Below are 56,032 nucleotides of genomic sequence, written 5' to 3'. Positions count from 1 at the left end.
GGATCATCCCGCTGATCCTCGTTTGTGCGGGGCTGGGGGCGGGCTTCCAGCTCGCGTTCTGATCGCGGGGAGATGCCTCAGACGACGCGGCCTTCGGGTTGCGCGTCCGGGTCCTGGTGCAGGGTGGTCAGGTTGGCGACGGTGGTGTCGGCGATGTTGGTCAGCGCCTCGTGGGTCAGGAAGGCCTGGTGGCCGGTGACCAGCACATCGTCGCGCTGCATTAGCCGCGCCAGGCGCCGGTCCGGAAGACCGGCCAGCGACCAGTCGTGGAAGAACAGCCCCGCCTCGGCCTCGTAGACATCCAGTGCGAATCCGCCCAGCTGACCCGAGTCCAGTGCGACCTCGGCGGCATCGGTATCCACCAGCGCCCCGCGCGCCGTATTGATCAGAAAGGCCCCTCGCGGCATTTGCGCCAGGGTGTCGGCATTGATCATGTGCCGGTTCTCCGGCGTCATCGGGCAGCTCAGGCTCACCACCGAGGACTTGACCAGTAGCGTGTCCAGGTCCCGATACTCCACCCCCGCGGCCTGCAGCTCGGCGTTAGGGTGCGGGTCGTGCGCAAGCACGCGGCAGCCAAAGCCGAGCATGATCCGGGCGAAGGCCTGGCCGATGCGCCCGGTGCCCACCACCCCCACTGTACGCCCCACCAGATCGAAGCCCGTCAGGTGATCGAGCCGGAAATCGCCGCGTCGGGTCCGCTCCCAGGCCCGGTGCACCCGGCGGTTCAGCGTCATCAACAGGGCGACGGCATGCTCCGCGATCGCGTTCGGGGAGTAGGCCGGAACCCGCCCCACGCGCACGCCGCGCTCGCGGGCCCGCGCCACATCCAGATTGTCGTACCCGGAGCAGCGCAGCGCGATCACGTGGATGCCCTGATCCGCCAGCCCGTCAATCACCCGGCGGTGCAGGTCGTCGTTGGTGAATACGCAGACCGCATCCGCACCCCGGGCCAGGTGCACCGTCTCCGCAGTCAGGCGCTCGGCGTACACCACCGGCACCAATTCGGCGGCCACCAGAGCCGGTATCAGGTGCTCGCGATCATGCTGCTGGGTACTGAAGACGGCGACCTTCATCGCATCCCCCGGACAGTGGTTGGGCCAAACTCCAGCATAACCGGGAAAGGTTACCGCCCGGGTGGATCGTGCCCCGTGATTGGCGCACTATGTTTTGACCCGCACGCATCGATTTCGGCGCTGCCTGCGGCGGGCGTCCGGGAGCAACCTATGCATGTGATCGCCCCACAAGCCGTGGATACGCTGATCCGCCTGCTGGCCGGTGATGGCTACGAGGTGGTGGGTCCGACACGGCGCGACGGCGCGATCGTCTACGATCGCGTGCAAGGTCTGGATGACCTGCCGGTGGGCTGGGGGGACGAGCACGCCCCCGGCCACTACCGCCTGCGCGAGCGTGACGACGCGGCCCTGTTCGGCTACGTGGTCGGGCCGCACTCCTGGAAGAAGTACCTGTTCCCCCCGCAGGAGACCCTGTTCCGGCTGACCCGCCAGCCGGACGGCAGCTTCGTGACCGAGCCGGGCGAGCCGGCACCGCCCCGGCGCGCGTTCATCGGCATGCGCGCCTGCGAGCTGGCGGCGATCGCCGTGCAGGACCGGGTGTTCCTCGGCCAGGCGGTGCAGGATCGCGGCTATGCGGCGCGGCGCCAGGATGTGTTCATGGTCGCGGCCCACTGCGCGGAGCCCGGCGGCACCTGCTTCTGTGCCTCGATGGACACTGGGCCCCGTGCGCGGGAGGGCTTCGATCTGGCCCTGACCGAGGTGGTCGACGCCACGCAGCATTTCCTGGTCGCCGAGGCGGGGAGCGAGGCCGGGCGCGCGGTGCTCGACCGGCTGGAGCCGCGCCCGGCCACGGACGCCGAGCACGCCGCCGCCGAACGCGTCTGGGCCGAGGCGCCGGAAAAGATGGGCCGACAGATGCCGGCGGACGCCCGCGAGGTGCTGAACCGGGCCTTCGAGCACCCGCGCTGGGAAGAGACGGCCGAGCGCTGCCTGTCCTGCTCCAACTGCACCCTGGTCTGTCCCACCTGTTTCTGTTCCCAGGTCGAGGAGGTGCCCGATCTGGAAGGTCAGCGCACCGAGCGCGTGCGGCGCTGGGATTCCTGCTTCAACCAGGAGCACTCGCACCTGGTCGGTGGCGCCCACCGCGATTCGGTCGCCGCGCGCTATCGCCAGTGGATCACCCACAAGCTGGCCACCTGGCACGATCAGTTCGACACCTCCGGCTGTGTCGGCTGTGGACGCTGCATCACCTGGTGCCCGGTGGGAATCGACATCACCGAGGAGGTGACCGCCGTGCGCCGTGATGCGGAGGGGCAGCGATGAAGGAACTGCTGGCCATCCTCGAACAGCAGCCGTTCTTCGAGGACTTCGACCCGAAGCACCTGCGCCTGCTGGCGGCCTGTGCGGCCGAGCGCAGCTACGAATCCGGCGCTCGGCTGATGCGCGACCACGAACCCACCGAGACCTTCTGGCTGATCCGCGAGGGCCAAGTGGCGCTGGAAGGCCGCGTGCGCGAGGGCAATGTGCCCTTTATGACCCTGGGCCCCGGTGACATCCTCGGCTGGTCCTGGCTGCTGCCGCCGTACCGCGCGAGCTACGACGCGCGCGCGACCACCGACTTGCACACCCTGCGCTTCGACGCCGGCGTGCTGCGCGAGCGAATGGAGGCCGACCCGGCGCTTGGCTATACCCTGATGAAACACTTCGCCGCACTGATCGTCCAGCGCCTGCAGGCCGCGCGGCTGCAGGCGCTGGATATCTACAGCCACGGAGGGTCCGAGCATGGCCACTGACGCGGCCGCGACCCTGCCGGACCAGGTGATGGCCCCCCAGCCCTGGCGCATCTACTCGGTGCACCGCGACGTGGCCAGCAACGAGGTCTTCAGCTGGGAGCTGCGCCCAGCGCCCGGGGTGGAGCCCGGCACCCTGCCGGCGCCCGGGCAGTTCAACATGCTCTACCTGTTCGGCGTGGGCGAGGTGCCGATCTCGGTCTCCGCGATCACGGACGACGGCGGGATCGTGCATACCATCCGCGCGGTGGGCAGCGTGACCCGGGCGATGCAGGACCTCGAGGCCGGCGCGGTCGTGGGCCTGCGCGGCCCGTTCGGCACGGCCTGGCCGCTGGAACAGGCGCGCGGCCGCGACCTGGTGCTGGTCGCCGGCGGCATCGGCCTGGCCCCGCTGCGTCCGGTGATCCATGCGGCGCTCGAACGGCGCGCGGACTTCGGCCGGGTGGTGGTCTGCTACGGCGCGCGCGCCCCGGGGGACATGATCTTCCGCGACGAGCTGGATGCCTGGGCCGCGCGCGACGACCTCGACCTGCGCGTGACGGTGGATCGCGGCACCGCGGCCTGGCGTGGCGATGTCGGCGTGGTCACGCAGCTGATCGACCGCGGCGGCTTCGACCGGCGCAACACGCTGGCGATGGTCTGCGGCCCGGAGGTGATGATGCGCTTCGCGGCCTCCTCGCTGGAGCGACGCGGCGTCAAGCCGGAAGACATCTTTGTCTCCATGGAGCGCAATATGCGCTGCGCGGTGGGCTTTTGCGGGCACTGCCAGATCGGGGCGCACTTCGTCTGCCGCGACGGCCCCGTGTTCCCCTACCCGGTGATGGAGCCGGCCTTTCGGATACGCGAACTATGAGTGCCGAACGTCCGACCCTTGCCGTATTCAAGTTCGCCTCCTGCGACGGCTGCCAGCTCAGCCTGCTCGACTGCGAGGACGAGCTGCTGGCGGTGACCGACCGGGTGCAGATCGCGCACTTCCCCGAGGCCACCCGCACCCGCATTGATGGGCCCTGGGACCTGACGCTGGTGGAGGGCTCGATCACCACGCCGGAGGCGGCCGAAGAGATCCGCGAGATCCGCCGCGCGTCGAAGTTCCTGGTGACCATCGGCGCCTGCGCCACCGCCGGCGGCATCCAGGCCCTGCGCAACTTCGCCGATGTCGAGGCGTTCACCCGTCAGGTCTACGCCCACCCGGAATACATCGAGACCCTGGCCACCTCGGATGCGATCAGCCAGCACGTGCCGGTGGACTTCGAGCTGCGCGGCTGCCCGATCGACAAGTACCAGCTGCTGGAGGTCATCAGCGCCTTCCTCTACGGCCGCCGCCCGCAGGTCTCCAGCGCCAGCGTCTGCGAGGAGTGCAAGCGGGCGGGACAGGTCTGCGTGATGGTCGCCCACGGCACGCCCTGCCTGGGCCCGGTCACCCACGCCGGCTGCGGCGCGCTGTGCCCCGGCTGCCACCGCGGCTGCTACGGCTGCTTCGGCCCCAAGGAGACGCCCAACGCGCCCGGTCTGTCCGGGCAGCTGGAGGCCCTCGGCATGGAGCGCGCCACCCGCGTGCGCTTCTACCGCACCTTCAATGCCGGCGCCGACGCCTTCCGCGAGGAGAGCGAGCGCGAAGAATCAGGAAACGGACCATGAGCGAGACCCGCACCATCGAAGTCGACTACCTCGCGCGCGTGGAGGGCGAGGGCGCGATGTACGTGCGCACCGAGGGCGACCGCGTGGAGGAGGTGAAGCTGTCGATCTTCGAGGCCCCGCGCTTCTTCGAGGGCTTCCTGCGCGGACGCGACTTCCGCGAGGCCCCGGACATCACCGCGCGCATCTGCGGCATCTGCCCGATCGCCTACCAGCTGGGCGCCTCGCTGGCGATGGAGGACGTCTGCGGGGTAACCGTGGATGGCGTGCTGCAGGACCTGCGCCGGCTGGCCTACTGCGGCGAATGGATCGAGAGCCACGCCCTGCACGTGTTCATGCTCCACCTGCCGGACTTCCTTGGCTATCCCGACGCGGTCACCGCCGCGAAGGACCACCCCGACATGGTGCGCAACGGCCTGCGCATCAAGAAGATCGGCAACGCCATCCTGCGCCTTTTGGGCGGGCGCGAGATCCACCCGGTCAACCTGCGGGTCGGCGGCTTCTACCGCACGCCGACGCCCGACGAGGTCGCCGGGCTGCGCGAGGACCTGGCCTGGGGCCTGGAGGCGTCCTGCGAGGTCGCCGAATTCCTCGCCACCCTCGACTACCCGAACCTGGAGCGCGACTACGAGTTCGTGTCGCTGGTGCACCCGGACGAATACCCGATCACCCACGGCCGGCTCGGCTCCGGCAGCGGCCTGGACGCCGCCATCCGCGACTACGACGACGTCTTCACCGAGGAGCACGTGGCCCACTCCAACGCCCTGCACAGCCACCGTTCCGACAGCGGCGAACCGGTGTTCATGGGCCCGCTGGCGCGCTTCGCGCTGAACCGCGAACGTCTTACCCCGCGCGCCGCCGAGCTGGCCGAGCGCGCCGGGCTGGGCACGGCCTGTCGCAACCCGTTCCGCAGCATCCAGGTGCGCATGATCGAGATCGTGCTCGCCTTCGAGGAGGCCCTGCGCCTGGTCGACGGCTACCGGGCCGCACCGGCCGAACCCGCGCTGCCGGTCACCCCGCGCGCCGGCACCGGCTTCGGCGCCACCGAGGCCCCGCGCGGCATCTGCTACCACCGCTACCGCATCGACGACGCGGGCATCATCACCGACGCCAAGATCGTCCCGCCCACCTCGGTCAACCAGCCCACCATCGAGGCCGACCTGCGCGAACTGGTGCAGAGCCACCTTCACCTGCCGGACGACGAACTGCGCCACCACTGCGAGGTCGCCATCCGCAACTACGACCCCTGCATCTCCTGCGCCACCCACTTCCTCGACCTCACCGTCGACCGCCAGTGAGTGCGCACCGACCCGGCGGAAACGAGGAACCTTTCCATACCGATGAAGATGAGCCCTCTCCATTGGTAAGGGCCTGCTCCGAAGGCCGCATTCCCCTTGTCGACCCCACCCCGGGTTGTGCGACGCTACCGAAATTGGCTCGCCTCACCTATATTCAAGCGAAGCTTAAACTGCGCGGGTTCGCTCACTGACTCGAAGGCCACACCAACGTGCATCTTTCCAGAAGACCTAGCTTGTCCATGACCAAACAGCAGACTCTATCAAAGGAAACCAATTCATAGATTATGAACTATTACGCGAAGGACTGCGAATTAGTACTTGCTCTTGTCGCCCCTGTCGGAGTCAACTTAGACGACGTTGAAACCAGGCTCGAATCCCTGCTCAGCCAATTCGGATATTCAACAGCGATTTTTCATTTGAGCCAGATCGCCGCCAATCTGGAAGGGCATCAATCGTCCGAGCATCAAAGTGAGGCCGAAAGGCTGGATGCTGGTATGAACCTCGGTAACAGCCTAAGGGAGAAGTATGACCGAGGAGATGTTTTGGCTCTTCTCGCCATTCAAGCCATAAATGATCGCAGGGGTTATGAGCAGGATGCTCCTGAGCCTTTGTCTCGAGCTGCGCATGTAATCCGATCTCTCAAACACGAAGATGAGGTTGAAACGCTTCGGCAAGTCTACGGCCCAGGGTTCTTTCTTATAGGGGTTTCCTCATCTCTAGAAAGCCGAAAACAATACCTAAAAGAACTAAAAGGTGTTCCAGAGGAGGAGATTCATAGACTGATTGAGCGCGATGACAAAGAAAATCGTCCTCTAGGGCAGCAGACAAGAGATGTGTTTCAGCTGGCGGATGCATTCCTCACCACTGATGCTCCTACAGTCTTGGAGAGTCAGTTGGGGCGCATAATGGACCTGATTTTTTCCAAGCCTGTTGTGCCGCCTACGGCTGAGGAATACCCAATGTTCATGGCCTATGCTGCGTCTTTACGCTCCGCAGATCTTGCCAGACAAGTGGGCGCGGTAATCGTGAATGAAAAAAATGACATAATATCCACAGGCGCGAATGATGTGCCGGCTTATGGTGGCGGGCTCTACTGGACAAACCAAAATGACCAACGAGATTACGTCCGAGGGTGCGACTCGAATGAGCAGGAAAAAATTGAGATCGCAAAGGACGCCGCCACCAGAATTTTAGGGGAAGAGGCTCAGAGCGCAGACCTGGAAGAGGCCGTAAAACGCCTCAAGGGGTCTAAATTAATGGATATAACCGAGTATGGAAGGTCAGTCCATGCCGAAATGGAGGCTCTGCTACAAGCTGCTCGCAATGGAACTCCTGTACGGGGAGGAACGCTGTTTACAACTACTTATCCGTGCCACAATTGTACCAAGCATATCGTGGCAGCAGGGATACAAAAAGTCATATACATAGAGCCTTATCCGAAGAGTTACGCGACTACGCTACATGGTGATGCAGTTGAAGACAAAGGGTCGCAATCGTCCGATAAAGTGGAATTCAAGCAGTTCGTTGGGGTTGGCCCGCGTCGGTTTGTGGACCTTTTTTCTATGAAGTTGAGTAGCGGGCGAGAACTTCCTCGAAAATCAGAAGGAAGAATAATTGAGTGGCATAGGCGTCAAGGTGAGACACGTGTCCCAATGTCACCATTATCGTATCTAGATTCAGAAGTATCGATAAGGCATGAGCTTGAAGAACTTTTGGAGGGCGGGAGAGATGAGAAGAAGGGATAATTCAGAGAATGCCAACAGAGTGTATAGTGGCTGGCCAGGGTGGAAGAAAGAGTTTTGTCTCACAAAATACTCAGCTTGCAAGGATGAGTCCAGCGCTGGTCGTGACCAAGAAAAATCGAGGCCGAGAACTGTAGTTCGTAAGTTGCGGTAAGTGGGTACAAAGGCTACGAGGCTGCGATTGGATTGGACGCGCACAGAGGCAGTGACATCGCTCGATAGAACGGCTTTGGTGTGTGTCCAAAGCGATGTAAACGACGACCGGTGAAGGGCGTTCGACTGTGGGGTCCGGAAGCTCTCTGGCCTTCCTTGAGAAATTTGTACTTTCGATCGGTGGATATGGGACAGCCTTGCGAAGCCTCCGCTGTCTATCGGTTCATTCGGGAGCGCCAGTAGGCGGGGCATCGTGCGTGATGCGCAAAGCCCAGGACGATGATGCGACGGGAAGACCCGAGGAAGACGATGTCATACGGGAAGCGGCGCAACACCAGTCGGCGCACGCCTTTCCGGCCTAGATGCCCCGGCATGGGACTTCCGGAGACCAGACCGTCTTCAAGCAGTTCGAGGCCCGCGTTCAGCGACTCGCGAAACTGCCGCCCGAGCCCGGGCTGTTCGTGTTCGTACCAGTCAGCCGCCGCTTCTGCTTCATCGGCCGCGGCGGCGACGATCTCCAGTATGGGCATCCATGCTCATCCGGTCCGGTCCCGCAAACGTCGATTGAGTTCGTCACGCGAGAGGGTTTCCGCGTCCCCGCTCTCGACCTGCGCAAGGCGGCGGGCAATCTCCTGCTCCCAGGCCGCGGCGACGCCGGTGTCCGGCGCCCCCTCCAGGGTCTCCAGAAGATCATGCACCAGCCGTGCACGCTCCGAGTCCGGGAGCGCTCGCGCCTGGTCAAGAATCGTTTCGAAGTCGTCGCCCGGCATGTCTGACACTGTTCACAAGGGGTGGTGGCCTTTCAGGTTACGCCTGTGCCGGAGCGTGTTCCAGCGAGCCTGGGTACCCCCGGCGCTGGCCGGCGACTCACACGCTTGCCGGGAACCGGTCCGGCAAGCGAACCGCTTCGCGGGATGCGGGCCGTGAGCACTGACAAGGGGCCGCTGGTCATCGGCATCGGCAACCCCTGGCGCGGCGACGACGGCATCGGCCACGCCGTGGTGGACGCGCTGGCCGATACCCCGGGCCTCGCCACCGCGAAGAGCCACGGCGAACCCGCCGAACTCATGGAACTGTGGCAGGGCCACGACCCGGTGATCCTGGTCGATGCCATCGTCACCGGCGCCGCCCCCGGCACCCTCCACCGCCTGGATGCCCGCGAGCCCCTGCCGCGCGGCGCGCGCTACTCCTCCCACGGTATCGGCCTCGCCGAAGCCGTCGAACTTGCCCGCTCCCTGGGCGAGCTTCCCCAGCACGTCATCGTGCACGGCATCGAGCCCGCCTGCCTCGAGGATGGAGCCGCCCTCTCGCCCGAGATCTCAGTTGCCATTGTCCGGATGTGCGAGAACATCCGAATGGAGCTCACCGGGCCCCGGCCTGGCGCCTCTCGCTGACCGGAACCCTATGGGGGACGGATCAGGCGGAGGATGAGGCCGGGAAGGTAAAGGACTCATCCCGGCCGGCCCGGATGCAGTTGCTTTCGCTGGCGCCCATGTAGAGATACCAGGTTTGCTGGGTAAGAGGTTCCGGCTGCGTGAATACTGCCGGGGCCAGGAGCGCCAGATTGGCGCCTCGCTGAGGGTCGCGCACAGATTCATAACGGATGGCCTGGATACCGGCTCGTCGCGCTTCGGCAGCGAGCGCCCGGGTGGCGGTGTAGTCGTCCGGGTGGGTCCACTGGGCGCGATCCTTGTTGAGCGGCGGACGGGTCAGGTCCAGGTGACTCGGGGTGCGCCAGGCGACGCTGAAGACCGTGAGCGATTCGTGGGCTTCAGGTAACGGTGTGCCCGGGGACGCCTCGAAAAAGTGTCGGCGCCAGTAGCTGAACTCGGCCAGTCCGGTGCGGACGGCTTCGGCACAGTAGAAGACGCCCTCGCCTTCCTGGGGTCGACGGAACCGGGAACCGAAGGGCGACGGCGGATAGCGGAACGGCGTCTTGAGGAGGTAATGCAAATGCGCCGTATTGGCGGGAAAGGCGGGCTTGGTCTCCTCCAGAATCGCCTCCAGCACTTCCTGCTCGTCCCGGGTACTCACGAGCTTGCGGGTGGACACGGTGTACTGATGCTCCACCACCCGCCATCCCTCGCCGTTCGCAGGCGCGGCTTCAGATGCGAGCGCGGTGTGCGTCCACATACTCGACTACGCGAGCCAGCCCCGCCACATTGTCCACCAGGTCTCCCGGAACACCGTGCAGGTCGGCATTGGGATTGCGCATCCAGGCCCGAAGGGAACGCTCGTCGCCGGCCGTGATGGCGTCAAGTCCCCGGTAGAGACGGACCAGCAGGGCCGCGATCTCCCAGTGCTTGGTGCGCTCGTCCAGGAAATAACCACCGGCGTACATCCGGCTGATTGTAGCGGGGCTCAGCCCCAGGGCACGGGCCAGCTCCGACTGTTTCATGCCGAGCCGTGCCCCCGCCTGCGCGACAGCCCTGGTGAGTACCTCCTGGCGCTGTTCCGCGTTTGCCGTTTTTTTCATATGGCCCTCCCGGGACAAGAAGGAATATTGCCATAGAAACTATAGAGCCAGGTTTTTCCTGAGGCAAACAAATCGCGTGGGCGCCAAGTCGCAGTGTCCCTTTTGGTTCACGCTGGGGTGTCCGGCGACCCGGCGTGTCGTCAGGCCCGGGGCCACTCGCGCGTGGCTTGCTGGTAGAAGGCCGGGTCGTCGGTGGTGGCGCCCTGCAGGGTGCAGACGGAGGCGGCAAATCGGAGGGCGCGCTCCAGGGTGGTCGCCCAGGGCCAGGCGTTCTGCAGCCCGATGATGGCGACGCTGGCGAAGGCGTCGCCGGCGCCCACGGCGTCGCGGAACCCGTCGACGGGCGGTGCGGGTGCGTGCCAGTGCTGGCCGTCTGGGCCGTGGATGGCGGCACCACCGGCCCCGTGGGTGACGATCAGGGCGGAGCGGATCGCGGCCCGTTCGAGCAGCGCGGTCGGGCGCTCGGCCTCGGCGACATCCGGGGCCAGGGTCGCGGCCTCGTCGGTGTTCAGCTTCACCACGTCGGCGCCGCGGATCAGCGCGAGGACGTCATCGGTGTCGTACCACGGCGTCCGCAGGTTCACGTCGACGAAGCGCTGGCGTGAGCGGGCCCGCAGGCGTTCCAGCAGCTCGCGATTGCCGGTGCGCAGGGCCAGCGTCCCGTGATAGAGGAGCATGGCCGTAGCCGGCAGCTGCTCCGCCCAGTCCGCCGGGACGTCGTCATAGGCCTGGCCGGGGACGATGGTGTAGCTCGGCTCGCCCTGCTCCAGGGTGACGCGTACCTCGCCCGTTGGGGCCGTGGGGTGCTGGTACAGCCCGCGTGTATCCATCCCGATGTGGTGCATGCGTTCCCGCACGCGGCGGCCATCGGCGTCGTCGCCGATGCCGCCCACGAAGCAGGCGGCGGCACCCAGCTGATGCAGGTTCCAGGCGACGTTAAAGGGTGCGCCACCGAGGACGCGTGTGCCGTCGGAGAAGCCGTCGAACAGGACCTCGCCGAAGATCAGGTGAGATGGGGGCGTGCCGTGCATGGCGTCTCCCGGGATCGGTCAGTCGTTGGCGCGTTCAATGCGGTCGCGCCCGCGTTTCTTGGCCTGGAGCAGGGCGTGGTCGGCCGCGTCGAAGATCGCCTCCGGGGTCGCGGTGGGATTGATACCGGCCAGGCCCGCGGAGATGGTGACCTTCAGCCGGGTGTTCCCGGCGCGCACGATCAGGCGATCGACCGCCTCGCGGATAGTGTCCGCCTGTGTATGGGCGGCCGCGGGTTCGCGGTAGAGGATCATCACGAATTCCTCGCCGCCGTAGCGCGCGACAAAGTCGGGTGCGCGGACCCCTTCGGCCAGGATCTCGGCGACCGCCCGCAGGACCTTGTCGCCCGCGCTGTGTCCGTATTCGTCGTTGATGGTCTTGAAGTGGTCGATGTCCCAGACCAGCAGGGAGGCGGCGCCGGCCTTTTTCAGCTCCGCCGGGAGCTGGGCCAGGCGCTGTTCGAAGGCGGTGCGGTTGGGCAGGCCGGTCAGGCTGTCGCGCGTGGCCTCGGCGCGGGCCTGTTCCAGGCGCGTGCGCAGGGCCTGCACCTGGCCCTCCAGACTGCGGCCCTTGGAGCGCAGGGCGCGGTTGCGCTCCAGTGCTGCCAGCAGCTCGGTTTCCTGTTCATCGCGAAACGCGGTGACCCGCTCCACCATGCGGTCGAGGCCGCGGCTGACCTCGGTGCGCAGGGTCGCCAGATCGTCGACGTCGACGACCCGGCCCTTGATATGGGCGACATCGCCGGAGATCCCGGCATGCAGCTCGGACACGGATTCGCGGGCGCGTTCGCCGCGGGCCTCGTCCTCGGACAAGGCGGTGTCGACATCCTCGAGGCGGTGCCAGATCTCGCCGACGACCTCGGTGAGCTCCTCGCGCTCGGTCATGGCCTTCTGGCACTTGTCGTGCAGGACCGTGAACAGACGGTTGAGGGTGCGTTCGATCTCCGCCTTGTCGCGGCGGTCAGCGGCCCGGGTCAGGGCGTCCACCTCGGAATCGAGGAACTCGAAGCCGTGCAGGCCGCGGCGCACCACCTCGAGGATGCCCTCGGCAAGATCCTGGCGATGGTCGCTGGAACGTACCGCGTCAGCGAGCTGGCCGCTCAGGCGGTCCAGCCAGGCGGTGTCGCCGGGGTCGGACTCGATGGCCCGGGTCAGGTCGCGGACCGCGCCCTCCAGTGCCGGCACCTTGGCGGACACCACCGCAAGCGAACGCAGCGCGACTCGGCGGATCGTGTCCTGCAGGGCCCGTTCCCGGTCCAGCGAGCGTTCGAGCTCGATGATGGTTCTACGCAGATCGCTGTCGGACATCGGGAAATCCCGGAAGGTAGGCGTGTCTATTTAAACGCGGAACAAGGGTGGATGCCACCGCCGGGATCGTACCCGTATACGGGCAACGGTTTAGTGCGCTGGATCATGAAGGGCCTGGCGCTGCGGCAGTTCGATCTCGATGCCGACCGGGAGATGGTCGGACAGCGCAACGTTGTAGACGCGCACGTCGCTGACATGCAGGTCGGGGGTCAGCAGGATGTGGTCGAAGACCAGGCGCGGGTCCCAGGCGGGGTAGGTCGCGGGGCAGGCCATTGGCTCCATCAGGCCGGTGCGCGCGACCAGCTGGCGCAGTTCCTCACTGTCCTGCTGGCAGTTGAGATCGCCCATGACCACCGCATGGGGGAGGTCCTGGATGTGTTCCGCGACGTAGGCCAGCTGGGACTTGCGGGTCCGCTTGCCGAGGGCGAGGTGCAGCAGGAACAGGACCAGTTCGTCTCCGTCGCCCATCGCGTAGTGCGCCTCGATCGCGCCGCGTCCCGGCAGGGCGCCTGGCAGGCGGTGCATCTCGACCCGGTCCGGTTCCAGGCGCGAGAACAGGGCCAGGGAGTGCTTGGCGAACTGCCCGAGATCCCGGTTGATCCGGTTGTAGGTGTACGGGAACTGCGCGCGCTCGGAGAGATAGGACGCCAGATCGACGAAATTGCTGCGGATGCTGCCGCCGTCCAGCTCCTGCACGCCGACGATATCGAACTCGGAGATGAACCGCGCGACCCGGTCCAGGTTGTCCATGCGCCCGCCATAGGGGAGCACGTGCTTCCAGCTGTTGGTGACGTAGTGATGCAGGCGGGAAGAGTGGATGCCCACCTGGGCATTGAAACTCAGCAGACGCAGGCGCTGGCTGCCCTGTTCGTGCTGGTAGCTCAGTTGTTCCGGGGTGGCGGTTTCCGGTTGCGCCTCGCCTTCGGGGCCGGGGGGCGTGGCACGACGGTCGCCGGGCGCGATCGACGTCATCGCGGGTGGTCTCCTGCTGGAGGGAAAGTCCGTGTTTTCAGAATGGACAAACCAGCTCGCCCAAACGTTCCGTCAGCTTCATGTTCTCGCTGTAGTCGACCGGGCAGTCGATCACGGTCACGCCCGGCTCCACCAGGGCCTCGCGCAGGGCCATCTCCAAGCTGTCGCCGGGTTCGATGCGCACGCCGCGGGCGCCAAACGAGCGAGCCAACTGGACGAAGTCCGGGTTGCCGAATTCGACGAAGGCCTTGCGCCCGTACTCGCGGACCTGCTTCCACTCGATCAGGCCGTAGGCGTTGTCGTTCCAGATCAGCACCACGAAATTCAGGCCCAGCCGGACCGCGGTCTCCAGCTCCTGCACGTTCATCAGGAAACCGGCATCGCCGGTGACGGCGACGACCTGGCGTTCGGGATGGAGCTTGGCCGCGGCGATGGCGCCGGGCAGAGCGATCCCCATGCTGGCGAAGCCGTTGGAGATCAGGCAGGTGTTGGGTAGCTCGCAGCGGAACATGCGCGCCATCCAGAGCTTGTGGGCGCCGACATCGGTGATCATGATCGCGTCGAGATCCGCTGCGGTGCGCAGGTCCCAGATCAGCTTCTGTGGCTTGAGCGGCACCTGGGTGTCGTCGCGGTGCTCGTTCATGTCCTCGATCAGGCTCTGGCGCAGCGGGCGCAGGATGGTCTCCTCGCGCGGACTGACCTGCTCGGCCAGACGGTGCAGACAGGTCGTCAAATCCCCGAGGACCTCGGCCGTCACGTTGTAGTGGCCGTCGATCTCGGCCGGGGCCGAATCGATGTGGATCAGGGTGCGGTCGCCGTCCGGATGCCAGAAGCTCGGCGGGTATTCGACCAGGTCGTAGCCGATGCAGACGATCACGTCGGCCTTGTGGAAGCCGAAGTTCACGAAGTCCTGGCTCTGCAGCCCGACCGAGCCGAGCGCCAGCGGGTGGCGGAACGGCAGTACGCCCTTGGCCATGAAGGTATTGGCCACCGGGATGTTCAGCGCGCTGGCGAGCGTGGCCAGGGCCCCGCTTGCGCCGGAGCGGATCACGCCGTTGCCGGCGAGGATCAGCGGGTGGTGGGCCTCGTTCAGCAACCGGGCCGCGGCCTCCAGCGAGGCGTCGGCCGGCACGGCCGCCGGGCCGGCGTGGACCGGCAGGGGCGGGTTGGGGCACGGCTGCGAGGCGATGTTCTCGGGTAGTTCGAGGAAGCTGGCCCCGGGTTTGCCGCCTTCGGCCCACTTGAAGGCCTTGCGCACCACCTCCGGGAGAATCTCGGGCTCGACCACGCTGGAGCTGTACTTGGTGATCGGCTGGAACAGGCCCTTCAGGTCGAGGACCTGATGCGATTCCTTGTGCAGGCGATGGGTGCTGGCCTGGCCGGCAATCGCGACCAGCGGCGCGTGATCCATATTGGCGTCGGCAACGCCGGTGATCAGGTTGGTGGCGCCGGGACCCAGGGTCGCGAGGCAGACGCCCGCCTTGCCCGACAGGCGCCCGTGGACGTCGGCCATGAAGGCCGCACCCTGTTCATGGCGCGTGGTAACGAATTCGATGGAGGAGTCGGCCAGGGCATCGAGAACGGCCATGTTCTCCTCGCCCGGCAGACCGAAGATGCGTTCGACGCCCTCCTGCTCGAGGCATTCGACCAGGCGCTGGGCGGTGGTCGGCGTGCTCATGCTGAAGGCGCCCCGGCGGCCCGCGGCATAAGCCGCGCGCTAGCCGCGGGCACGTTCGATCAGGTAGTCGGCAACCTCCAGCATCTCGTCGTGCCCGCCGGCCATGCTGGCGGAGACGATGGCCTCGCCATTGATGACCAGGGTCGGCACGCCGCCAACGCCGTAGTCCTGCACGGCCTCGGTGGCCTCGACGATCCGGCGGCGGATCGCGTCGGAGCGCATGGTTTCGCGGAACTCGTCCGCATCCAGCCCGCGCTGGTCGATGAAGCGCAGAATTGCGCTTTCCGAGCGCATCTGACGGCCCTGATCGTGGATCGCGTCGTAGAACGCCTGATGCACGTCGTCGAGCACGCCCAGCTTCTCGGCGGTGTAGAACACCCGCGCATGCAGCGCCCAGACGTCGTTCATTGGTGCCGGGAGGTACTCGAACTGCACGTCGTCGGCCAGGTTCGGCTTCCAGGCCTGGACCTTGGGCTCGAAGGCGTAGCAGTGCGGGCAGCCGTACCAGAACACCTCGACCACCTGGATCTTGCCGTCCTCCAGCCCGGTATCCAGCGGGGGCTGGATGGCGCGGTAGTGCTGGCCCTCGCGGAACTCGGCCGCGAGGCTGGTGCCGGTGGCGAGGAGCAGGCCGGCGCCGCCCACGGCGCCCATGAATTCACGACGCTTCATTTACAGCTCTCCGTAGGAATGCAGGCCGGACAGGAACATATTCACGCCCAGGAAGGTGAAGGTCGTGACGAACAGCCCGATGATCGCCCACCAGGCCATGACCGGTCCGCGCCAGCCCTTGGTAAAGCGCATGTGCAGCCAGGCGGCGTAGGTCAGCCACAGGATCAGGCTCCAGGTCTCCTTCGGATCCCAGGTCCAGTAGCCGCCCCAGGCCTCGGCGGCCCACATCGCGCCGAGCACGGTGGCGATGGTGAAGAAGGCGAAGCCGATCGCGATGGCCTTGTACATCACGCTGTCCAGCGCTTCCTTGCTCGGGATGCGCTGGGTGAGGGCGGCGTCGGGCCGGGTGCGTTCGAGCCGATGCTTGACCAGATAGGCCACCCCCAGCATCGCGGCGATGGCGAAGCCGCCGTAGCCAACAAAGTTGGTAGGCACGTGGATCTTCATCCACCAGCTGTTCAGAGCGGGCACCAGCGGCTCGATCTCGTGTGCCTGGCGGTCCCACATGTACCACAGCAGGAAGGTGACGGATGCGGCGATCACCAGCATGACGAACGCACCCATGGTGCGCTGGCCGGTGCGGCTCTCGTAGTAGAGGTACATCAGCGTGGTCAGGGCGGCCAGCAGGATGAAGACCTCGTACAGGTTGGCGACGGGGATATAGCCCCAGGTCGGATCGGTCAGGTAGATCTCGCGCCAGCGCACCAGCAGGGCCATCAGCCCGGCGCCGGCACCGATCCAGGCGAACGCGCCGCCGACCCGGGTGGGGAAGTCGGAGCGGCTGAACAGCCCGGTGACGTAGGCCACCGTGGACAGGTACAGGAAGACGCTCATCCACATCACACCGGCCTGCCCCGAACCGACGTAGTTCAGCCAGAAGTTGGTGCTCCCGCGGGCGAGGTCGTCGCCGTACATCCAGATACCGAACAGTGCGAGGACCCCGACAATGATCGAGAAGGCCTGCCACGGGCGCCAGAACCAGCCCATCCAGGCACTCAGGCCGACGGCCAGGATCAGGCCGCCGGTGTCGTAGCGGTCCATCATGTGGCCGTATTGCCAGAAGGCGATCAGGCCGACGGCGATCGTCAGGGCGATGTACGCCCAGTCGCGCGGCTGGATGCGCCGGAAGATGCCGGGCCGTTCGAAATCCAGGGCCTCGTGGGGGACTGACATGGGGTGCTCCTCCGACTGCTTAGCTTTTAGTCGTTTTTGTTGTTGGACTCATGGGTGCCGTCGCTGGCGCCATCGACCGGCTTCTGATCGATGATCCACCTCTTAAGATGCGCGAAACGTTCCTCGAATTCCACCTGGTGGCGGTTGCTCGTGCCGGCCATCACCACGTGAGTGCCGTCGCCGTTCTCGCTCCGCCGCGCCATGATCCACAGGCGCTGATAGGACACGTAGAAGAGGAAGAAGATCCCGACGATCAGCATCACGCTGCCGGTGTACACGGTGCTCTGGCCCGGGGCGCGTGCGATCTGCAGGCCGGACGCCTCGCGGTGCTCGAAATCCTTCAGGTGGAAGAAGAACGGCGACTGATAAAGACTGATGGCATTGATCGCGGAGATCGTATCCTCCAGGAAACGCTGCTCTTCTTCCTGAATCGAGACCACACCCTCGTCCTGCAGGACCTCCATGTAAAGCCCCTGGAGCCCGGCATGCAGGATGCGGATCATCAGATCGCGCACCTCGTCGATGCGCTCGCCCGGTACGCGCCGCTCGATCTCGCTGTTGACGGCCATGTAGCCGCCCTCGGCGAACAGCCCCATCAGCTCGGCCGTCGTGCGGGCGATGGCCTGGGTCTGCTCGTTGGGCACAGTCTCGTCGTCGCGCGCCACCTGGCGGGCGATCTCGTTGCGCACCTCGGGGTTGTGCAGCATGGCGAGGTAGGTGCGGAAGCGCTCCAGCGAGTCGTCGGCATCTGCCGGCAGGAACAGGTAGTGGAACTCCTCCGCCGGGCTCTCGCGCACGCCGCTGAGGAAATACATCGCCCCTTCCTGCAGGGCCGGGCGCTGGTAGTTGCGGTAGTACAGCCCGTGGCCGGTGCGGTCCATCAGGCGGAAATCGAAGCTCGGGCCCATATGGCGGTTCTCGCGCACGCCCTCTTCGTTGAGCAGCGGAACCACGTTCTCCAGCTGAAAGTTGGTGAACTCGATGATCCGGGTGTCGCCGTCCGGCGTCGGGACCTCCATCTCCTGGAACACACGACCGGGCACCTCGAGCTCGCGCAGGGCCTCGGCGCCGAGAGGGATGGCGTCGATGTCCAGGCGGGTGCCGCCGTCCGCGAAGCTCGCCTGATAGATCGCGAAGCCGTTGTAGATCAACGGGTGGTTGACCGAGATGGTGTGCCGCAGCGGCTCGTCGCGGTTCGGATCATGGATGACCAGGTCCGACTCGTAGGAGCTTTCGGCACCGGTGGAGAAGCGTTCGATCCGGAACTCCTCCAGTTCGACGCGGAAGGGCAGCTCCTGCACGAAGTAGCCTTCCCGCATCGGCAGGAACACCACATTCGCCGATGCACCCTCGGGGATCTCCACCGAGCCGCGGAAGGACGGGTTCCAGTCCGGTATCCAGGCCGAACGCGGGACTTCGGAGATCGGTACGCTGCGGGTCTCGATCTCGAGATTCCCCAGCCACTCGTTGACCTTCAGCAGGGTCGTGCCGTCGGCCAGGGCTCCTACGCAGATCACCACGATGCCGACATGGGTCAGCAGGTAGCCCATGCGGTTCCAGCGCCCGCGCATGGCGGCGATCACGGTCTGTCCGTCGTGGGACTTCTCGCGCGCCTTGAAACCCTGTGCCTTCAGCACCCGGTGGGCGTGCTGGATGAATTCCTCCGGCGACTGATCGAGGTCGCCGGTGGCGCTGGAATGGAACGAGCGCAGGGACTTTTCCTTGACCTGCGTGTTGTAGCGGCGCAGGTCCTTCAGCAGCCCGGGGGTCTGGCGATAGACGCAGAAGGAGGTCGAGATGACCAGGAAGGCCACCACCAGCAGGAACCAGGTGGCCGAATACACCTGGTACAGGCCCATCCCGGCAAAGATCTCGTGCCAGAAAGGCCCGTAGTCCATCAGGTACTCGGTGTACGGTTCGTTCTGCACCAGGACGGTGCCGATGACCGAGGCAATCGCGAGGGCCACCAGGAGGGTGATCGCCAGGCTCATCGAGCCCATGAAATCGACCAGTATGCGGCTGCGCCGCGGCTTGCGCGCGGCCTTCTGGCGGGATGCGGGGGCCGGGCCGGCGGTGGCGGCCTGATCGTTATTCGACATGCTGAAACCTGCTTTAGCCTGACGGACTATGCGAAGCAACCCGACAGGGGTTCAATTTCCAAGACAAACTGCGCGGGCGTTGCGCGACCAGTGGATGGACCGATGATCCGCCCGGGAGTTCGCGCGCCCCACCATGACGCCCCTGTACAGGATTGCATTCCAACTGGGTGCGTTTTTCTGCGCCCACAAAAAAGGGGCGGCCAAGGCCGCCCCTTCCCTGGGTCGCTTCGCCGCCACTCCTGCGCGGCGTACCCGCAGCCGAATCAGTTGCTCGGCTGCAGGCCGGCCATGTACTGGGACACGGCCTCGATGTCTTCATCGGACATGTTGCGCACCACATTGCGCATCATGCGGCCATTGTCGTTGGCGCGCTCGCCGCTGCGGAAGTAGCGCAGCTGATCCGCGCTGTACTGCGCGTGCTGGCTGGCGACGGCCGGGAACATGGCTTCCGGGTTGCCGTTGCCGTTCGGGCCGTGGCAGGCAATGCAGGCGGCGACGTTCTGCGACGGGATGCCGCCGCGGTAGATCTGCTCGCCCCGTTCGACCACCGACTCGTCGGCAGTGCCGGCGCTGATTTCCTGCTCGGCATAGAAGGCCGCCAGGTCGCGCATGTCCTGCTCGTCCAGGTTGGCCACCTGGCCCAGCATCAGGCTGTTCTCGCGGCGTTCGGACTTGTAGTCCTGCAGCTGCTTCACGGTGTACTTGGCGTGCTGGCCGGCCAGCTTGGGCCATTCCGGGTTCACGCTGTTGCCATCCGCCTGGTGGCAGGCCGCGCAGGCTTGGGACAGTTCCTGGCCGCGCTGGGGATCGCCCGCCTGGGCTGCCGACAGCGGGAGCAGCAGGGATACGGACAGGGCAGCAAAGAGAGCGGAAAGCTTGTGGTTCATGACGGAGAATCTCCTGCTTGTAAATGCGTGCCGGGTCGCGACCCGTTCCTTGTGCCCCATCGTAGGGCGATCAACATAAGGGGCGCAGTTTATAGCACAATGCTAATTTGTGCTCAAAAATAAACCGAGTCCGGCACTCGGCCAAGGGAAACACTGATGAATGTACACGCTCGCGTTGGCACCCCAGGTTTTCCGAGACAAGGCGCGTCGCGCAGCGGGTAGTGGTTCTACCCGCAAGCGGCGCAACGCAGGATCGGGGAACCTGGGGTGCCAACCCCACAAGCCATTGAAAGCAGGGGCTCGGCCGCTTTTGCGTGCGCCCGGCGTTGCGGCTCGCTTATGTAGCTCGGCTACACTTCACTCACCGCGCCTTGTTCGCACGCAAAAGCGACTCGAGCGCGAGCGTGTACATTCATCAGTGTTTCCCTAGGACGCTCTCTCGCCCCATGGAACCCCGATTTCGCGAAACCGACTTCCTGCGTGGCGTGGCGCAGATTGCCCAGCTCCCGGCCGACACCGGCGTCGAGATCGCCTTTGCCGGGCGCTCCAACGCCGGCAAGTCCAGCGCCCTGAACGCCTTGTGTGGACGCAAGGCGCTCGCGCGGGTCGGCCGTACCCCGGGGCGCACACAGGAGATCAATCTTTTCCGTCTGCCGCCGGCCGAGCACTGGCGGCTGGTCGACCTGCCGGGCTACGGCTACGCGAAGGTCTCGGCCGGCAAGCGCGCGGAATGGGACCAGCTCCTTGGTGGCTACCTGCAAAAACGCCAGTGCCTGATCGGTCTGGTCCTGATCATGGACATCCGCCGGCCGCTGACCGAGCTGGATCGCCAGCTCCTGGACTGGGTGCCTCTGGAGCGCTGCCGCTTGCACTGCCTGCTGACCAAGGCGGACAAACTCTCGCGCCAGGAGGCCGACCGCCAGTTGCGCAAGGCGCATGGCGAGCTGGAGGCCATGGGCGTCGAGGCGACGTTGCAGACCTTCTCCTCGCTGAAGAACCAGGGTGTCGATGACCTGCGCGGCCTGCTGGGTGGCTGGCTGGCCGAGCATGATCCGGAGTCGGCTCCCGCGACCGGCTGAGGCCCGTCTCTGCCCGACGGTCGAGCGGATACACGAAACGCAGACAAAAAGAAGCCCCGGCCTTGGGGTGGGACCGGGGCTAATTTCGGCCTCTACAGGGGGGAGAGAGGCCTATTGCCCGCTCAGGGAGAGAAGCGGGCCGCGCTGGGCTAGAGCGCTCAGTAAGTGAGAAAGCACTGCGCGGGCAAAGTTCCTGCCGCGTGCCTCTCGATTGCGAATTTTTTCACAGAATCCATCGTTGCCGTCCGGGGTGTGGCTCAGTTGGCTGTCCCGGTGGCCTCCGCATGGGTTCGCAGGCCCTCCACCAGTTCGGCGGCGGGTGTCCCGTGCGGGTAGATCTGCAGCAAGTCGCCTTCCGGGCCGACCAGGTAGGTGGACGAGCTGTGATCGACCACGTAGCCCATGGCCGAGTCGATCTCGGTGCGTTCGTAGAACACGCCGTAACGTTCCGTGATCGGCTGCAGCTCTTCGTGGGACCCGGTCGCCGCCTGGATGGCCGGGTGGAAGTGCCCCACATAGGTCTCCAGGCGCTCGCGGTCATCACGTTCCGGGTCGACGCTTACCAGTACCGCCGCGACCTCGCCCTCCAGCTCGGGCGGCAAGCGGTCCAGCGCGGCGCTGATCCAGCCCAGGCTGGTCGGGCAGGCATCCGGGCAGGCGGTGTAGCCGAAGTAGACCCAGACGTATTGCCCTTCCAGGTCCGCCAGCCGGAACCGCTCGCCCGTGGTGGAAACGGGCAGTTCGATCGGCCCGCCGGATACCGCATCGGCCACCGGCAGGCGTTCGTGGTCGGCCCCCTGGGACACGGGGGGTGGTGCCGGGCGGAGCATCACGAAGACGAGCAGGGCGCCGGCCGCCAGCACGGCCAGTGCCCAGAGCAGGCTGCTCAGCGGGATACGCTGCATGTCGGTTTTCCTCAGGGGTTGTCGCTGTGGCTGCGACGGGTGACAAAACGAAACTGGACCCGGGCTGCATCCGCATCGCCCGCGGGCATCACGGTGGCGGCCCAGGTCATGGCCTCGGTGGTGCAGATCGGCAGTGTCGTCTCGCCGACGTAGCGCCCGTCGCCGGTATGTTCCAGCCGCGGGCGCTGGAAGCCCATGTACATCTCCACCCCGGCCAGATCCAGCTCCAGGGCCTCGGGTTCGCCGAGGTTGCCCCGGGCCACCGGGTCCAGCTCCAGGGTCAGCTCAAGTGGTTGCAGCATCGGCACGGGGCGTGGCGTGATCGCCAGGGTCAGCGTACCGCCCGCCGGATGGTCGGCGCTGCAGGGCCCCGCGTTCAGGTCGCAGTCCTCCGGCTGGACGATGGTGATCCCGCTCGAGCTGCCGGTGTCCAGATAGCGGTCGGCCAGCACCCAGGCAGTTGCCAGTAGCAGGACCGCGACTACCCAGGGGGCGGCCCGGTTGAAACCCCTGGCAAGCGAGCCGGCCATCTAGTGGGCGTCATCCCAGTTGGTGCCGGTGCCGACATCCACCACCAGCTCCACGTCGAGATCCGCGGCCCCGCTCATGGCCTGGCGCACGAGCGTGGTCAGGTCCTCCACGGCCGCATCGGCCACCTCGAACACCAGTTCGTCGTGGACCTGCATGATCATGCGTGCCTCGATTTTCGCCGAGGCGAGGTCATCGGCGACCCGTACCATCGCGCGCTTGATGATGTCGGCGGCGGTACCCTGCATCGGGGCGTTGATGGCGACACGCTCGGACTGCTGGCGTCGCGCCCCGTTGCGGCTGTTGATCTCCGGCAGGTACAGGCGGCGGCCGAACAGGGTCTCGACATAGCCGTTCTCGCGCCCGGAGGCGCGCGCGCGTTCCATATAGTCGTGCACGCCGGGATAGCGATTGAAGTAGCGGTCGATGTACTCGCGCGCCTCGCCCTGCTCGATGCCGAGGTTGCGCGCCAGCCCCCAGGCGGACATGCCGTAGATCAGGCCGAAGTTGATCGCCTTGGCCGCGCGGCGCTGCTCGCCGGAGACCTGCTCCGGGTCCAGCCCGAAGACCTCGGCGGCGGTCGCGCGGTGGATGTCCTGGCCCTCGCCGAAGGCCTTCAGCAGGCCCGCGTCCTGCGACAGGTGGGCCATGATGCGCAGCTCGATCTGCGAGTAGTCCGCCGCCAGCAGCTGGTGTCCCTCATCCGCGATGAACGCGCGGCGGATGCGCCGGCCGGCCTCGGTGCGCACCGGGATGTTCTGCAGGTTCGGCTCCGAGGACGACAGCCGCCCGGTGGCTGCCCCCGCCTGGTGGTAGGAGGTGTGCACCCGTCCGGTCTCCGGGTGGATGCGCCGGGGCAGGGTCTCGGTGTAGGTGCTGCGCAGCTTGGACAGGCCGCGGTGCTCGAGGATCAGGCGCGGCAGGGCGTAGTCGTCCGCCATCTGCTCCAGCACGTCCTCGGCGGTGGAGGGCTGGCCCTTGGGCGTGCGCCGCAGCACCGGCAGGCCCAGGCGCTCGAACAGGATCTCCTGGATCTGCTTGGGCGAGCCGAGGTTGAACTCGCCGCCGGCCTCCTCGAAGGCCTCGCGCTCGATGCGCTCCATCTCGGCCAGCAGCTCCTGGCTCTGCTCGCCGAGCAGATCCGGGTCCACCTTTACGCCCACGCGTTCGATATCCGCCAGCACCGGGACCAGCGGCATCTCGATCTCGCGGTAGACGAACGCGGGGCCTTCAGCCTCCTGCAGCCGTGGCTGGAACACCGCATCCAGCTGCAGGCAGATATCGGCATCCTCGCCGGCGTAATCGGTGGCGATGCCGATATCCACCTCGGCGAACGGGATCTGCTTCGCCCCCTTGCCGGCCACGTCCTCGTAGTGCGTGGTCTGGTAGTCCAGGTGGCGCTCGGCCAGGGAGTCGAGGTCGTGGCGGTTGGCGCCGGCGTCCAGGCAGAACGACTCGAGCAGGGTGTCGTCGACGATGCCGCGCAGGGTGATGCCGTGATTGCCCAGCACGTTGCGGTCGTACTTCAGGTGATGCCCCAGCTTGCCGTGGCGCTCCGACTCCAGCCACGGCTTCAGGCGTTCGAGCGTCTCCGCGCGCGGCAGCTGCGGGTCGGCATCCGGCCCGGTGTGGGCCAGCGGCAGGTAGTAGGCGGTGCCCGGCTCGAAGGCGAAGGACATGCCGACGATCTCGGCGCGCATCGCATCCAGGCTGGTGGTCTCGGTATCGAAGGCGACCCGCTCGGCCTGGTCCAGACGCTCCAGCAGCTCGGCCAGTTCGACCTCCTCGCGCAACGTGCGGTAGTCGGCCTTCGCCAGCGGCGAGCCCGGATTGCCGCCAGCGGCCTCGGCCTCGCCGCCCTCCAGCTCCGCGCGCCAGCGGGTGAAGCCGTAGCGGCGCACCATCTCCAGCAGGCGCTCGTGATCCGGCTCGCGGATGTTGAGGTCGTCGGGGCCGACGTCCAGCTCGACATCGCGCTTGACCGTGATCAGTTCGCGCGAGGTGGGCAGGCGCTCGGCCGCGGCGCGCAGGTTCTCGCCGATCTTGCCGCCGATGTCGTCGGCCTGTTCCAGGATGGTGTCGAGGTCGCCGTACTTCGCGATCCACTTGGCCGCGGTCTTGGGGCCGACCTTGTCCACGCCCGGGATGTTGTCGACGCTGTCGCCCATCAGCGCGAGGTAGTCGACGATCTGCTCTGGGGCCACGCCGAATTTCTCCTGCACGCCCTCGGGGTCCAGCGTGACCCCGCTCATGGTGTTGACCAGCGTGATGCGGTCATTCACCAGCTGCGCGAGATCCTTGTCGCCGGTGGAGATCACCACGTCGTGCCCGGCGCGGGCCGACTGGTCGGCGAGCGTCGCGATCACGTCATCGGCCTCCACGCCCTCGACGCACAAAAGCGGCAGGCCCATCGCCCGCACCAGTTCGTGCAACGGTTCGATCTGGGCGGCCAGCTCGTCCGGCATCGGCGGCCGGGTGGCCTTGTATTCCGGATAGATGTCGTCGCGGAAGGTCTTGCCCTTGGCGTCGAACACCACCGCCATGTGCTCCGGGCCGTAGTCCGCGCGCAGCTTGCGCAGCATGTTGGCCACACCAATCATCGCCCCGGTCGGGGCGCCATCCGGCGCGGTAAGCGGCGGCAGGGCATGGTAGGCCCGGAACAGATACGACGAGCCGTCGACCAGGACAAGAGGCGCTTGCGACATGAAGGTGGAATCCGGACAGGGAACGTGCGCCATTCTACAGGCCCGGCCCGGGCCGCGACCATTTGTGCGCGCCCGGGGGCGCCGGTACGCTGAAGCCTTCACCCTTGGGAACCCGCTGCATGAACAACCGCGAACGTGCCGAACACCCGGGCCTGCGCCCGATCGATGACTCCGCCCTGACCCGCGAGAGCTGGAAGATCTTCCAGATCATGGCGGAGTTCGTGGAGGGCTTCGAGCGCCTGGCGCATATCAAGCCCTCGGTGAGCATTTTCGGCTCCGCCCGCTTCCCGCCGGAGCATCGCTACTACCAGCTGGGCGAGGCGACCGCGCGGCAGCTCTCGGACGCCGGTTTCGCGGTGGTCAGCGGCGGCGGTCCGGGCATCATGGAGGCGGCCAACAAGGGGGCGTTCGCCGGGCGCTCGCCGAGCATCGGCCTGAATATCCAGTTGCCGCACGAGCAGAGTGCGAACGATTACCAGGACGTGGGCCTGGGGTTTCGTCACTTCTTTTCGCGCAAGGTGATGTTCGTCAAGTACGCCTCGGCCTACGTGGTGCTGCCCGGGGGCTTCGGGACGCTGGACGAGCTGGCGGAGATCCTCACCCTGGTGCAGACCGGCAAGACCCGGCGCATCCCGGTCGTGCTGGTGGGCAGCGAGTTCTGGAAGGGCCTGCTCGACTGGTTCCGGGATACGCTCGTGGAGCAGGGCACCATCGACGAGGAAGACCTCCAGCTATACTCGCTGGTAGATTCACCGGAAGACGTGGTGGACGTGATCTTCGAGTACTACGAGGCGCGCAGCTTCGAGCCGTCCGCGGAAGAAAAGAAACGACTGATGGAACTGTGATGATGACCTCGATGCGTGCGAGCCTGCCCCTGTCGCTGCTGGCGGCCCTGCTGCTGGTCTCCGGCACGGCGCTGGCGCAGGAAGACCGCGAGTGGGGGGATGCCCCGCCGCCGCCGGAGCTTGAAGAGGGCGCGGATCCACCGCCCCCGGTGCTGGATGAACGCGCCCGCGAACAGCGCTCGCTGGAGGACGCCGACATCATCATCATCGAGCGCGACGGCGAGACCCGGCGCGAATACCGCATGGGTGGCGAGCTGGTGATGGTCGAGGTCACGCCCGCCGTGGGCCCGACCTACTACCTGATCGACACCACGGGCGACGGCACGCTGGACGGTCGTCGCAACGAGCTGGATCCCAATTTCGTACCCCCCTCCTGGGTGATTTTCCGATGGTAGAGAACGAATCCGAGACCCGGGCCTGCGCCGATGCGACCGGCCTGGCCCTGACCCATGGCCCGAGCGGCCTCGAACTGGATGGCCGGCCGGTGCAGTGTCTGCGCCTGGCATCCGCCGTGGCGCCGGCGCTCGAATCCGCGCTCGGCGAGGTACCTGGCGGCTGCGGTCGCGTGATCGGCCGGGGTGCGGATCCCGATTCTGGTGAGGTCCTGCTGGTGCTGGAGCGCGGTCAGGCGTTGCAGGGCGCGGTTGCGGCCGAGGGGCCCGGCAGTCTGGAGGCCCTGGGCGAGCGCGCCGCCGACTGGCAGGGGCGTCACACGGCCGGGGCCTTGCCCGTCGGCGAGGGCTACCGGCGCGGGGTGCTGCAGCAGCAGATGCGCGAGCGCGCCGATGCGATGGCGTCCACGCTGGATGCCGAGTCCCGGGCGATCCTGGACGCCGAGCTGCACCACCAGGGGCTCTACCGTTTCGAGGACCTGCCGCTGGCGGGAAGCTACTGGCAGTCCGTGCGCATCTACCCGGAAGGTGCCGGTCTTGCCGATCTGGTGATCCCGCCCGCGCCGGTACCGGCCTTCTGGCAGCTCGCGCGCATCGCCCTGGCGCTCGCCGTGGACGCCTCCGGACAGCCGGATGCCGATCGGTACCGGGCCGTGCTGGCCGGGTTCAATGCCCGGCGGCCACTGACTGCAATCGAACGCGGGGCGGCGCCCACGATGCTCCGCCTGGCTGCGCTGGATGACTGGCTGTCCGCGCTGGAGTCGGGAACGGCCGCGGCGGTCGAGCGGGATCGTCTCGCGACCCTGCAGGCCGATGCGGCTCGGCTGCAGGGCGTCTGGGTTCGCGCGGCCGCCTGATCCCGGCTGGCCCGTGCCGGTGGCGCGGGAGCTTCCGGGCTTGTGGTGGTCCGAACGTACACGGGAGGCAGGGTGGTGGTGCCGCGCCATCCCGCCCAAGGAGGAAGACCCATGTTCCGAACCACGCTCTGGCTGGCCTTGTCGCTGGCTGTCCTTCTCGCCCCGGCGCTTGCGAGTGCCGACGTCTACCGCTGGACCGACGATCAGGGCAATGTCCATTTTGGCGACCGCCCGCCCGAGGGGCGCGCCAGCGAGCCCGTGGACGTGCGCGAGCCCATGCGCGCGGTCCCGCTGGAAGGTGCGCGGGAGATTCTCGAGCGGCCCGTGCGGCCCCGCGGTCAGCCGGAGGCGGAGGGTGCGTACACGCGGGTCGCAATTGCCCGTCCGGAGGATGGTTCGGGGGTGCGGGCGAACGACGGCAATGTGAGTGCCGAGCTGGATCTCGAGCCAGCGCTGGATGCCGACGCCGGCCATCGCGTGATCTGGGTGCTGAACGGCGAGGAGGCGGGCGAGGGCCAGTCGCCCACGGCGACCTTCGAGGGGCTGAACCGCGGCGAGCATACGCTGCAGGCCCGGATCGTGGACGCATCCGGCGAGGAGCTGGGGGCGAGCGCGACCATCGAGTTCAACGTGCTGCGGATGGCCATTCCGCGCGAGCAGCAACAGCAGCAGCGGCCGCAGCAATTCCCGCCCGGGGGTGCGCCGCAGGCGCCCAGGGCCCCGCAGGCACCCAGGGCGCCCTAGGGAGACGCTGATTGAATCGCACGTCCGCGTTGGTGCCCCCTGTTTTCCGAGACAAGGCGCGTCGTGCAGCGGGTAGTGGTTCTACCCGCAAGCGGCGCAACGCAGGATCGGGGAACAGGAGGCACCAACCCCGCAAGCTATTGAAAGAAGGGGCTCGGCCGCTTTTGCGGGGGAGCGGCGTTGCGGTTCCCTTGTGCAGAGTGACTGCACGGCAGTCACCGCGCCTTGTTCGCACGCAAAAGCGACTCGAGCGCGAACGCGCGATTCAATCAGCGTCTCCCTGGCCGGTGACGCCGGCTCCGAATTGACAACTTCGATCTCTGCACTTCAATAGTGCACACAGCGCCCCATGATGGTGCTATGATTGCACCATCATGGGGCGTTTTGGGTTCTGGGGGTTGGCGATTCGGCTGCGTTTTGTGACCGTGCCCCCGGCTTCGGCGCCCCGCCTGGCGATTCCTGCTTGGCGCGATTCCTGCTTGAGGCCTCTTGATGACCACGCCCGCTTCCAATTCCGGCCCGGCCACCCCGCCCTGGTGGGACGACCTCTCCACGGCCGTGCTGGTGACCGATGCCGAGCTTTGCCTGCTGAGCATGAACAGCGCCGCCGAGGTGCTGCTCGGTCTCAGTCGCGAACGCATCGTCGGGCATGGTCTGGGCCAGTGGCTCAAGCTGGACCGGAATCTGTCCAGCCGCCTGCGCTCGGCGCTGACGCTGGATCAGCCGATCACCCTGCGCGCGCGCCAGATGGAGCCGCTGCGGGCCGAAAGTTTCCTCGCCGACGTGGTCATCACCCCGCTCCGTGGCGAGGGCGACAAGCCGGGGCAGTTGCTGTTCGAGCTGAATGCGATCGATCGCCACGAGCGCATCAGCCGCGAGGAGCAGTTACAGAAGCAGCAGGCGATCACCCGCGCGGTGACCCGGGGGCTGGCCCACGAGATCAAGAACCCGCTAGGGGGGCTGCGGGGGGCGGCGCAGTTGCTTGCCAGCGAACTGGACGACTCGGGCCTGAAGGAATACACCCAGATCATCATTCGCGAGGCCGACCGGCTGCGCAGCCTGGTCGATCGCATGCTGGGGCCGAACAACCTGCCGCGGCGCGAGCCCGTCAACCTGCACGAGGTGCTGGAGCACGTGCGGGGCCTGGTCAGTGTGCAGCTGCCGCTGGGGCTGAAGATCCGCGGCGACTATGACCCCAGCATCCCGGACGTGCAGGCCGATCGCGACATGCTGGTGCAGGCGATCCTGAATCTGGTGCAGAACGCGGTGCATGCGCTGGAGGACGGGGGCGAGATCACCCTGAGCTCGCGCATCCTGCGCCAGTACACCATCTCCGGCCATCGCCACCGCCTGGTCGCCAAGCTGAGCGTGCGCGACAACGGGCCCGGTATCCCGGAGGAGATCCGCGAACGCATCTTCTTCCCCATGGTGACCGGCCGCGCCGCCGGGACCGGGCTCGGGTTGCCCATTGCCCAGAGCCTGATCCAGCTGCACGACGGTCTGATCGAATGCCATTCGCGCCCGGGGGCGACCACGTTCGACATCCTGCTGCCCCTTGAACCCCCGAAGGCCCGGGAGGCCAGGAAGTGATGGAGCCCACTGTCTGGATCATTGACGACGACGACTCGATTCGCTGGGTGCTGGAGCGTGCCCTCCAGCGTCACGCGATCGCGGTGCGCGGCTTCGAGACCGCGGACGCCGCCTGGGCGGCGCTCGACCGGGACCCGGTGCCGGACACCATCGTCGCCGATATCCGCATGCCGGGACTGAATGGCCTGGACTTCCTCGCGCGCATGCAGACGCGCCCGGATCCGCCGCCGGTGATCATCATGACGGCCTTCTCCGATCTGGAGAGCGCCGTGGGCGCCTACCAGACCGGGGCCTTCGAATACCTGCCCAAGCCGTTCGATGTGGACGAGGCCGTGGCCCTGGTGCAGCGGGCACTGGAGGCGCGGCGCGCCGGGCAGGACAATGGCACCGCTGGCCCCGAGATCGAGGAAACCCCGATCATCGGCGAGGCCCCGGCGATGCAGGAGATGTTCCGCGCCATCGGCCGCCTGTCGCGCAGCAACATCACCGTGCTGATCAACGGGGAGTCTGGCACCGGCAAGGAACTGGTCGCCCGTGCCCTGCACCAGCACAGCCCGCGCGCCGATCAGCCGCTGATTGCCCTGAATACCGCGGCCATCCCCAAGGATTTGCTGGAGAGTGAACTGTTCGGCCACGAACGTGGTGCGTTTACCGGCGCCAACCAGAGCCGCAAGGGCCGTTTCGAACAGGCCGATGGTGGCACGTTGTTTCTCGACGAGATCGGCGACATGCCGTTCGACCTGCAGACCCGGCTGCTGCGCGTGCTGTCCGATGGCACCTTCTACCGCGTGGGTGGCCATACGCCGATCCGGGTGGACGTGCGCATCATCGCCGCGACCCACCAGGATCTGGAGGAACGCGTGCGCGCGGGGCTGTTCCGCGAGGATCTGTTCCACCGTCTGAACGTGATCCGGATCCATGTGCCGTCCCTGCGCGAGCGCCCGGAGGACATCCCGCTGCTGGTGCAGCATTTCATGGCCGAGGTGGCGCAGGAACTGGGGGTCGAAGCCAAGACCATGCGCCCCGAGGTGGTGGCGGAGCTGCAGCGCCTGCCCTGGCCGGGCAACGTGCGTCAGCTGGAGAACACCTGCCGCTGGCTGACCGTGATGGCGTCGGGCCGCGAGGTCCACCTGGACGACCTCCCGGCCGAGTTGCACCAGCCCGCCGAGACCCGGGCCGAGCCGGACGGTGGTCCGGCCGGCGTGGTCGCCGGCCCGCGGGACTGGACGGCCGAACTGGCCCAGGTGGCCCGCCAGCACTGGCAGCGTGGAGACCAGGACCTGCTGGGTTCGGTGCTGCCGCAACTGGAGCGCACGGTGATCCGCGAGGCCCTGAACGCCACCGGCGGCCACCGCCAGCAGGCGGCGGCCCTGCTCGGCTGGGGGCGCAACACCCTCACCCGCAAGATCCACGAACTCGGCCTCGACGACGACTAGGCTGATTTCACCACGAAGCACACGAAGGCACGAAGAACGGCCAGGTCAAAAGCGGTTCACAGGAAGAAGGGAAGATGGGAAGCGTTTTTGGGTAAAGGCCGCTGGCCCGTGTCCTGGGGCCTGCCCGGCGGGTTGATCAGTCCCGGGGCACCATTCCCGCATTCTTCCGTCCTTCCCATCTTCCTGTTAATGCTCTATCGCTTTTGACCTGGCCGTTCTTCGTGCCTTCGTGTGCTTCGTGGTGAAACAGGCCTTCAGGTGGTGGGGTCCTGCGGGGCGGGCGGGGCGCAGGCGGAGACGGCGCCGTTGAGTTGCAGGGTGCCGGTCAGGTCGCGTACGTGGGTGTAGCCATGGCGGTCCATGTAGTCGCTGATGCCGTGGAGGATCCTGGGCAGGCACAGCGGGTCGTAGAACAGCCCGGTGCCCACGCCGACGGTGCTGGCCCCGGCGATCAGGAATTCCAGCGCGTCGGTGGCGTTCATCACGCCGCCCTGTCCGATGATCGGCACGTTGTGGGGCGCGGCCACCTGATAGACCTGCTGGACCTTCAACAGCGCGATCGGCTTGATCGCGGGCCCCGAGAGTCCGCCCTGGTTGTTGCCAATCACTGCGCGCCGGTTCTCGACGTCCACCGCCATGCCCATCAGCGTGTTGATCACCGCAAAAGCATCGGTGCCGGCCTCGATGCAGCGGCGGGCGTTTTCGGCGATGTCGGTCTGGTTGGGCGAAAGCTTGGTGATCAGCGGCTTGGAGGTGACCTTGCGGCAGGCCTCGACCACGCGCGCGGACATGTCCGGGTCGTTGCCGAAGGCGACGCCGCCTTCCTTTACATTGGGGCAGGAGATGTTGATCTCGATGGCGTCGATGGGCGAGTCGTCGAAGCGGCGGGTGACCTCGATGTACTCCTCGATGGTGGAGCCGGAGACATTGGCAAAGAAGCGGGTCTCCTCGAAGTCCAGCTGCGGCAGGGTGTGGTCCACCACGTGGTCCACGCCCGGGTTCTGCAGGCCGATGGCGTTGAGCATGCCGTCCGGGGTCTCGTAGACCCGGTGCGGCGCGTTGCCCAGACGGGCCTGGCCGGTGGTGCCTTTCAGGCAGATTGCCCCGGCATCGCGATTGGAGAAGCCGGCCACCCGGGTGTACTCCTCGCCGAAGCCGACGCAGCCGGACAGCAGCACCAGCGGCGTGTTCAAATGCAGCCCGCAGAACTCCAGGGCCAGCCGCGGATCGGTGCGCGAATCACTCATGCTTCACATCGTCCTCTTTCAACCGGAGATCCCGCCGAACACCGGCAACATCATTCGTCTGGCAGCCAATACCGGCGCTGCGCTGCACCTGATCCATCCGCTCGGCTTCGAGCTGGACAGTGCGCGGGCGCGCCGCGCCGGGCTCGATTATCACGAGCTGGCCCGGGTGCAAGAGTATGACAGCCTCGAACAGTGGCGGGAATCGGTGCGGCCCGACCGGGTCTTCGCCATCACCACGCGCGGCCACGCCCGCTATGATGCGCCGGCCTTCCGCGCTGGCGATGCCCTGTTGTTTGGCCCCGAGACCCGCGGTCTTCCCCACTCGGTGCTCGAAGCCCTGCCTCCCGGGCAGCGCTTGCGCCTGCCCATGCAGCCCGGCAGCCGCAGCCTGAATCTCTCCAACGCAGTCGCCGTGGTCGTCTACGAGGCTTGGCGCCAGCTCGGGTTTTCCGGCGGAGACTAGGAGTCTGTCGGATCTGGGCGATCTGCTGCGCCCCCCGGCAGGGCCTCGCCATTTGCACTACCCTCGGAAGAAAGCCCGCGAGCGGCCCGTCTCCCTGTGACGGCCCTGTCCACATTGATCCGCACGAGGTTCCCGATGGTTTCTGTACTGCGTCCTCTCCTGTTCCTGGCGGCCGCCAGTCTGTTCGTAGCGCCGCTGGCGGCCGATGAACCCACCGGTTCCGACAACTGGTGGTGGGATGACGACTGGTGGGAAGACGGCGTGATGTATGCCGATCTGGAGAACCACGAGGTCACCATTGAACGCATCGAATACCAGCGCGACGGCATCGACATCCCGGCGATGGTGGCACGACCGGCCGATGGCGAGGCCTATCCGGCGATCCTCTGGACCCACGGCCGGCGCGGCCTGGACGACCTGGCCGAACTGCACGTGAAGCGCCTGGCCGCCCGCGGCTTCGTGGTGCTGGCGCCGGACCTGTACACCGGCCGCTTCATGGAGAGCCACCCGCTGGATCATGACTACGAGCTGGAAGGCGATCTGAACAGCGGGCTGGATGTCCTGCTGGCGCGTGACGACATCGCGGGCGACCGTGCCTGCCTGGTCTCCATCACTCGTGGCGGCTACAAGACCCTGAAGGTCGCCGTCACCTTCGAGCGCCAGGTCGAGGATGTCGCCTGCTGGGCCGGCTACTACCCGCACCTGCAGGACCCGAATCTGGGCGAGCCGCACCAGGTGTACCGCTACGCCAACGAGGTCAATCAGCTCGAGATCCCGATGATGATCCTGATCGGCGACGAGGAGCAGTACCAGCGCCACCGTACCGCGCGCATGGCCGCGGATGGACTGGAGAGCCGCGGCGGTGATGTCACCTGGATCGAATATCCCGGTGTGGGTCGCGGCTTCGACTTCCGCAACGGCAATAACCGCACCTTCGCCGATGACCTCGCCTCGCGCGACGCGATGATTCGGGTCACGCACTTCGTCAATCAGCACCTGCGCGACTGAGTTCTGCCTTGCCCCCTGCCGGGGGCACAACTGACGCTTATGCAGGTAGGCCCGCCGGGCTGTGCGCCATTAAATAAGTTTCTGATAATACAATTAAACAATTCCGTACACAGGGTGCGGAATTTGCTATCTTCGGGCTTTGTTGCATCGAGATGCCCCGGTCGCTATGCGGCCGGTTCACCGATGGTTCGCACGCAAGTCGCAAAAGGAGGACGAAGATGGCCAAGGTTCTGATCGCCCAGGGTGGAGGCCCGACGGCGGTAATCAATCAATCCATGGTGGGTGCGGTCCTCGAGGCCCGGAAATTCACCGACGTCGAACTGGTCTACGGGGCCTTCCACGGGGTCCGCGGGATCATCGACGAGGAATTCCTGGACCTGACCCAGGAGACCACCCATAACCTGGAGATGGTCGCGCAGACGCCCTCGTCCGCTCTGGGGTCCACGCGCGACAAGCCGGACCTTGACTACTGCAAGGAGATCTTCAAGGTCCTGAAGGCCCACGAGATCACCTACTTCTTCTATATCGGCGGCAACGACTCCTCCGACACGGTCCGCATCGTCAGCGAGGAGGCGCGCAAGGCCAACTATCCGATGCGCTGCGTGCACATCCCGAAGACGATCGACAACGACCTGGTGGAGAACGACCACACGCCGGGTTTCCCGTCGGCGGCACGGTTTGTGGCGCAGGCCTTTATTGGTGCCAACCTCGACAACTACGCCCTGCCGGGGATCTATCTGGCGGTGGTCATGGGGCGTCATGCCGGTTTTCTCACCGCGGCCTCCGCGCTCGGCAAGAAATTCCCGGATGACGGGCCGCACCTGATCTACGTGCCGGAGCGGGTGTTCGAGGTCGACCAGTTCCTGAAGGACGTGAAGGCCACCATGGATCGCCACGGCCGCTGCGTGATCGCGGTCAGCGAAGGCATCCACGATGCCAACGATGAACCCATCGCGACCAAGCTGGCGAAGGATGTCGAGAAGGATGCCCACGGTAACGTCCAGCTCTCCGGTACCGGGGCGCTGGCGGACATGCTGTGTGGCGAGATCCGCGACAAGCTGGGGGTGAAGCGGGTGCGTGGCGACACCTTCGGCTATCTGCAGCGGGCCTTTATTGGCTGTGTTTCGGATGTCGACCAGCGCGAAGCCCGCGAGGTGGGCGAGAAGGCTGTGCAGTTCGCGATGTGGGAAGGTCGCGACGGTTCGGTGGCGATCAAGCGCACCGGCTTTTATTCGGTGGACTACGAGTATGTGCCGCTGGAGGCGGTCGCCGGCAAGACCAAGGTGATGCCGGACGAGTTCATCGATGCCTCGGGCACCGATGTCACCGATGCCTTCCGTATGTACCTGCGGCCCCTGTTGGGCTCGGGCATGCCGGATGCCTACCGGCTGCGGCAGAACAAGGTGACCAAAGTCCTGGGGCGCTAGTCGCGGCCCGCTCGGCAGGAGAAGGGGCTGGCCGGTTGGCTGGTCCCCGAATCGAAAAGGCCCGCCCGGTGCTCCGGGCGGGCCTTTTTACCTCGTGGGAGGCACTTTCCGGGCCTTCCGCGAGATCGTCAGCCCAGAGCCTTGAAGATCTGGTCGCGGATGTCTTCCACTGACCCCGTTCCCTTGATGTGGACGTACTGCGGCGCCGACGGGTCATCACTGTCCGCCCACTTCGAGTAGAACTCGACCAGCGGCTGGGTCTGGCTGTGATAGGCCTCCAGGCGCTTGCGCACCGTCTCTTCGTTGTCGTCCTCGCGCTGGATCAGGTCCTCGCCGGTGACGTCGTCCTTGCCCTCGACCTTCGGCGGGTTGAACTCGACGTGGTAGGTGCGACCGGAGCCCGGGTGCACCCGCCGCCCGCTCATGCGCCGGATCACCTCTTCGTCCGGGACATCCACCTCCACGACAAAGTCGAGCGGCACGTTCTGTTCCTTCAGGGCCTCGGCCTGCGGGATGGTGCGCGGAAAGCCGTCGAACAGGAAGCCGGTGTCGCAGCAATCGGGCTGCTCCACGCGTTCCTTCACCAGACCCAGGATGATGTCGTCGGAGACCAGGCCGCCTGCATCCATGACCTCCTTGGCCTTCATGCCCAGTGGGGTGCCTGCGTTCACCGCCGCGCGCAGCATGTCGCCGGTAGAGATCTGCGGGATGTTGTACTTCTCGCAGATGTACTGGGCTTGCGTGCCCTTGCCGGCGCCGGGCGCCCCCAACAGAATCAGTCGCATGCTCTCGCTCCTCTGAGGAGTGGGTGGTTGTGCTATGGTCGCGGCAGACACTCCCGAGCCGCGCAAGTTACAGTACAGGCATTGTGGTTGTAGGTACAAGTCCGCCCGCGCCGCCCTGGCATCGCCCCCTGCAAGGAGTCACTGACCGTCATGCAAGCCGGCCCCCGCGAGATCACCACGCCGTTTCGGCCCATCCCCCTGGACATCCCGGAGGGCATGAAACCCAACGAATTCTTCAACAGCACCGAAAACCTGGCGGACCTGGTCCACAACAACGGGCTGCTGGTGAATCCGGAAAACCTGCTGCTCTATCGCAAGGCGCTGGGGCACAGCAACGAGTTCGACTGTTCCATCATCTACAACACCTCGCAGACCATCCTCGACCCGATGGGTCGCCCGGTGCGGCGCACCCAGGTGCCGGAGCCGGTGCGGCATGTCTGGAACCGGATGAACGGGGTGATCATCGAGTACATGCTGGAGCAGTACCCGGACCCGGCCGAGGCCCTGGTGCTGGCGGGCGAGGCCAGCCTGGACGCGACGTGGCCGCTGACCGCGCCGGGGGTGCCCAGCATCCGCATGCTGCACAACCATTTCATCGTCTTTCCGAAGTCGGAACTGGCCGATGCGCCGCTGGCGGATCCGGGCAACCCCAATCTGACTGATGGCGGTCAGCACAGCCTGTTCCAGGCCTATATGCGCGATGTCTACCGGGCGTTCTTTACCCGGGCCCTGGACCTGCAGATCCTGCGCCCGGCGTCCGATCACGAGGCGCGCCTCGGGTTGACCGGCTACCCGCATGGGCTGCCGAGCTGGGAGATCCAGGGCGGGGTCGAGGCGCTGAAGGACATCCGCTTCTGGCGCGAATACGACGCCGTCCTGCAGGGCTTTCTGGACTTCTACCGCACCTTTTTCTCGCAGGTCTCCACCCGCAATGCCCCGATTCCCGAGGGCGTGCACTTTCCCGATGCGGTGGAGGAGGTCCTGCTGTTCAACAATGACTTCCTGAAGACCGCCAAGAAGGTACGCGACCGTTGCTTTACCGATGCCAAGTACGCGCATGCCATTCGCTGGCAGCCGGCCTTCAAGCAGCTGATCTACCGCAATGACGAGGGCCGGCTGATCGTGACGATCAGCCAGAACTCGATCGGTAACGCGATCACCGAACTGCTGGGGGTGGTGGTTAACCGGGTGCCGGACGCGGAGGCCTACGAGCGCGTCGAACCGGCCCTGGTCGAGAAGCTGCTGGAGGTGCGTCGCCGCCTGGTAGAGGTCGATCTGGGGGAAGGCATCGCGACGGAGGGCTGGCCTGCCACCTGAGCGGTCTGTTTGAAACAGGGCCCGTAGTGGGGGTGGACGGGGGGCGGCCAGGCCGCCCCCCGACCGGGGTCAGGCGACCGACTGGTAGTAGATGTTCTGCGGGTGGTTGGCCTGGGCGAAGAAGAACCAGCGCTCGGCCACCAGTCCCAGGTACTGGATGACAAACGCGGCGATCAGCACATTGACCGGGTCGACCCGGGTGACCAGGGCGATCAGGAGCAGGAGCGCTGGGATCGCGAACGCCCCCAGCAGGAAGATCCACTTCATCCCGCGCAGGAACGTCGCGGACATGTGGTGAAAGAACTCCCGGGTGTTGAACGAACCGCCCATGAAGCCCTGGGACTTCTGCTGGATCTTCGGGTGCTTCACGCCGATCGCGGTCTGCACCGTGGATTTCGACTTGATACGGGCGTTGCGCACCAGCGATGCGATGCGGGTGGCCAGGCCCAGCAGCGTCAGCACGATCGCCACCGTCGCCAGGAACGCGACCAGCGGGACACCGGCCCAGGCCGCATAGGCAGCCGCCAGCGTGAAGCCGTTGGCAGCGCCCAGCACGGTGTAGTTCACCACGGTCAGCGGGGAGTGCCATTCCTGCAGGAACTTGATGCAGGCGTAGATCATCGCGGTCGTGACATACAGAACGATCGCCAGCAGCGCGCCGATGGCACCGAGCACGACGGTCGGCAGGATGGGGACGTCCCCGGCCAGCGTGCCCAGAGGCGGGTTGAACCCGAACGCGTGGGCCGCGCCGTACAGGAAGACCACGCCCATGAACGCCGGGAGCACGATCACCTCGCGCGACAGCCACGAGGTGCGCCACTTGGTGGCGGTGCGCCAGGCGCGTTCCGGGCGCCCCAGGTGGAAGAACGAGGCGACCAGCCCGAGGACCAGGAAGACCAGGGCGAGTGCGGAGCCCAGCGCCAGGAAGTCCGAACCGGGCGGCGGCAGCACGCCCAGAAGACTGAGAGACTCGGCACCGAACAGACCGAGAAACAGGCCCTGGCCGGCGCCGATCAGGGTGGTGAGAAAGATAACCGAGAAGGCTGGATGCATAGTGTCTTCGTCCCTGTTTACCAGCTGGTGACGTCGTCGAGCGAGGGTTCTTCCTGCCCGGGCTTCGGCAGCTGACTGTCGATCTTCAGCGGGTTGTCGGCGCGCTCCACCTCGTCCTCGCGGATGGTCAGCTGAGTCTTGCGTCGTGGCAGGTAGTGATTGGCCGGTTTGGTGCCCCATTCCGGCATCAGCTGATAGCCGCCCGCTTCGCGGATCGCCTTCGAGACGACCGATTCGGGATCATGAATGTCCCCGTAGAGTCGTGCGTTGGTCGGGCAGGCCCGTACGCAGGCCGGCTTGCGATCCCACTCCGGCAGCTCCTCGTTGTAGATGCGGTCCACGCACAGGGTGCACTTGGTCATCACCTTGCTTTCGGTGTCTACCTCGCGCACCCCGTAGGGGCAGGCCCAGGAGCAGTACTTGCAGCCGATGCACTTGTCGTAGTCGACCAGCACGATGCCGTCCGACTCGCGCTTGTAGGAGGCCCCGGTCGGGCAGACCGGCACGCAGGGAGGCTCTTCGCAGTGCAGGCAGGACTTGGGAAAGTGGACCGTCTCGGTATTCGGGTATTCACCGACCTCGAAACTCTGCACGCGGTTGAAGAAGGTACCGGTGGGGTCCGCGTCGTAGGGGTTCTGGTCGACCAGCGGGCCGGCATCGCCCGAGGTGTTCCATTCCTTGCAGCTGGTGACGCAGGCGTGGCAGCCCACGCAGACGTTGAGATCGATGACAAGGGCGAGTTGGGTCATTTCTTGCCTCCTGGGGAAACGCTGCACAATGTGCGCACTCGCGCTCGAGTCGCTTTTGCGTGCGAACAAGGCGCGGCGACTGCCGTGCAGTCACTCTGCACAAGGGAGCCGCAACGCCGTGCGCATGCAAAAGCGGCCGAGCCCCTGCTTTTCAATAGTTTGTGGGGTTGGCACCCCAGGTTCCCCGATCCTGCGTTGCGCCGCTTGCCGGTAGAGCCACTACCGGCTGCGCACCGCGCCTTGTCTCGGAAAACCTGGGGTACCAACGCGAGTGTGTACATTGTTCAGCGTTTCCCCAGGCCCGCAAAGAAGTTCACCACACGGGCCCGCTTGGACTGGCCGGGGTAGGGGTGCAGGGCCTTGAACTGGGGCGATGTCTCCTGCGGCGCCCCTTCTTCGGCCTTGTAGATGCGCACGCGCACGTCGTACCAGGCGGCTTGCCCGGTGACGGGGTCGGAGTTGGAGATCGGGCCTTCATCGCCCGGGAGCTCCTCGGAGATCAGGTGATTCAGCAGGAAACCCTTGCGCGACTCGTTGGCCTCGGGTGTCAGGTTCCAGGCCCCCGCGGCCTTGCCGATCGCGTTCCAGGTCCAGACCGTTCCGGGTTCGACCGCCTCGGAGTACTTGGCCATGCAGCGTACCCGGCCCCACTGGCTTTCCACCCAGATCCAGTCCTCGTCGTTGATCCCGGCGGCCCGCGCGGTGCGCGAATTCACGTAGAGCAGGTTGTGCGCGTGGATCTGTCGCAGCCAGGCGTTCTGGGAGTCCCAGGAGTGGTACATCGCCATCGGGCGCTGGGTGATCGCCGCCAACGGATAGGTGTGCTTGTTGGTGGTCTGGTATTCCAGCGGGTCGTAGTAGAACGGCAGCGGGTCGAAGAAGGTCTCCACGCGCTTGGCCAGATGCGCCGGCGCCTTGCGCGACGGGCCCTTACCCTGAGCGGCGGCGCGGAACTTCATCAGCACCTCGGAATAGAGGTGGATCAGGATCGGCTCGCCAAAGCGCGTGATGCGGTTGCGCTGCGACCACTCGAGATAACCCTTGTTCCAGTTGCGCATGTACTGGTAGCTGCGCGGCAGCTCGTACTGGAATACGCAGTTGTTCTGGGCGTACATCTCCCACTGGTTGGGGTTGGGTTCGCCGCGCAGGGATTTCTCCCCGCCCTTGCCGCGCCAGCCGGCCAGGAAGCCGATACCGGAGCCCGGTTCGGTCTCGTAGTTGACGACGAAGTCGGGGTAGTCGCGGAATTTGCGCTCCCCGTTCTCGTTCACGAACGCCGGCAGTTTCAGGCGCGAGCCGAGCTCGATCAGGACTTCCTGGAACGGCTTGCACTCGCCCTTGGGCGGCACCACCGGGATGCGCACCGAGTCCACCGGGCCGTCGAACTCGGAGATCGGGCGGTCCAGCATGGACATCACGTCGTGGCGTTCCAGATAGGTGGTATCCGGAAGGATCAGATCCGCGAACGCGGTCATCTCGGACTGGAACGCGTCCGCGACGACCAGGAACGGGATCTTGTAGTCCCCGTTGTCATCCTTGTCGTTCAGCATCTTGCGGACCTCTTCCGTGTTCATGGTCGAGTTCCACGCCATGTTGGCCATGAAGATCAGCAAGGTGTCGATCGGGTAGGGGTCCCCGCGCCAGGCGTTGGTGATGGCGTTGTGCATCATGCCGTGCACGGCCAGCGGGTATTCCCAGGAGAAGGCCTTGTCGAGGCGTACCGGCTCGCCCTTGTCGTCCACGAACAGGTCGTCCGGGTCCGCGGGCCAGCCGAGCACCATGCCGTCCAGCGGCTTGCCCGGCTGCACGCCCTCCGGCCCCTTGGGCGTGCGGGCGCAGGGTGGAATCGGACGCGGGAACGGCGCCTTGTGGCGGAAGCCGCCGGGGCGGTCGATGGTGCCCAGCAGCGACATCAGAATCGACAGCGAACGGATGGTGTGGAAGCCGTTGGAGTGCGCGGCCAGCCCGCGCATCGCATGGAACGACACCGGGTTCCCGGTGACGGATTCGTGTTCCACGCCCCAGGAGTCGGTCCAGGCAATGGGGAGTTCGATGCGCTGGTCGCGCGCGGTAACGCCCATTTCGTGGGCCAGCCGGCGAATGTCCTCGGCATCGATCCCGGTGATCCGGGCGGCCCATTCCGGCGTGTATTCGGCGACCCGGTCCTGCAGCAGCTGGAAGGCGGGCTTGGCCGGGGTGCCGTCATCCAGGGTGAACTCGCCGAGCAGGAAGGGATCGGCATCCGGCGTGTGGGTCGGCACCGCGCGTCCGGTCTTGCGGTCCCACCACAGTTGGTTCTGCGCGTCGTAGCAGCCCTCCTCGGGCGGATCCTCGGTGCGCAGGAACATGCCGAAGTCGTCTTGCTCCTCGTTCATGTTCACCAGCTGGCCGGCATTGCTGTAGCGGACCAGGAAGTCGCGGTCGTACAGGCCCTTGTTGATGATCTCGTGGATCAGTGCCAGCAGCAGGGCACCGTCGGTCCCGGGGCGGATCGGCACCCATTCGTCGGCGATGGCCGAGTAGCCGGTGCGCACCGGGTTGATGGAGATGAAGCGCCCGCCCTGGCGCTTGAACTTGGAGATCGCCACCTTCAGCGGGTTGGAGTGGTGGTCCTCCGCGGTGCCGATCATCACGAACAGCTTCGAGCGTTCCAGGTCGGGGCCGCCAAACTCCCAGAACGAGCCGCCGATGGTGTAGATCATGCCGGCGGCCATGTTCACCGAGCAGAAGCCGCCGTGGGCCGCGTAGTTGGGGGTGCCGAACTGCTTGGCGAACAGCCCGGTCAGGGCCTGCATCTGGTCGCGCCCGGTAAACAGGGCAAAGCGTTTCGGGTCGGTCTCGCGGATGTGCCCGAGGCGTTCGGCGAGGATCTCGAAGGTCTCTTCCCAGGAGATCGGCTCGAACTCGCCATCCCCGCGTTCGGCGCCGGCCTTGCGCCGCAGGGGCTGGGTCAGCCGCGCGGGCGAGTGCTGTTTCATGATCCCGGAGGCGCCCTTGGCGCAGATCACGCCTTCATTGATCGGGTGCTCCGGGTTGCCATCGATGTAGCGCACCTCCCCGTCGCGCAGGTGCACCCGGATGCCGCAGCGGCAGGCGCACATGTAACAGGTGGTGTTCTTGATTTCCTGCGACGGGGTCTGTGCCATAAATCGTCAACGCCTTGTAAGTTAGACAATCGCGATATACTGCAATACCCCTTACTTCGATCGGGGTTACCCCCACTATGCAGTTCCGGGGTATCCACCACAAGGGCGTCAAAGATGGATTCTTCGCGCCCGTTCGGATGCCCCGAATCGGGCCCGGGCGCAGGGCGGGTCGCGGCAGTGTTATCGTTCCGGCACCGGAATTTCACAACAGAGGCCTGCCCACCCATGAAGGTATGCATTGTTTCCGACAGTCACGACCGCGGCCCGATGCTGGCCCGCGCGATCGAGGCCGGCATTGCCGAAGGCGCCGAGGCGGTCATCCACTGTGGTGACGTGATTGGCGGCAACACGCTGCGGGCGTCACTGAAGCTGGGTGTGCCGATCCACGCGGTGCACGGCAACAACCTGGGGGACCCGGTCGCGATCTCGCGTATCGCGCACCAGTCCGATGGCCTCCTGCACTACTACGGGCTGGACGCCACCATCACCCTCGGTGGCCGGCGCATCTTCGTCACGCACTACCCCCATTACGCCCATGCGATGGCCTGCACCGGGGACTATGACCTCGTCTGCTGCGGCCACAGCCACGAGACCGAGATCCGCCAGCAGCCGCACGTGAAGGATGGCGCCACCTGGCTCGTGAATCCGGGCACCGTGGCCGGGCTTGGGGCGCCGCGGGCGACCTGGGCGCTGGGCGATCTCGAGACCATGGACTTCGCGATCCGGGCGACACCCGAGGAGAGCGCGGCCTGATCCGACTCGGTCATACGGCCCGCATTCGGCAGCGGGGTGGCGTTTCGGCGCGGGATGATCGACCCGCTTGTCAGCGCCTTCGTCTCAGGGCATCGTCTAGGAGAGGGCGCGTCATTCGTGTCCCTCTGGATTCCACCGTGGATGGAGAAACGCGATGACCGCAGAATTCCCGCACAAGCCCCTTCCGTCGCAAAAGGCGGCCCCCGGAATCGGGCTCCAGCAGGTGTCGGAGGAAGATCCCCAGGTCACCCTGGCTTCCTCGGCGCTGTGCGTAATGACCGATTTCCGCCGGGTGCCGGTTGCGACGATCGGTCCCGAGGCGACGCTCAACCAGGCGACCGAGCAGATGATCTCCCGGGGTGTCCGGCTGCTGATCGTGGTGGACTCGGAGCGCGTGCTGGGTCTGATCACGGCCCGCGACACTCAGGGGGAGCGCCCGGTCCAGATGGTGAACGAGCGCGGCATGCGGTACGACGACCTCCGGGTGCGCGACCTGATGGTGCCGCTGGATGACGTGGACCTGCTGGACATGCAGCGCGTGATGCAGGCGGACGTGGCGGATATCGTCGCGACGCTGAAGGACTGGGGACGCCAGCATGCGCTGGTCGGTCAGCGGGATCCCCAGACGGGTGAGACCCGCATCCGGGGGATATTCTCGGCGACCCAGATCGGGCGTCAGCTGGGGATTCAGGTGCAGACCTTCGACGTCGCCCGCACCTTCGCGCAGATCCAGGCGACCTTGTCCAAGACCTATTAGCCGGAGCCGACATCCGGCCACCCGCGCGAGTGTGCGGGTGGCCGGATGCCTGAACCGCGTTTCTGCTACCGGTTCAGCCCCTGGTAGTACTCCATCAGGATCTTGGCCACTTCCGGGCGGGAGAACTCGACCGGCGGTGCCTCGCCTCGGCCCAGCATCTCGCGAACCTTGGTGCCGGACAGGAGCACGAAATCCTCCTTCGTGTGGTCGGGTGCATCGCACATCATCACCACCCGGTCGAGCTTCTTCGAGTAGGCCGTGTGGTCGGCCCGGAAGATCTCGATCTCCAGCGCGCCCGCGGGTACCTCGGTGTCGAAGATCGTCTGGGCATCGAACGGCCCGTAGTAGTCCCCCACCCCGGCGTGATCACGCCCGATGATGAAGTGGGTCGCGCCCATGTTCTGGCGGAATAGCGCATGGAGCACGGCCTCGCGCGGACCGGCATAGAGCATGTCGAAGCCGTATCCGGTAATCATCACCGTGTTCGGCGGGAAGTAGAGCTCGGCCATCTTGCGAATGGCGGCGTCGCGCACCGGGGCCGGGATGTCGCCGGGCTTGAGCTTGCCCAGCAGCATGTGGATCACCACGCCGTCCGCATCGAGTTGCTCCATGGCCATGCGGCACAGCTCTTCGTGGGCGCGGTGCATCGGGTTGCGGGTCTGAAACGCGACCACCCGGTTCCAGCCGCGTTCCGAGATCTCGTTGCGGATCTCGACGGCGGTGCGGAAGGTGTCGGGGAAATCGTCCTGGAAGTACGAGAAGTGGAGCACCTGGATGGGCCCCGATACGCAGACGCGGCCCACGCTGTTGAAGGCGGCGACCCCGGGGTGTTCCATGTCGGTCGTGCCGTAGACCTTTTCGGTCATGGTCGCCATCTGCTCGGGCGTGAATTCCTCGATCGCCTCGACCTCCTGGATGGCGAGGACCGGGTTCCCCTCCATGTTCGGGTCACGCAGGGCAATCCGCTTGGCCCCGCGAATGGCGTCCGCATCCTCCAGCAGGTTGACCATGGGCACCGGGAAAAACAGGCCGCTGGTGGTTCGCATGTTCTCCGCGCAGCTCATGGCGTCGGCGACATTCATGAACCCGGTCAGCGGCGTGAAATAGCCGCCGCCCATCATGACGGCGTTGCCGGCGGCGCCGGAGCTGATGACCACGGAGGGCAGGGTCTCGGCCTCCTGCAGCAGGGCGTGGTGTTGATCGGGGTCGTAGACGAACAGGGGCTTCAGGGTGTCTGCACCGTGCGGTTTGATCATGGGGCTTTCTCTCCTGCCGACGCTGGATGTGAACTGCATGGATGGGGTGGTCTGTGCCACACGTAAGTCGTGTTCGGGGCGCATGCGCCCACCCGGTTGACGGGTCGGGCGCGCTGCTGGTCGACCCCGAACGTAGCACAAGATAGTCCATAAAGGTTCGGGTTTCTTGACCGCCCCCGCAGCCGCACATCCGGATCTGTCCGCCCGTCAAGGCCGTCACCCCTGCCCGGGGAGCGCCTCGATCAGCGGCCGTTATCCCTTTGTCTCACCCGGCCCGGGCGTTCGCTCCGGTGCCATCGCTGGCGCCCCGGACCCGCGTGCTGCGGGCAGCGGGCGGTGCGCGGCCCCTGGCCAGCCTGGCGGCTTGCGATGGCGTCTGCCCGGGCCGCTAGATAAGCGTTTCCATAAATAAGCATATGACCTCATTCATCAGGCTTATGCGCGGGGAAGCAAGTTTGATTTGAAGCAAAAGATCGAGTTGGCACAGACTCGGTGTGCCCATTGGACACTCTGAGGAGGCCTGACGCCGTGATCACTAGCAATCCCTTTGCCGAACTGGCTGCGTTTATTCCACCAGCCGCAATGCAGGCGTATGTCGTGCTCATGGTCATTCTGGTGGCCGCCGGCACGATCCTCGACATGATGCACAAGAGGAGTGCCCAGTACTTCTTCGAGAACGCCAAGAAAGCCGAGAAGAACGCGACCCGCAGCGTGAGCGGCGGCGAGAAATTCTCCCAGGCCATGCAGACCCTGGGGAAAGAGGTCATCACCTCCGGTGAATTCAAGAACCCGAAGCGACGCGCGTCCCATCTGTTCACCATGTGGGGCTTTGTCCTGTTCGTGGTCTCCTCCGCGGTCCTGATCTTTGGCTACGCCAGCGAGCCCGCCGCGGGCGTGTGGCCGGTCCTGTGGCATCTGGGCGCCCTGTCGCTGGCCTTCGGCGGCTACTGGTTCTGGTTCTTCATTCGCGTCGACGTCTACTCCGAGGGTCGTCGCTGGTACCAGCTGGTCCGGGCCGATCTGTTCATCGTGTCGCTGCTGGCGATGTCGACCTTCGCCATCCTGTGGTCGCTGACCCAGGGCACCGGCGCCCTCGGGTGGCTGTTCTTCGCGCTCTTCCTCGCGGCGACCACGACCCTGTTCGCGACCGTCTACTGGTCCAAGTTCGCGCACATGTTCTTCAAGCCTGCCGCGGCCTACCAGAAGCGCATTACCCGTGCCGATGGCTCCGCCGAGAACCTCCCGACCCTCACGCGCGACGATCCCGAGCAGCAGCAGCGCCATTCCATGGAACTGCTGCGCGATGCGCCGATGGAGATGGGGAAGGGTATCCAGCGTGAAGCGCCGCACCACTACTAGCCATTAACCCGAACACCAGCATCGATCGAGGACAACCATGCCAACTTTCGTATACATGACCCGTTGCGATGGCTGTGGGTACTGCGTGGACATCTGCCCGTCAGACATCATGCATATCGACGAAACCACCCGTCGCGCCTACAACATCGAGCCCAACATGTGCTGGGAATGCTTTTCCTGCGTGAAGGCCTGCCCGCACCATGCGATTGACGTGCGCGGCTACGCGGACTTCGCGCCACTGGGGCACAGCGTGCGCGTCGATCGCGACGAAGAGCGCGGCACCATTGCCTGGAAGATCAAGTTCCGCGACGGTCGGGAGAAGGACTTCCTGTCGCCGATTACCACCAAGCCCTGGGGCAAGCACATCCCGCAGCTGGCGGACGTCCCCGCACCCGACAAGTCCATGCGCGACAGCCAGCTGTTGTTCAACGAGCCCAAGTACATCCGGATGGATGAGGGGGATCTGCACACGCTTGAGGCCGCCGGTCTCAAACTGAAAGAAGGGGTGTACTACTGATGGCCTACAAGACAATCGTCGAAGACAACATCGACATCCTGGTCTGTGGCGCCGGGCTCGGCGGCACGGGTGCCGCCTGGGAGGCTCGCTTCTGGGGTCAGGACAAGAAGGTCGTGATTGCCGAAAAGGCCAACATCGACCGTTCCGGCGCGGTGGCCCAGGGCCTGTACGCGATCAACTGCTACATGGGCACCCGCTGGGGCGAGAACAACCCCGAGGACCATGTGCGCTACGCCCGTATCGACCTGATGGGCATGGTGCGCGAGGACCTGCTGTTCGACATGGCGCGCCACGTGGACTCCACCGTGCACCAGTTCGAGGAGTGGGGCCTGCCCCTGATGCGCGACCCGAAGACGGGCGCCTATCAGCGAGAAGGTCGCTGGCAGATCATGATCCACGGCGAGTCCTACAAGCCGATCGTGGCCGAGGCCGCCAAGAAGTCCGCGGACACGATCTACAACCGGATCTGCGTGACCCATCTGCTGATGGACGAGTCCAAGGAGAACCGGGTCGCCGGCGCCGTGGGCTTCAATGTGCGCACCGGCAACTACCACGTCTTCAAGTCGAAGTCGGTGATCGTGGCCGCCGGTGGCGCCTCGATGATCTTCAAGCCGCGTTCGGTCGGTGAAGGTGCGGGTCGCGTCTGGTATGCCCCGTGGTCTTCCGGCTCGGCCTATGGCCTGCTGATCAACGCCGGTGCCAAGATGACCCAGATGGAGAACCGCATCGTGCTGGCCCGCTTCAAGGATGGCTACGGTCCGGTGGGTGCGTACTTCCTGCATCTGAAGACCCGTACGCAGAACTGCAACGGGGAAGAGTACGAATCCAAGTGGTGGCCGCAGCTGCAGGAGATGGTCGGCAAGGAATACCTGGATCCGGAGGTCTCTCACCGGACGCATCGCCCGATCCCGACCTGCCTGCGCAACCATGCGTTCCTGAACGAGGTGAACGCGGGCCGTGGCCCGATCCACATGGTCACCATGGAGGCCTTCCAGGACCCGCACCTTGAAGAGGTGGGCTGGGAAAACTTCCTGGGCATGACCGTCGGCCAGGCCGTCCTGTGGGCCGCCACCGACGTGGACCCCAAGAACGAGAACCCCGAGCTGACCACCTCGGAGCCCTACGTGATGGGCTCGCACGCCACGGGTTGTGGCGCCTGGTGCTCTGGTCCGGAGGATGTTTCCCCGCCCGAGTACTTCTGGGGCTACAACCGCATGACCAGTGTCGAGGGCCTGTTCGGTGCCGGCGATGCCGTGGGCGGTACGCCGCACGCGTTCTCCTCCGGTTCCTTCACCGAGGGCCGTCTGGCCGCGAAGGCCGCCTGCAAGTACATCGACGATGGCAAGGCCGACGGCATCCGTGTCTCCGATTCGCAGATCAACAAGCTGAAAGAGGAGATCTATAAGCCGCTGGAGCACTACAAGGTCTACAGCAACGAGGTCGTGGCCGGTTCGGTCAATCCGAACTTCATCAACCCGCGCCAGGGTCTTGACCGCCTGCAGAAGCTGATGGATGAATACTGTGGCGGCGTAACGGTCAGCTACATGACCAACGAGAAGCTGCTCAATATCGGCCTGAAGAAGATGCACATCCTCGAAGAGGACCTCGAGAAGCTGGCGGCGGAGGACATCCACGAGCTGCTGCGTGCCTGGGAGCTGAAGCACCGCGTGCGCACCGCCGAGAGCGTCTTCCACCACACCCTGTTCCGCAAGGAAACCCGCTGGCCGGGCTACTACTACCGCGGCGACTACATGAAGCTCGATGACAAGAACTGGCACCACCTGACGGTTTCGCGTCGTGACCCGAAGACGGGCGAGTACACCATGGAGAAGGCGCCCTGCTACCACCTGGTCGACAAGGACGAGGCGCCGGCCAAGGAGGCCGAGAAGGAGGAAGCCTAGGGTGCTGCGGTGGCGGTGGCGGGGCCGCAGCCGGCCTCGCCACCATGCTCGGCAGCCGCGATGACCCACGCGTTCGCGCGTCGGTCATCCCTTTCAACCGCCACACCTGAGGGTTTTCAATATGACCAGTGCAGCTGAAGCACAGACGTTGCCGGAGACCTCGATGAACATCATCGACCACTCCGACCAGGAGATCCTCGAGATTGCCCACCCCATCTGGAGCGACCTGATCAAGCACTCCAACAAGGGGCAGTACGGCAAGTTCGTCCGCCGGTTCTCCTACCACCTGCTGTTTGGCCTCAACGAGGTCGAGGTGGGCAAGCAGTTCGCCCAGAGCGAGTTGACCCGCAATCTCAGCGAGGACTGGGATTTCCTGGGCATTATTCGCCGTGGCGAGCATGTCACCGTCCTGTATCGCGTGCGCAGCACGAAGAAGGAGGGCGAGTGGCTGGGCCGGATGGTCCTCGGCTACGAGGAAGGCGAGGTACGCATCTTCGGTGCGTCCATTTTCTGACAATGCGGGACTGTTCATGACCGAAGTAATCAAGGACAACAAGTACGTCGAGCTGAACTACCAGGTGATCGACCAGAAAACCGGCCAGGTGCTGACCGAGGTCGAGTTCCCGCTGGGCTATGTCCACGGCGTCAACGAGGTCCTGTCGCCCCAGGTCATGGGCGAGCTGGAAGGCCGTGCCCAGGGCGAAACCATCGAAGTGCCGATCGACTGCAACGCCCTCTATGGCCCGCGCGACGAGTCGCTCGTGATCACGGACGCGATCGAAAACGTGCCGGAGGAGTACCGCGAGGTGGGGACCGCCATCCTGATGGAGAACGATCGCGGCCAGACCAAGAGCTTCTTGGTGACACGGCTCGACGACAAGACCATCACCATCGACGGCAACAATCCACTGTGCGGCCGTCAGGTGATCTTCAAGCTGAACATCCTGCTGGTACGCGATGCCACCGACGAGGAAATCGCACACGGTGGCAAGGTGGAGTCGGGCCCGGAGATCGACAGCGGGCGCGCGGTCCCTATCGAGTGATGGAGCAGGCGTTCGGCGCGTGAGTATGTCGGGGCAGGGCGACGCCAGTTCTCCGCCCCTCTTTTTTCATCGAAGCGAGGTGAATGCACCATGAGTCAGCAATCCGACAAGAAGCACCCGGAAGTGCCGGACGGCAAGTCACGCTTTCTGGTAACCCGGCAGATGAAGCCCAACGAAAAGGGCTTCGTCGGCTACGAGACCATCTGGGAACCCTTCCAGAAGGAAGCCGAGTACCAGACCCCCAAACGTCCGTGACGCGGCCAGCCGCCGAACCCCCCGGATTTGGCGGCTGTTTTTATCCAGCCGGTCCACAGGGCGGCACCTCGCCGATGGTGATGGGGCGATGGTGATCGGCCGGTCAACGGGCGTTCGCCGGATCACGAAAGTTGATTGACCGGGCTCGCGGCTAGCCTTCTATCAATCCTGCGGCACGGAAGCCGAGGTCTCAGCAAAGGAATGCGTTCATGAAGCGTGCATCTCTCGCGGGCGTCCTGCCTGCCTTCGCCCTGGCGCTTGCCACGGGCTGCAGTTCTTCCTATCCCGATCAGGCCGAGTTCGACTTTGGCGAGCTGCCCATCGCCGATCAGGCCCAGGCGCGCGGGCTTCTCGAGGAGGTCGAGGCCGGCTGGTCGCTGACCGTATCCGTCGAGGCCGCCGTAGCCGACCTGGAGCCGGCCGCGGTCCACCTTGAGGCGCTCTCCGAACAGCTGGCCGCAGAGACGGTCTCCGATCTGACCCTGATGGTGGAAGGCGAGCCGGCCGACCAGTTGCAGGCGGCCTATGCCACCTTCACCGACAAGCGCCGCGCCGTCCATGACAACTTCGAGCGCGAGCAGGCAGAAGCGCGCGCGGAACTGGAACAGGCGCGCGAGGAGCTGGCGGCCGAACGCAGCGAGCTGGAGGAGAACCTCGCGGCCATCGACGCCTTCGTCGAAGAGGAGCGCGAGGCGGTGGAAGCGGTCGAGGCCGAGATCGAGGCCCTGGAAGCGAAGCAGGCCGAGATTGCCGACTCCGTCCTCGCCGCACTGAACGAGGCCATCATGGAGCACGAGCTGCCGGTGCGCCCGGTGGCGCGGTTCGACGGCTATTCGTGGCGCTCCTGGGAGGTGGACGCCAGTCGCTCCTGCCCCAGTGCCGACAGCCCTTTACAGATCGATGCGCGTGCTACCCACGGGGTGTGCGTGATGGTGTCCGGCCGCCCGTATCGCGGCGGCGAAGCCGTGAACGCGCAACTGGACCCGATCCTGGCCTCCGGTCTGCTCGACTACTACGAACTGGACGAAACGATTGGCGTGACGGGCGGGTTCCGGCGGCGCGCACCCGAGGGCACCCTGCGGGCCGACCTGGCCGATGCCCGCAAGGTCCTGGACGATCGTTTGATCGTGGCGGAAAACCGCTTTGGTACCCGGCGCGACCTCGGCCGCGAGGAGACCCTCCTGAACCGCCGCGCCACGTCGCTGGATCGTCAGCAGCAGCAACTGGAAAACCAGAGCGTGCGCAGCTTCGAGTATTCGGACGAGCGCTCGGCGCTGCGGTCCGCCGAACAGGCCTACGGTCAGGCGTTGCTGGCGCAGACGGTGGCGGCGCATGTGCAGCCGGTGGGCGACATGACCGCCGATCACGTATTTCCGCTCGGGTCGCGCGATAGTACCGCCATCCTCGTCATCCAGACCCGCGAGCGCGGCCTGCGCAGGGGCATGGATACGGTCCTCACGCTGTTCCGGCTGGAGCTCGACGATACCTATGCCGACTATGACCGTGTGCCGATACACGGCGAGCGCGACAACATGGCCTTTGCCCGCTTCCGCGGCGAGGCGACCCGGGACGAGGCAAACCGGCGCGTCTATCTGGCCCTGGCGCGCGAGCTGACCCGCTAGCTTCGTGTCGGTGAATCCGCGTTTCCCCGGGTCCAGACTCGGGCACGACCTGTTACCTGCAATAACTCAGGAGGAGTGCAATGATGATCAAGAAAGGACTGGCTGCGGCGGGCGTCGCGTTTGTACTGGCGGGGTGTTCTGGTGGTGGCCCGTCGACCGCCGACATCGAGGCGGTGATGGCCCAGATGGTCGCGGCCAGCGGCCTCGGCGCACAGGGCGTCTCGGTCGATATCCACAGCAGCGACTGCAGCGAGGTGGACGGGGGCGTCTTTGACTGTCAGGTGGATGCCACGGTGTCCGCTGGCGGGTACTCGGAGGATCTCACCGATCGCCTTCGGCTGGTCGAGGGTTCCAGTGGCTGGGAACCCGCCTTCTAAGCGCGCCCGACGAAAGGCCTCCCACAAAACTAAAAGCCCCGCCGGGGCGTAGTCCGGCGGGGCTCGTAAAACGGGGACGGCGGTCCTGGCCGCCGGCCCCGGTGTTGCCCGGTCAGAAGTCGTAACGCATCCCGATCGAGAGGGCGGTAGCGGTCTCGCCACCCACACCCGGCTGGCTGACGCTCTTGGCGGCATTCCACGGCGCCAGGGCCGAGTTGTCGTCGTTGTCGACCATTGCGATGTTGCCGTAGAAGCGCAGGTCGCTGTCGAGGCGGTATTCCAGGCCCAGGGCGTACATCGTTGCGTCAGCATCCGCCAGATCGGAATCCAGCTGGAAGACGTGACCGTTCAGGTACATGCTCGGGGTCAGGCGGAACTGGCCGCCGAGGCCGTAGATATCCGCATCGTCACCACTGGTGGTTTCCGAGTTCTGGTAGAAGGCGCCCATGCGAAAGGCCGGGGTGATGCGATAGCCGACGGCCAGGCGCCAGGCATCCGGGTTCACATCGCCATCTTCCTGCTTCTCGTAGGCCAGAGCGCCGGTCAGGTCGCCCATACTCAGGTTCAGAGATGTGGAGTAGGCCTTGTTCGGGGCCCCGTCGGCGGTGGTGGCGCCGTCCGTCTCGTTCGAGTACTGGATGTTCCAGGTTAGGCCGCCGAAGCTCGGGGTCTGGTAGTGGATGCTGTTGTTGAAACGCTCGTCGAAGCGGCCGGTCTGCGCGGCGGAACGGGTCAGGTTGCGCATGTCGCCGATCTGGTCGCCAAAGAAGTTGGCCGGGCCGCGGGCGCGCTTGAACGGGGTGTCGAACTTGCCGATACGCAGCATGCCCCACTCGGAGCCCTTCAGGCCCACAAAGGTGTCGCGGGTCGCGAAGTTTGTGCCGTTGGTGTCGAAGTCGATCTGTTGTTCGATCTGGAACATCCCGACCAGCTGCTCGCGGAACTCGCGCTCGCCCTTGAAGCCCAGACGGCTGGAATTGCTCGAGACATTGAACTCGTTGTAGTCGGCGCCGTCGTCGAGGACATCGGCGGACAGGTGGGCGCGGCCGTACAGCGTCCAGTCGGCAGTGGCCAGGGCCGGTACGACCAGACCGGCCGCAATCAGGCTGGTCAGCAGTTGCTTGCGATTCATGGGTTTCTCCCCTATTGGAATGTGCAGGTTGGCGAGACGCGAAGCCGTCCCGACAGGGCGCAAGCATGGGGAGGGCGAGTGACGTGTCCGTTACGGGGCGGTGAAGATCGCGTTAAAACGCGACACTGTTGCGCAAATGAAACACCTGGGCCGGGAACCTGCCAGCGAGGGGCGAGTCCTCTGAAGAGCGGGCAGGCTCGACGCCCGCCATGATGCAGTACCGAATGGGAGGGACCGAGGTGGTGCGACGGCCGGATCCGACGTTCTCTGGACGCGTACGCTGGCCGCTATTCGCCGGTCTTCTGGTGGCGGCCACGGCACAGGCCGACGACGAAGCACTGGTCCTGGATCCCGTCGAAGTCACCGTCACCGCACCCAGGCTGGCCACGCCGCTGGCGGACCTGCCGGCCGCGGTATCGCGCGTGGACGAGCGCCAGGCGACCGAGGGGCGGCAGGGCCTGCAGCTGGACGAGGCGCTCAATCGTGTGCCGGGGCTGTTCGCCCAGAACCGCTACAACTTTGCGCAGGACGCGCGCATCTCCATCCGCGGCTTCGGCTCGCGGGCGCCGTTCGGGGTGCGCGGGCTACGCATCCTGCAGGACGGCATCCCCGAGACCACCCCCGACGGCCAGTCACAGGTGGACGCGATCGACCTGCTGAACCTGCGCGACATCGAGGTGCTGCGCGGACCCAGCGCCGCGCTGTACGGCAATGCCTCCGGAGGCGTGATCTCGGCGCGCACCCGCGACGGCCGCGACCCGCGTGGCTTTGGTGGCGGGGTGCTGCTGGGCAGCTACGGTTATCGCCGCGCCGAGGCCATCGCCGAACAGGACCACGGCACCCATCGCTATTCCCTGACCGCCCACGACTTCGCGATCGACGGCTACCGCGACCAGTCCACCGCCGAGAAGCGCTACCTGCGCCTGCACACCGCCTCGGAGCTGGAGGCCGGCACGCTGAACTTCCACCTGCGCTACCTCGATGCTCCCCGCACCGACGACCCCGGCGGGCTCACCCGCGAGGAGATGCGTCAGAACCGGCGCGCGGCCGCCCCGCTGGCCACGGCCCTTGACAGTACCCAGGCGGCCGAGCAGCTCACGACGGGGTTGCAGTGGGAACAGTCCCTCGGACCCGGCGAGCTGCGCCTCGGGGGGTTCTGGACCCAGCGCGACTACGCGCAGCAACTGCCATTCCCCGGTGACTCGCGGGTGGCCTACGAACGTGACTTCTACGGCCTCAACGCCCAGTACGAACAGGACATCGGGCCGACCCGGGTGCTGACCGGGATCGACCTGGAAGAGCAGCGTGACGACCGCACCCGGCGCTGTACGTCGGGGACTTTCGCACCGGGGCTGGACTGTGACGAAGACGAGGTCGTTGGAGATCTGGCCCTGGACCAGCTAGAGCGCGCCCGCTCGCGAGGAGTGTTTATACAAACCGACACCGCGCTGGGGTCCAACTGGAACATGGTGGTCGGCGCCCGTCATGACCGTATCAGGATGTCGATCCGGGACGACTTCTTCGACCAACTCGACGACCCGGACAGCGCTACAGACGACTCCGGGCGCCGCAGCTTCCGGGAAACGAGCGGGATGGCGGGGTTGATCTGGCACTTCCAGCCGGAGTACCGGGCCTTCGTGAATGTGGCCACCAACTTCGAGACGCCGACCTTCACCGAATTCGCCAACCCCGATGGCGGTGGCTTTGATCCCGACGTAGAGCCGCAGCGGGCGCGCAGCATCGAGGTCGGAATCCGCCGCGAGAGCCAGCATCTTTCGTGGGAGGCATCGGCCTACGCGACTCGGGTGCGTGACGAGCTTTCCCCTTATCAGATAGAGGGGCAAGGCGACCGTACGTTCTATACCAACGCGGGGCGCACTGCCCGCGATGGGCTGGAACTTGCGGTGGAGTGGCATGCGGCGCCTCAGTGGACCCTCAGCGGGGCATATTCCCTGAGCGATTTCCGATTTCGCGAGTTCGAGGATGTGGAAGGGGTGCGTCACGATGGCAACCGCCTGCCCGGGCTGCCGCGCGAGCAGCTGTTCCTGGAGGCCGACTGGCGCCAGGGGCCCTTCTTTTTTACCGTCGATGCGCTGTACACGGGCGCGCGCTATGTGAACGACGCCAATGACGAACGCGTGGGCGGACAGACCACGCTGAACCTGCGCGCGGGCCGCCACTGGCAGGATGGCAACGCCCATGTCGAGGCCTTCGTGGCCGCGAACAACCTGCTGGACGCGGACAGCGTCGACAACATCCGCATTAATGCCAACCAGGGACGCTACTACGAGCCGGCCCCGGGCCTGACCCTGATGGCGGGGATGCGCATGACCTTCGGGCGCTAACGCGCGCCACCATGCCGGACCCTGAGCCGTCATTGCGAGGAGGCGAAGCCGACGAAGCAATCTCTCTCCGAATACACCGCGTTGCCAGAGTTCGGAGATTACTCGCTGCGCTCGCCCTTCGGGCCGGCCTGCGGCCGTTCAACGCGCTTCGCGCCTTTGTGCCACGTCGGCTTCGCCTCCTCAATGGGATGGACGCCCCCGCCCTATTACGGCATCGCGATGTGCCAGAGTGGGGGTGATCACTCTCACTCGAAGAAGACGGAGGCGTCCACATGCAGGTTACAACACTCGGTATTGATCTCGCGAAGAACGTGTTCCAGGTCCACGGTGTGGATGCGCAGGGCCGGCAGGTGTTTTCGAAGGCGCTGCGGCGCAGCCAGTTGCGCAACTTCGTCGCCCAGCTGCCGGCCTGCCGGATCGGCATGGAGGCCTGCGGGAGTGCCCATTACTGGGCGCGTGAGTTGCAGGCGCTGGGGCACGAGGTGCGGCTGATGGCGCCGCAGTTCGTGAAGCCC

53 protein-coding genes and 1 pseudogene (1 of these 54 cut by a window edge) are annotated in these 56,032 nt (G+C 65.9%); 31 read left to right on the top strand and 23 right to left on the bottom strand.

Features of this window, described 5'->3' with window-relative positions:
- On the top strand, positions 1-62 hold the 3' end of the coding sequence (gene chrA / locus H609_RS0107220) for a chromate efflux transporter (RefSeq protein WP_018877008.1). 1,300 nt of this gene lie to the left of the window's left edge; 62 of the gene's 1,362 nt are visible here — the last part of the coding sequence; its start codon lies beyond the left edge, outside the window; it ends in the stop codon at positions 60-62.
- A 15-nt stretch (positions 63-77) separates the two neighbouring features.
- Here the strand turns inward: chrA and H609_RS0107215 are convergent, their stop codons facing one another.
- A complete protein-coding gene (locus tag H609_RS0107215; RefSeq protein ID WP_028484653.1) occupies positions 78-1,073 on the bottom strand; it encodes a 2-hydroxyacid dehydrogenase in 996 nt (331 codons plus the stop codon).
- A 150-nt stretch (positions 1,074-1,223) separates the two neighbouring features.
- Here H609_RS0107215 and H609_RS0107210 point away from each other — a divergent pair, with 150 nt between their 5' ends.
- The 6 genes from H609_RS0107210 (at position 1,224) to H609_RS13825 (ending at position 7,481) form a co-directional block, all read left to right on the top strand.
- Complete coding sequence (locus H609_RS0107210; RefSeq protein ID WP_018877006.1) at positions 1,224-2,336, top strand: sulfite reductase subunit A; 1,113 nt, start codon at positions 1,224-1,226, stop codon at positions 2,334-2,336.
- The gene (locus H609_RS0107205) at positions 2,333-2,806 is read left to right on the top strand and encodes a cyclic nucleotide-binding domain-containing protein (RefSeq protein WP_018877005.1); all 474 of its coding nucleotides are present in this window, start codon (positions 2,333-2,335) and stop codon (positions 2,804-2,806) included. The genes H609_RS0107210 and H609_RS0107205 overlap by 4 nt, the downstream gene beginning before the upstream one ends.
- Positions 2,796-3,656, top strand: coding sequence for an FAD/NAD(P)-binding protein (locus H609_RS0107200; RefSeq protein ID WP_018877004.1), 861 nt, complete (start codon positions 2,796-2,798; stop codon positions 3,654-3,656). Before H609_RS0107205 ends, H609_RS0107200 begins: the two co-directional genes overlap by 11 nt.
- The gene (locus H609_RS0107195; RefSeq protein ID WP_018879309.1) at positions 3,653-4,441 is read left to right on the top strand and encodes an oxidoreductase; all 789 of its coding nucleotides are present in this window, start codon (positions 3,653-3,655) and stop codon (positions 4,439-4,441) included. The genes H609_RS0107200 and H609_RS0107195 overlap by 4 nt, the downstream gene beginning before the upstream one ends.
- Positions 4,438-5,736: a Ni/Fe hydrogenase subunit alpha gene (locus H609_RS0107190; RefSeq protein ID WP_028484652.1), complete on the top strand. Its 1,299-nt coding sequence runs from the start codon at positions 4,438-4,440 to the stop codon at positions 5,734-5,736. Before H609_RS0107195 ends, H609_RS0107190 begins: the two co-directional genes overlap by 4 nt.
- A 284-nt stretch (positions 5,737-6,020) precedes the next feature.
- Complete coding sequence (locus H609_RS13825; protein WP_038028899.1) at positions 6,021-7,481, top strand: anti-phage dCTP deaminase; 1,461 nt, start codon at positions 6,021-6,023, stop codon at positions 7,479-7,481.
- 365 nt (positions 7,482-7,846) lie between these two features.
- Here H609_RS13825 and H609_RS0107180 read toward each other — a convergent pair whose 3' ends face one another.
- On the bottom strand, positions 7,847-8,161 hold the full coding sequence (locus tag H609_RS0107180; RefSeq protein ID WP_018877000.1) for a type II toxin-antitoxin system RelE/ParE family toxin: 315 nt from the start codon (positions 8,159-8,161) through the stop codon (positions 7,847-7,849).
- A 6-nt stretch (positions 8,162-8,167) separates the two neighbouring features.
- Positions 8,168-8,401 carry an addiction module protein gene (locus tag H609_RS0107175; protein WP_026280559.1) on the bottom strand — a complete coding sequence of 78 codons (234 nt, stop codon included), beginning with the start codon at positions 8,399-8,401 and terminating at the stop codon, positions 8,168-8,170.
- Between the two features lie 144 nt (positions 8,402-8,545).
- Here H609_RS0107175 and H609_RS0107170 point away from each other — a divergent pair, with 144 nt between their 5' ends.
- Positions 8,546-9,025, top strand: coding sequence for a hydrogenase maturation protease (locus H609_RS0107170; protein ID WP_028484651.1), 480 nt, complete (start codon positions 8,546-8,548; stop codon positions 9,023-9,025).
- Between the two features lie 22 nt (positions 9,026-9,047).
- On the opposite strand, the gene H609_RS0107165 is transcribed toward H609_RS0107170, so the two are convergent.
- The 10 genes from H609_RS0107165 to H609_RS0107120 all read right to left on the bottom strand — a co-directional run bounded on the left by H609_RS0107165 (position 9,048) and on the right by H609_RS0107120 (position 19,924).
- Positions 9,048-9,764, bottom strand: a complete 717-nt coding sequence (locus tag H609_RS0107165; RefSeq protein ID WP_231369973.1) for an RES family NAD+ phosphorylase — start codon at positions 9,762-9,764, stop codon at positions 9,048-9,050.
- Positions 9,736-10,107, bottom strand: coding sequence for an antitoxin Xre/MbcA/ParS toxin-binding domain-containing protein (locus H609_RS0107160; RefSeq protein ID WP_028484649.1), 372 nt, complete (start codon positions 10,105-10,107; stop codon positions 9,736-9,738). Before H609_RS0107160 ends, H609_RS0107165 begins: the two co-directional genes overlap by 29 nt.
- Before the next feature lie 140 nt (positions 10,108-10,247).
- Positions 10,248-11,138 (bottom strand): PfkB family carbohydrate kinase, encoded by an 891-nt coding sequence (locus tag H609_RS0107155; protein ID WP_028484648.1) that lies wholly within the window; start codon positions 11,136-11,138, stop codon positions 10,248-10,250.
- Positions 11,139-11,156: 18 nt separating this feature from the next.
- Entirely contained in the window at positions 11,157-12,443 is a 1,287-nt protein-coding gene (locus H609_RS0107150; RefSeq protein ID WP_028484647.1) for a GGDEF domain-containing protein, read from the bottom strand.
- A 90-nt stretch (positions 12,444-12,533) separates the two neighbouring features.
- Entirely contained in the window at positions 12,534-13,415 is an 882-nt protein-coding gene (locus H609_RS0107145; protein ID WP_019558370.1) for an endonuclease/exonuclease/phosphatase family protein, read from the bottom strand.
- Between the two features lie 37 nt (positions 13,416-13,452).
- The gene (locus tag H609_RS0107140) at positions 13,453-15,093 is read right to left on the bottom strand and encodes an acetolactate synthase large subunit (RefSeq protein ID WP_028484646.1); all 1,641 of its coding nucleotides are present in this window, start codon (positions 15,091-15,093) and stop codon (positions 13,453-13,455) included.
- 39 nt (positions 15,094-15,132) lie between these two features.
- Positions 15,133-15,765, bottom strand: a complete 633-nt coding sequence (locus H609_RS0107135; protein ID WP_018878180.1) for a thiol:disulfide interchange protein DsbA/DsbL — start codon at positions 15,763-15,765, stop codon at positions 15,133-15,135.
- Entirely contained in the window at positions 15,766-16,938 is a 1,173-nt protein-coding gene (gene ccsB / locus H609_RS0107130; protein WP_018867700.1) for a c-type cytochrome biogenesis protein CcsB, read from the bottom strand.
- 26 nt (positions 16,939-16,964) lie between these two features.
- A complete protein-coding gene (locus H609_RS0107125; protein ID WP_028484645.1) occupies positions 16,965-19,037 on the bottom strand; it encodes a cytochrome c biogenesis protein ResB in 2,073 nt (690 codons plus the stop codon).
- 263 nt (positions 19,038-19,300) lie between these two features.
- Positions 19,301-19,924: a cytochrome c gene (locus H609_RS0107120; RefSeq protein WP_018867702.1), complete on the bottom strand. Its 624-nt coding sequence runs from the start codon at positions 19,922-19,924 to the stop codon at positions 19,301-19,303.
- 446 nt (positions 19,925-20,370) lie between these two features.
- Here H609_RS0107120 and yihA point away from each other — a divergent pair, with 446 nt between their 5' ends.
- The gene (gene yihA, locus H609_RS0107115; RefSeq protein WP_018867703.1) at positions 20,371-21,003 is read left to right on the top strand and encodes a ribosome biogenesis GTP-binding protein YihA/YsxC; all 633 of its coding nucleotides are present in this window, start codon (positions 20,371-20,373) and stop codon (positions 21,001-21,003) included.
- A gap of 257 nt (positions 21,004-21,260) precedes the next feature.
- Here the strand turns inward: yihA and H609_RS0107110 are convergent, their stop codons facing one another.
- From H609_RS0107110 to polA, 3 genes are read right to left on the bottom strand one after another with little or no spacing between them, the layout of a single operon-like run.
- Entirely contained in the window at positions 21,261-21,908 is a 648-nt protein-coding gene (locus H609_RS0107110; RefSeq protein WP_018867704.1) for an SCO family protein, read from the bottom strand.
- An 11-nt stretch (positions 21,909-21,919) separates the two neighbouring features.
- On the bottom strand, positions 21,920-22,438 hold the full coding sequence (locus tag H609_RS0107105) for a hypothetical protein (RefSeq protein ID WP_028484644.1): 519 nt from the start codon (positions 22,436-22,438) through the stop codon (positions 21,920-21,922).
- Positions 22,439-25,141 (bottom strand): DNA polymerase I, encoded by a 2,703-nt coding sequence (gene polA / locus H609_RS0107100; protein WP_028484643.1) that lies wholly within the window; start codon positions 25,139-25,141, stop codon positions 22,439-22,441.
- A 119-nt stretch (positions 25,142-25,260) separates the two neighbouring features.
- Between polA and H609_RS0107095 the strand changes: the two genes are divergently transcribed.
- From H609_RS0107095 to ntrC, 6 genes are all read left to right on the top strand, one after another.
- A complete protein-coding gene (locus H609_RS0107095; protein ID WP_018867707.1) occupies positions 25,261-25,986 on the top strand; it encodes a TIGR00730 family Rossman fold protein in 726 nt (241 codons plus the stop codon).
- The gene (locus H609_RS0107090; RefSeq protein ID WP_018875917.1) at positions 25,986-26,381 is read left to right on the top strand and encodes a DUF2782 domain-containing protein; all 396 of its coding nucleotides are present in this window, start codon (positions 25,986-25,988) and stop codon (positions 26,379-26,381) included. Before H609_RS0107095 ends, H609_RS0107090 begins: the two co-directional genes overlap by 1 nt.
- Positions 26,375-27,235, top strand: a complete 861-nt coding sequence (locus H609_RS0107085) for a hypothetical protein (RefSeq protein WP_028484642.1) — start codon at positions 26,375-26,377, stop codon at positions 27,233-27,235. Before H609_RS0107090 ends, H609_RS0107085 begins: the two co-directional genes overlap by 7 nt.
- 111 nt (positions 27,236-27,346) lie before the next feature.
- Positions 27,347-27,979, top strand: a complete 633-nt coding sequence (locus H609_RS0107080) for a DUF4124 domain-containing protein (RefSeq protein ID WP_018877181.1) — start codon at positions 27,347-27,349, stop codon at positions 27,977-27,979.
- Positions 27,980-28,471: 492 nt separating this feature from the next.
- Positions 28,472-29,569 (top strand): nitrogen regulation protein NR(II), encoded by a 1,098-nt coding sequence (gene glnL, locus H609_RS0107075; RefSeq protein ID WP_018875920.1) that lies wholly within the window; start codon positions 28,472-28,474, stop codon positions 29,567-29,569.
- Entirely contained in the window at positions 29,569-31,005 is a 1,437-nt protein-coding gene (gene ntrC, locus H609_RS0107070; protein ID WP_018877182.1) for a nitrogen regulation protein NR(I), read from the top strand. Before glnL ends, ntrC begins: the two co-directional genes overlap by 1 nt.
- Before the next feature lie 254 nt (positions 31,006-31,259).
- Here ntrC and H609_RS0107065 read toward each other — a convergent pair whose 3' ends face one another.
- The gene (locus H609_RS0107065; protein WP_018877183.1) at positions 31,260-32,252 is read right to left on the bottom strand and encodes a dihydroorotate dehydrogenase; all 993 of its coding nucleotides are present in this window, start codon (positions 32,250-32,252) and stop codon (positions 31,260-31,262) included.
- Here H609_RS0107065 and H609_RS0107060 point away from each other — a divergent pair.
- The 3 genes from H609_RS0107060 (at position 32,251) to H609_RS0107050 (ending at position 35,150) form a co-directional block, all read left to right on the top strand.
- Positions 32,251-32,715: a tRNA (cytidine(34)-2'-O)-methyltransferase gene (locus tag H609_RS0107060; RefSeq protein WP_018867714.1), complete on the top strand. Its 465-nt coding sequence runs from the start codon at positions 32,251-32,253 to the stop codon at positions 32,713-32,715. The genes H609_RS0107065 and H609_RS0107060 overlap by 2 nt on opposite strands.
- A 135-nt stretch (positions 32,716-32,850) precedes the next feature.
- Positions 32,851-33,723 carry a dienelactone hydrolase family protein gene (locus H609_RS0107055; protein WP_028484641.1) on the top strand — a complete coding sequence of 291 codons (873 nt, stop codon included), beginning with the start codon at positions 32,851-32,853 and terminating at the stop codon, positions 33,721-33,723.
- 218 nt (positions 33,724-33,941) lie between these two features.
- Positions 33,942-35,150 (top strand): 6-phosphofructokinase, encoded by a 1,209-nt coding sequence (locus H609_RS0107050; RefSeq protein ID WP_018867716.1) that lies wholly within the window; start codon positions 33,942-33,944, stop codon positions 35,148-35,150.
- A 128-nt stretch (positions 35,151-35,278) separates the two neighbouring features.
- On the opposite strand, the gene adk is transcribed toward H609_RS0107050, so the two are convergent.
- The gene (gene adk, locus H609_RS0107045; protein ID WP_018877185.1) at positions 35,279-35,935 is read right to left on the bottom strand and encodes an adenylate kinase; all 657 of its coding nucleotides are present in this window, start codon (positions 35,933-35,935) and stop codon (positions 35,279-35,281) included.
- Between the two features lie 150 nt (positions 35,936-36,085).
- Here adk and H609_RS0107040 point away from each other — a divergent pair, with 150 nt between their 5' ends.
- A complete protein-coding gene (locus H609_RS0107040; protein WP_018881737.1) occupies positions 36,086-37,252 on the top strand; it encodes a hypothetical protein in 1,167 nt (388 codons plus the stop codon).
- A gap of 69 nt (positions 37,253-37,321) precedes the next feature.
- Here H609_RS0107040 and H609_RS0107035 read toward each other — a convergent pair whose 3' ends face one another.
- The 3 genes from H609_RS0107035 to H609_RS0107025 form a co-directional block, all read right to left on the bottom strand.
- Entirely contained in the window at positions 37,322-38,305 is a 984-nt protein-coding gene (locus tag H609_RS0107035) for a DmsC/YnfH family molybdoenzyme membrane anchor subunit (RefSeq protein WP_018867719.1), read from the bottom strand.
- Between the two features lie 17 nt (positions 38,306-38,322).
- A complete protein-coding gene (locus H609_RS0107030) occupies positions 38,323-39,054 on the bottom strand; it encodes a 4Fe-4S dicluster domain-containing protein (RefSeq protein WP_018867720.1) in 732 nt (243 codons plus the stop codon).
- 284 nt (positions 39,055-39,338) lie between these two features.
- Positions 39,339-42,200, bottom strand: coding sequence for a molybdopterin oxidoreductase family protein (locus H609_RS0107025; protein ID WP_018877188.1), 2,862 nt, complete (start codon positions 42,198-42,200; stop codon positions 39,339-39,341).
- 225 nt (positions 42,201-42,425) lie between these two features.
- Between H609_RS0107025 and H609_RS0107020 the strand changes: the two genes are divergently transcribed.
- Both H609_RS0107020 and H609_RS0107015 read left to right on the top strand, forming a co-directional pair.
- Positions 42,426-42,953, top strand: a complete 528-nt coding sequence (locus H609_RS0107020; RefSeq protein WP_018867722.1) for a metallophosphoesterase family protein — start codon at positions 42,426-42,428, stop codon at positions 42,951-42,953.
- A 154-nt stretch (positions 42,954-43,107) separates the two neighbouring features.
- Complete coding sequence (locus H609_RS0107015; RefSeq protein ID WP_028484640.1) at positions 43,108-43,710, top strand: CBS domain-containing protein; 603 nt, start codon at positions 43,108-43,110, stop codon at positions 43,708-43,710.
- A gap of 65 nt (positions 43,711-43,775) precedes the next feature.
- Here H609_RS0107015 and sat read toward each other — a convergent pair whose 3' ends face one another.
- The gene (gene sat / locus H609_RS0107010) at positions 43,776-44,966 is read right to left on the bottom strand and encodes a sulfate adenylyltransferase (protein ID WP_028484639.1); all 1,191 of its coding nucleotides are present in this window, start codon (positions 44,964-44,966) and stop codon (positions 43,776-43,778) included.
- Between the two features lie 582 nt (positions 44,967-45,548).
- Between sat and H609_RS0107005 the strand changes: the two genes are divergently transcribed.
- From H609_RS0107005 to H609_RS0106970, 8 genes are all read left to right on the top strand, one after another.
- Entirely contained in the window at positions 45,549-46,325 is a 777-nt protein-coding gene (locus H609_RS0107005) for a hypothetical protein (RefSeq protein WP_019583005.1), read from the top strand.
- Positions 46,326-46,362: 37 nt separating this feature from the next.
- Positions 46,363-46,842: an adenylyl-sulfate reductase subunit beta gene (aprB, locus tag H609_RS0107000; RefSeq protein WP_038028264.1), complete on the top strand. Its 480-nt coding sequence runs from the start codon at positions 46,363-46,365 to the stop codon at positions 46,840-46,842.
- Positions 46,842-48,743, top strand: coding sequence for an adenylyl-sulfate reductase subunit alpha (gene aprA, locus H609_RS0106995; protein ID WP_018867727.1), 1,902 nt, complete (start codon positions 46,842-46,844; stop codon positions 48,741-48,743). Before aprB ends, aprA begins: the two co-directional genes overlap by 1 nt.
- A gap of 163 nt (positions 48,744-48,906) precedes the next feature.
- Positions 48,907-49,257: a hypothetical protein gene (locus H609_RS0106990; RefSeq protein WP_018867728.1), complete on the top strand. Its 351-nt coding sequence runs from the start codon at positions 48,907-48,909 to the stop codon at positions 49,255-49,257.
- Between the two features lie 16 nt (positions 49,258-49,273).
- The gene (locus H609_RS0106985) at positions 49,274-49,786 is read left to right on the top strand and encodes a peptidylprolyl isomerase (protein WP_018867729.1); all 513 of its coding nucleotides are present in this window, start codon (positions 49,274-49,276) and stop codon (positions 49,784-49,786) included.
- Between the two features lie 90 nt (positions 49,787-49,876).
- Entirely contained in the window at positions 49,877-50,041 is a 165-nt protein-coding gene (locus H609_RS14240) for a hypothetical protein (protein ID WP_017942944.1), read from the top strand.
- Between the two features lie 209 nt (positions 50,042-50,250).
- Positions 50,251-51,663 (top strand): hypothetical protein, encoded by a 1,413-nt coding sequence (locus H609_RS0106975; protein ID WP_018867730.1) that lies wholly within the window; start codon positions 50,251-50,253, stop codon positions 51,661-51,663.
- Between the two features lie 80 nt (positions 51,664-51,743).
- Positions 51,744-52,040: a hypothetical protein gene (locus tag H609_RS0106970; protein ID WP_018867731.1), complete on the top strand. Its 297-nt coding sequence runs from the start codon at positions 51,744-51,746 to the stop codon at positions 52,038-52,040.
- Between the two features lie 112 nt (positions 52,041-52,152).
- Here H609_RS0106970 and H609_RS0106965 read toward each other — a convergent pair whose 3' ends face one another.
- Positions 52,153-53,172: a porin gene (locus tag H609_RS0106965; protein ID WP_018867732.1), complete on the bottom strand. Its 1,020-nt coding sequence runs from the start codon at positions 53,170-53,172 to the stop codon at positions 52,153-52,155.
- 224 nt (positions 53,173-53,396) lie between these two features.
- Between H609_RS0106965 and H609_RS0106960 the strand changes: the two genes are divergently transcribed.
- Both H609_RS0106960 and H609_RS0106955 read left to right on the top strand, forming a co-directional pair.
- On the top strand, positions 53,397-55,517 hold the full coding sequence (locus tag H609_RS0106960) for a TonB-dependent receptor (protein ID WP_051206765.1): 2,121 nt from the start codon (positions 53,397-53,399) through the stop codon (positions 55,515-55,517).
- Positions 55,518-55,789: 272 nt separating this feature from the next.
- Positions 55,790-56,032, top strand: a pseudogene (locus H609_RS0106955) (IS110 family transposase); the annotation flags it as partial.

This window comes from Thioalkalivibrio sp. ALE17, assembly GCF_000425605.1.
Lineage (GTDB): Bacteria > Pseudomonadota > Gammaproteobacteria > Ectothiorhodospirales > Ectothiorhodospiraceae > Thioalkalivibrio.
The sequence above is the reverse complement of the archived record's forward strand: the minus strand, read 5'-3'. Positions and strand labels throughout refer to the sequence as shown.

Bases quoted from the DNA above. Each gene is read 5' to 3' on its own strand.
- H609_RS0107200 (WP_018877004.1), top strand. From the start codon at position 2,796: ATGGCCACTGACGCGGCCGCGACCCTGCCGGACCAGGTGATGGCCCCC.
- H609_RS0107080 (WP_018877181.1), top strand. From the start codon at position 27,347: ATGTTCCGAACCACGCTCTGGCTGGCCTTGTCGCTGGCTGTCCTTCTC.
- H609_RS0106975 (WP_018867730.1), top strand. From the start codon at position 50,251: ATGAAGCGTGCATCTCTCGCGGGCGTCCTGCCTGCCTTCGCCCTGGCG.
- H609_RS0107105 (WP_028484644.1), bottom strand. From the start codon at position 22,438: ATGGCCGGCTCGCTTGCCAGGGGTTTCAACCGGGCCGCCCCCTGGGTA.
- H609_RS0106985 (WP_018867729.1), top strand. From the start codon at position 49,274: ATGACCGAAGTAATCAAGGACAACAAGTACGTCGAGCTGAACTACCAG.
- H609_RS0107085 (WP_028484642.1), top strand. From the start codon at position 26,375: ATGGTAGAGAACGAATCCGAGACCCGGGCCTGCGCCGATGCGACCGGC.
- H609_RS0107005 (WP_019583005.1), top strand. From the start codon at position 45,549: ATGCAGGCGTATGTCGTGCTCATGGTCATTCTGGTGGCCGCCGGCACG.
- aprA (WP_018867727.1), top strand. From the start codon at position 46,842: ATGGCCTACAAGACAATCGTCGAAGACAACATCGACATCCTGGTCTGT.
- H609_RS0107190 (WP_028484652.1), top strand. From the start codon at position 4,438: ATGAGCGAGACCCGCACCATCGAAGTCGACTACCTCGCGCGCGTGGAG.
- H609_RS0106965 (WP_018867732.1), bottom strand. From the start codon at position 53,172: ATGAATCGCAAGCAACTGCTGACCAGCCTGATTGCGGCCGGTCTGGTC.
- H609_RS0107165 (WP_231369973.1), bottom strand. From the start codon at position 9,764: ATGTGGACGCACACCGCGCTCGCATCTGAAGCCGCGCCTGCGAACGGC.
- H609_RS0107030 (WP_018867720.1), bottom strand. From the start codon at position 39,054: ATGACCCAACTCGCCCTTGTCATCGATCTCAACGTCTGCGTGGGCTGC.
- sat (WP_028484639.1), bottom strand. From the start codon at position 44,966: ATGATCAAACCGCACGGTGCAGACACCCTGAAGCCCCTGTTCGTCTAC.
- H609_RS0107040 (WP_018881737.1), top strand. From the start codon at position 36,086: ATGCAAGCCGGCCCCCGCGAGATCACCACGCCGTTTCGGCCCATCCCC.
- H609_RS0107205 (WP_018877005.1), top strand. From the start codon at position 2,333: ATGAAGGAACTGCTGGCCATCCTCGAACAGCAGCCGTTCTTCGAGGAC.
- ntrC (WP_018877182.1), top strand. From the start codon at position 29,569: ATGGAGCCCACTGTCTGGATCATTGACGACGACGACTCGATTCGCTGG.
- H609_RS0107055 (WP_028484641.1), top strand. From the start codon at position 32,851: ATGGTTTCTGTACTGCGTCCTCTCCTGTTCCTGGCGGCCGCCAGTCTG.
- H609_RS0107140 (WP_028484646.1), bottom strand. From the start codon at position 15,093: ATGAGCACGCCGACCACCGCCCAGCGCCTGGTCGAATGCCTCGAGCAG.
- glnL (WP_018875920.1), top strand. From the start codon at position 28,472: ATGACCACGCCCGCTTCCAATTCCGGCCCGGCCACCCCGCCCTGGTGG.
- H609_RS0107110 (WP_018867704.1), bottom strand. From the start codon at position 21,908: ATGCAGCGTATCCCGCTGAGCAGCCTGCTCTGGGCACTGGCCGTGCTG.
- H609_RS0107170 (WP_028484651.1), top strand. From the start codon at position 8,546: ATGCGGGCCGTGAGCACTGACAAGGGGCCGCTGGTCATCGGCATCGGC.
- aprB (WP_038028264.1), top strand. From the start codon at position 46,363: ATGCCAACTTTCGTATACATGACCCGTTGCGATGGCTGTGGGTACTGC.
- H609_RS0107150 (WP_028484647.1), bottom strand. From the start codon at position 12,443: ATGTCCGACAGCGATCTGCGTAGAACCATCATCGAGCTCGAACGCTCG.
- H609_RS0107090 (WP_018875917.1), top strand. From the start codon at position 25,986: ATGATGACCTCGATGCGTGCGAGCCTGCCCCTGTCGCTGCTGGCGGCC.
- H609_RS13825 (WP_038028899.1), top strand. From the start codon at position 6,021: ATGAACTATTACGCGAAGGACTGCGAATTAGTACTTGCTCTTGTCGCC.
- ccsB (WP_018867700.1), bottom strand. From the start codon at position 16,938: ATGTCAGTCCCCCACGAGGCCCTGGATTTCGAACGGCCCGGCATCTTC.
- H609_RS0107145 (WP_019558370.1), bottom strand. From the start codon at position 13,415: ATGACGTCGATCGCGCCCGGCGACCGTCGTGCCACGCCCCCCGGCCCC.
- H609_RS0107120 (WP_018867702.1), bottom strand. From the start codon at position 19,924: ATGAACCACAAGCTTTCCGCTCTCTTTGCTGCCCTGTCCGTATCCCTG.
- H609_RS0107035 (WP_018867719.1), bottom strand. From the start codon at position 38,305: ATGCATCCAGCCTTCTCGGTTATCTTTCTCACCACCCTGATCGGCGCC.
- H609_RS0107135 (WP_018878180.1), bottom strand. From the start codon at position 15,765: ATGAAGCGTCGTGAATTCATGGGCGCCGTGGGCGGCGCCGGCCTGCTC.
- H609_RS0107095 (WP_018867707.1), top strand. From the start codon at position 25,261: ATGAACAACCGCGAACGTGCCGAACACCCGGGCCTGCGCCCGATCGAT.
- H609_RS0107060 (WP_018867714.1), top strand. From the start codon at position 32,251: ATGCTTCACATCGTCCTCTTTCAACCGGAGATCCCGCCGAACACCGGC.
- H609_RS0107025 (WP_018877188.1), bottom strand. From the start codon at position 42,200: ATGGCACAGACCCCGTCGCAGGAAATCAAGAACACCACCTGTTACATG.
- H609_RS0107065 (WP_018877183.1), bottom strand. From the start codon at position 32,252: ATGAGTGATTCGCGCACCGATCCGCGGCTGGCCCTGGAGTTCTGCGGG.
- H609_RS0107020 (WP_018867722.1), top strand. From the start codon at position 42,426: ATGAAGGTATGCATTGTTTCCGACAGTCACGACCGCGGCCCGATGCTG.
- H609_RS0107195 (WP_018879309.1), top strand. From the start codon at position 3,653: ATGAGTGCCGAACGTCCGACCCTTGCCGTATTCAAGTTCGCCTCCTGC.
- H609_RS0107215 (WP_028484653.1), bottom strand. From the start codon at position 1,073: ATGAAGGTCGCCGTCTTCAGTACCCAGCAGCATGATCGCGAGCACCTG.
- H609_RS0107210 (WP_018877006.1), top strand. From the start codon at position 1,224: ATGCATGTGATCGCCCCACAAGCCGTGGATACGCTGATCCGCCTGCTG.
- H609_RS0107015 (WP_028484640.1), top strand. From the start codon at position 43,108: ATGACCGCAGAATTCCCGCACAAGCCCCTTCCGTCGCAAAAGGCGGCC.
- H609_RS0107155 (WP_028484648.1), bottom strand. From the start codon at position 11,138: ATGCACGGCACGCCCCCATCTCACCTGATCTTCGGCGAGGTCCTGTTC.
- H609_RS0107180 (WP_018877000.1), bottom strand. From the start codon at position 8,161: ATGCCCATACTGGAGATCGTCGCCGCCGCGGCCGATGAAGCAGAAGCG.
- H609_RS0107050 (WP_018867716.1), top strand. From the start codon at position 33,942: ATGGCCAAGGTTCTGATCGCCCAGGGTGGAGGCCCGACGGCGGTAATC.
- H609_RS0106960 (WP_051206765.1), top strand. From the start codon at position 53,397: ATGGGAGGGACCGAGGTGGTGCGACGGCCGGATCCGACGTTCTCTGGA.
- H609_RS0106970 (WP_018867731.1), top strand. From the start codon at position 51,744: ATGATGATCAAGAAAGGACTGGCTGCGGCGGGCGTCGCGTTTGTACTG.
- H609_RS0107175 (WP_026280559.1), bottom strand. From the start codon at position 8,401: ATGCCGGGCGACGACTTCGAAACGATTCTTGACCAGGCGCGAGCGCTC.
- yihA (WP_018867703.1), top strand. From the start codon at position 20,371: ATGGAACCCCGATTTCGCGAAACCGACTTCCTGCGTGGCGTGGCGCAG.
- H609_RS14240 (WP_017942944.1), top strand. From the start codon at position 49,877: ATGAGTCAGCAATCCGACAAGAAGCACCCGGAAGTGCCGGACGGCAAG.
- H609_RS0106990 (WP_018867728.1), top strand. From the start codon at position 48,907: ATGAACATCATCGACCACTCCGACCAGGAGATCCTCGAGATTGCCCAC.
- adk (WP_018877185.1), bottom strand. From the start codon at position 35,935: ATGCGACTGATTCTGTTGGGGGCGCCCGGCGCCGGCAAGGGCACGCAA.
- H609_RS0107160 (WP_028484649.1), bottom strand. From the start codon at position 10,107: ATGAAAAAAACGGCAAACGCGGAACAGCGCCAGGAGGTACTCACCAGG.
- polA (WP_028484643.1), bottom strand. From the start codon at position 25,141: ATGTCGCAAGCGCCTCTTGTCCTGGTCGACGGCTCGTCGTATCTGTTC.
- H609_RS0107125 (WP_028484645.1), bottom strand. From the start codon at position 19,037: ATGTCGAATAACGATCAGGCCGCCACCGCCGGCCCGGCCCCCGCATCC.